This is a genomic window from Amnibacterium soli (genome assembly GCF_039544415.1).
GTDB classification, from domain to species: domain Bacteria; phylum Actinomycetota; class Actinomycetes; order Actinomycetales; family Microbacteriaceae; genus Amnibacterium; species Amnibacterium soli.
Genome location: NZ_BAABLP010000002.1, coordinates 678,916 through 736,586, shown reverse-complemented (window position 1 = coordinate 736,586; position 57,671 = coordinate 678,916). Strand labels below are relative to the sequence as shown.

The window sequence follows — 57,671 nt, the reverse complement described above, 5'->3', positions numbered from 1 at the left end:
GGTCCGCGCGGGCTCGAGGGCGAAGCGGATGCGGCGGAACCCGCCCACGCGCTCGGCGTGCGTGCGCCGGTTGTCGTCGAACGTCCCCATCCGCATGCGCTCCTGGCGCAGCAGGTCGAGGTCGACGTCCGCGATCGCCGCGCGCTGGTCGTCGGGGAAGCGGTCCGTCTCGGCGAGCAGGACACCGTTCTCGTAGACGAGCGTCTGGCCGTCCCACGACAGGTCCGTGGTCGATTCGCCGAGGCCCGCAGCGGCGTAGACGTAGGCGGCGAGGCACCGGGACGACGCGGACCGCGCGAGCAGCTCGCGGTCCTCCGCGCGGCCCACGGTGATCGGGCTGCCCGACAGGTTCGCGAGCACCGTCGCGCCGGCGAGGGCCGCCTCCGCGCTCGGGGGGATCGGCACCCAGAGGTCCTCGCAGATCTCCGCGTGCAGCACGAGCCCGGGCAGGTCGACCGCTTCGAACAGCAGGTCGGGCCCGAACGGCACCTCGCCGCCGAGCACGTGCATCGAGCCGCCCCGGCGGTCGTCCGCCGCGGTCAGCTGGCGGCGCTCGTAGAACTCGCGGTAGTTCGGGAGGTAGGACTTCGCGGCGACGCCGAGCAGCCGGCCGCGGTGCACGACGGCGGCGCAGTTGAAGACGCGGCCGTCGCGCCGCAGCGGCGCGCCGACGACGAGCACCGGCTGCAGCGTCCGGCTCCCGTCGACGATCCGGGCGAGCGCCTGCTCGACCCCGTCGAGCAGGGCGTCCTGCAGCAGCAGGTCCTCGATCGAGTAGCCGCTGAGGCACAGCTCGGGGAAGACCGCGACGTCGACGCCCTCGTCGGAGACGGAGCGGGCGAGCCGCAGCACGTCCTCGGCGTTGGCGAGCGGGTCGCCGATGGTGACGCGCGTGGTGCAGGCCGCGACGCGGGCGAACCCGTGCTCGTGGATCGACCGGAAGTCCATCGCCGTGCTCCTCCGTCGCGCTGCCGCGAGGTCAGGCGGTGGCGAAGACCGTCACCGCGTTGTGGCCGCCGAAGCCGAACGAGTTGCTCAGCGCGACGACGTCCCCGGCAGGCAGCGGCCGCGGGGCGGTCGCGACGTCGAGCACGATGTCGGGGTCCGGGTCGGTCAGGTTGATCGTCGGGGGAGCCGTGCGCTCGAGCAGCGCCTTGACCGTGAACACGGCCTCGATGGCGCCTGCAGCACCGAGCAGGTGACCGGTGGCGGCCTTCGTGGCGCTGACGACGACCTCGTCGAGCCGGTCGCCGAACACGGCGCGCATCGACTTGTACTCGGCGATGTCGCCCACCGGCGTGCTGGTGGCGTGCGCGTTGATGTGCGCCACGTCGGTCGCCGAGATCCCGGCGTCCTCGAGCGCGAGCCGCATCGTGCGCGGCACCGAGCCGTCGGGGTTGGGGTCCGGCGCGCTGATGTGGAAGGCGTCGCTCGTGACGGCGCCGCCCAGCACGCGGGCGTAGATCTTCGCGCCGCGGGCGCGCGCGTGGTCCTCGCGCTCGAGGATCAGCGCCGCAGCGCCCTCGCCGAGCACGAACCCGTCACGACCGCTGTCGTACGGGCGGGAGGCGAGCTCGGGGGCGTCGTTGCGCTTCGACAGCGCCTGCATCTGCGCGAACGCGGCGATCGGCAGGCCGTGCACCGACGCCTCGGTGCCGCCCGTGATGATGACGTCCGCGTAGCCGAGCCGCAGGTGGTCGAGCGCGTTGCCGATCGCCTCGTTGCTCGAGGCGCACGCCGACACGACCGTGCGGGCGCCGGCGCGCGCCTTGAACTCCATCTCGATCGCCGCTGCTGCGGCGTTCGGCATGAGCATCGGCACCGTCATCGGCGGCACCCGGCGCGGACCCTTCTCCTTCAGCGTGTCCCACGCCGAGAGCAGGGTCCAGACGCCGCCGATGCCGGTCGCCCAGTCGACGCCGAGCCGCGTCGGGTCGACCTCGGGCGCACCGGCGTCGGCCCACGCGTCGCGCGCGGCGAGCAGCGCGTGCTGCGCGCCGCGGTCGAGCCGCTTCGCCTCGATGCGGTCGAGCACCTCGGAGGGGTCGACCTTCGTGGTGGCCGCGAACGTCACCGGGAGCTGCAGCTCCTCCACCCACGGGTACGGCAGCGTGCGCGCGCCGGACTCGCCGGCGAGCAGCGCCGTCCAGGTGTCCTGCGCGTTCCCGCCGAGGGGCGAGAACGCACCGATACCGGTGACGACGACGTCTGGAGCTGCCATGGAGCGGGGAGTGCCTTCCGGTGACGGGTTCGGCTCAGGACCTGGGTCTGGTCAGGCCTGAGCGGCGGTGATGAAGTTGACGGCGTCGCCGACCGTCTTGAGGTTCTTGACCTCTTCGTCCGGGATCTTCACGTCGAACTTCTCCTCGGCGTTGACCACGATGGTCATCATCGAGATGGAGTCGATGTCGAGGTCGTCGGTGAAGGACTTGTCCATCTCGACGGTGTCGGTGGCGATGCCCGTCTCGTCGCTGACGAGCTCGGCGAGGCCGGCGAGGACTTCTTCGGTGGACTGAGCCATGTCGGCGTTCTCCTTGGTCTTGTCGGTCCGCGGCTCCCGCGGAACCGGTCGGTGGTCAGTGTATTGGGGCGCGCGTCGCGCGCCCCATCGACGGTGCTCGGGCGGGGCCTCAGGGGAGGCGGACCACCTGGGCGCCGAAGACGAGGCCGGCGCCGAAGCCGATCTGCAGCGCGAGGCCGCCGGACAGCTCGGGGTGCTCGGCGAGCAGCGCGTGCGCCGCGAGCGGGATGGACGCGGCGGACGTGTTGCCGGTGCGCACGATGTCCCGCGCGATCGCGACGTGCTCGGGCAGCTTCAGCTGCTTCGCGAGCTCGTCGATGATCCGGATGTTCGCCTGGTGCGGGATGAAGGCGGCGAGGTCGTCGGCCGAGATACCGGCCGCGTCGATCGCCTGCTGCGCGACCTTCGCCATCTCCCACACGGCCCAGCGGAAGACCGTCGGGCCCTCCTGGCGCAGCGTCGGCCAGTCGATCTCGCCGTTGCCGTCGCGGTAGGCGGACAACGGGTTGTCCATGCCCACGACGTCCCACTTGGAGCCGTCGGAGCCCCACACGGTGGGGGAGACGCCGGGCTCGTCGGCCGGGCCGAGCACCGCGGCGCCCGCGCCGTCGCCGAGCAGGAAGGAGATGGTGCGGTCGGTCGGCTTCGCGAACTGCGACAGCTTCTCGGCGCCCACCACGAGCACGTACTGGGCGAGGCCGGAGCGGATGAACGAGTCGGCCTGGGCGATGCCGTAGGTGAACCCGGCGCACGCGGCGGAGATGTCGTAGGCGGGCGCGGGCGTCGCACCGACGCGGTCGGCGAGCAGCGCGGCCAGCGACGGCGTCTGCACCGTGTTCGAGATCGTCGACACGAGGACCGCGCCGATCTGGTCGGGCCGGATGCCGGCCGCGGCGATCGCGTCCTTCGCGGCCTCCTCGGCCAGGTCGACGGCCTCGACGCCGGGCGTCGCCCGCCGGCGCTCGATGACGCCGGTGCGCTGGCGGATCCACTCGTCGGAGGAGTTGATGGGGCCGGCGATGTCGTCGTTCGTGACGACCGCCCCGCCGCGCGCGGCACCGTAGGCGAGGATGCGCGAGCCGGCGGAGCCGGTCGACTGGTTCAGGGCGCTCATGCGATCCGATCGAGCAGGTCTCGCGCCGCGGCGAGGTCCGACGGCGTCTTCACCGCGACGGTCGGCACGCCCTTGAGCCCGCGCTTCGCGAGCCCGGTCAGCGTGCCGGCCGGAGCCAGCTCCACGAGCCCGGTGATCCCGGCGCCCGCGAACGACTCCATGCAGCGGTCCCACCGTACCGGCGAGGCCACCTGGCCCACGAGCAGGTCGAGGAACGCGCTTCCCGCGGTCACCTCGCTGCCGTCGCGGTTCGTCCAGAGGCGCACGGCGGGGTCGGCGGGGGAGAGGGAGCCGGCGAACGCGCGCAGCGTCTCGACCGCCGGCGCCATGTACTCGGTGTGGAAGGCGCCGGCGACCTGCAGCGGGATGACCCGCGCGCCCTTCGGCGGCTCGGTCCGCAGCGCGTCGAGGGCCGGCAGCTCGCCGGCCGCGACGATCTGACCGCCGCCGTTGCGGTTCGCGGGAGTGAGTCCCAGCTCGGCGAGCCGGTCCACCACGACCTGCTCGTCCCCGCCCACGACGGCGCTCATGCCGGTCGGGACGGCGGCGGCAGCTTCGGCCATCGCCCGGCCCCGGGTGGCGACGAGGCGCATGCCGTCGACGTCGGAGAGCACGCCGCCGACGACGGCGGCGGTGACCTCGCCCACGGAGTGGCCCGCGATGGCCTCCACCGGGCGCTCGAGCGCGGCGGCCGTCACGATGCCCGCGGCCACGATCAGCGGCTGGGCGATCTCGGTCCGGCGGATCGTCTCCGCATCGGCCGTGGTGCCGAGCGCGACGAGGTCCAGTCCGGCCGCCCGGCCCAGCGCCTCCAGCCGCTCCCGGACGCCGTCGAGCTCGAGCCATGGTTCGAGGAAGCCGGGGGACTGGGAGCCCTGACCGGGCGCGACGACGACGATCACGATCCCCAAGTCTGCCCGACGGGCGGTGCGCCGGGCTGAGGACGTCGCCCACGATCGGCGCAGATCGTTGGAGGTCTCCTCCAACACCCCTCGCCGCGGATCGCTCTACTTGCGGCGCCGCACCTGCACGGGTTCGCTGATCGCACCGACGATCAGCGCGGCGTGCAGGACGAACGCGTCCCGGGGCGACGTCGGGTCCCAGCCGAGCAGCTCGGTGATGCGCTTCAGGCGGTAGCGCACCGTGTTCGGGTGCACGTACAGCTCGCGCGCCGTGCCCTCCAGCGAGCGGCCGTTGTGGAGGTAGGCCCACAGGGTGCCGAGCAGCTCGGGGCTGTGGTGGTCCTTCAGCGGCGTGTGGATGCGCGACACCAGCGTCGCCCGGGCGAGCGGGTCGCCCGCGAGCGCCCGTTCGGGCAGCAGGTCGTCGGCCGCGACGGGCCGCGGCGCGGAACGCACCGCCCGGGCCGCGGCGAACCCGGCGAGGGCCGCGCGGGCGCTGCGGGACGCCGCCACCAGGTCGGGCACCGTCGGGCCGAGCACGACCGGTCCGACGCCGAAGCCGGACTCGAGGCTCTCGGCGATGTCGAGGAACGAGGGCGGCGTCGTCTCCGACCCGCCCTCCGGCGCGGTCTCCTCAGCCGGAGCGGGCTGCTCCTCCGACCGGAACGCGGGGCCGGCGGCCTCGTCGGACCGGCCGATGACGAGCACGAGCCGGGCGCCCTGCACCCCGATCAGCACGTCCGACCCCAGGTGCCGGGCGGTGCGGCGCAGCTGGTCGACGTCCAGCAGCCTCGGGGTGGTGCCGACGAGCACGGACACCTCGCCGTGGCCGTGCCAGCCGAGCGCGGCGATGCGGCTCGGCAGGGCGTCGTCGGCCTCGCCGGACAGGATCGAGTCGACCACCAGGGCCTCGAGCCGCGCGTCCCACAGGCCCCGTGCCTCCGCCGCCCGGGCGTAGACGTCGGCGGCGGCGAACGCGACCTCCCGGGAGTACAGCAGGATCGGCTCGCGCAGCGTCTGATCCGTGTTGCTCGAGATGCGCTCCTCGACCACCTCGACGGTCGCGCGGATCAGCTGCAGCGTCTGGGTCAGGCTGACCGACCGCAGCAGCTCACGCGGCGCTGTGCCGAACACGTCGGCGGCGATCCACGGCGTGGAGGACGGGTCCTCGTACCAGCTGATGAACGACCGGATGCCGGCCTGCGCCACCAGCCCGACCGAGCTCCGCCGCCCCGGCGGCATCTCTCGGTACCAGGGGAGCGTGTCCTCGAGCCGCTTCAGGGTGGCGGTGGCGAGCTCGCCCGCGATCTGACGGAGCCACGAGAGGGTCTCCGCCTTCGAACGAGCCGCCACCGCCTGCCTTGGTCTAGCTCTCGCCGCCGGCGGACCCGGAGGTGCCCGCGGTCACGTCGTGCAGCTCGTACCGGTCGATCGCCTGGGCCGCCGCGTACGGGTCGACCTTGCCCTCCTCGGCCAGCGCCTCCAGCGCCCGCACCACAACCGACGGTCCGTCGATGTGGAAGAAGCGGCGCGCGGCGGCACGGGTGTCGGAGAAGCCGAAGTCGTCCGCACCGAGCGTGATGTAGGTGCGCGGCACGAACTGGCGGATCGAGTCCGGCACCGAGTGCGCCCAGTCGCCGACCGCGAGCACGGGCCCCTCGGTGCCCTGCAGCTTCTCGGTGACGAACGGCGTGCGCTTGTCGGCGTTCGGGTCGAGGAACGCGTCGTGCTCGGCCTTCAGGCCGTCGCGGCGCAGCTCGCCCCACGAGGTGACGCTCCACACGTCCGCGGCGACGCCCCAGTCCTTCTCGAGCAGCTCCTGTGCCTCGAGGATCCACGGCACCCCGACCCCGGAGGCGAGCAGCTGGACCCGCGGGCCCTGCGCCTCCGAGCGCTTCAGCAGGTAGATGCCCCGCTTCACGCCCTCGACGTCGAGGTCCTCGGGCTCCGCCGGCTGCGGCATGGGCTCGTTGTAGACCGTCAGGTAGTACATGACGTTCGGCTCGGGGTGGGTGCCGCCGTACATGCGGTCCAGGCCGTCGGCGACGATGTGGCCGATCTCGTACCCGTACGCCGGGTCGTAGGCGACGACCGCCGGGTTGGTCTCGGCGAGCGTCAGCGAGTGGCCGTCCGCGTGCTGCAGGCCCTCGCCCGTCAGCGTCGTGCGGCCCGCGGTCGCGCCGATCAGGAAGCCGCGCGTCATCTGGTCGCCCGCCGCCCACAGGGCGTCGCCCGTGCGCTGGAACCCGAACATCGAGTAGAAGACGTAGACCGGGATCAGCGGCTCGCCGTGCGTGGCGTAGGAGGAGCCGATCGCGGTGAAGGCCGCGAGCGCACCCGCCTCGTTGATGCCGACGTGGACGATCTGGCCCTGCGGGCTCTCCTTGTAGGCCAGGAGCAGCTCGCGGTCGACCGACGTGTAGTGCTGGCCGCGCGGGTTGTAGATCTTCGCCGTCGGGAAGAAGGCGTCGATGCCGAACGTGCGCGCCTCGTCGGGGATGATCGGCACCACGCGGGCGCCGAAGTCCTTCGCGCGGACGAGGTCCTTCAGCAGCCGGACGAACGCCATCGTCGTGGCGACGGGCTGCGTGCCGGAGCCCTTCTTCACGACCTGGTACGCCTTCGCGTCCGGCAGGTTCACCGGCGCGTGGTTCGTGCGGCGCTGCGGCACGTAGCCGCCGAGCGCGCGGCGGCGCTCCTGCAGGTACTGCACCGCCTCGTCGTCCTGCCCCGGGTGGTAGTACGGCGGCAGGTACGGGTTCTCCTCGAGCTGCCCGTCGGTGATCGGGATGCGCAGCTCGTCGCGGAACTGCTTCAGGTTGTCGAGCGTCAGCTTCTTCATCTGGTGCGTCGCGTTGCGCCCGGCGAAGTTGGGGCCGAGGCCGTAGCCCTTGATCGTCTTCGCGAGGATGACGGTCGGCTGGCCCTTGTGCTCGAGCGCGGCCTGATAGGCGGCGAACACCTTGCGGTAGTCGTGGCCGCCGCGCTTGAGGTTCCAGATCTGCTCGTCGGTGTAGTCCTCGACGAGCTTCGCGGCGCGCGGGTCGCGGCCGAAGAAGTTCTCGCGGACGTACGCGCCGCTCTCCGCCTTGAACGTCTGGAAGTCGCCGTCGGGCGTGCTGTTCATGAGGCGCAGCAGCGCGCCCTCGGTGTCGCGGGCGAGCAGATCGTCCCACTCGCGGCCCCAGACGACCTTGATGACGTTCCAGCCGGCGCCGCGGAAGTAGCTCTCCAGCTCCTGGATGATCTTGCCGTTGCCGCGGACCGGGCCGTCGAGGCGCTGCAGGTTGCAGTTGATGACGAACGTCAGGTTGTCGAGGCCCTCGTTCGCCGCGACCTGCAGCTGGCCGCGGCTCTCGACCTCGTCCATCTCGCCGTCGCCGAGGAAGGCCCAGACGTGGCTCTCGGACGCGTCCTTCAGGCCGCGGTTCGTCAGGTACTTGGCGACCTGCGCCTGGTAGATCGCGTTGATCGGGCCGATGCCCATCGACACGGTCGGGAACTGCCAGAACTCCGGCATCAGGCGCGGGTGCGGGTAGGAGGGGATGCCGTGCGGTGCGCGCGACTTCTCCTGGCGGAACCCGTCGAGGTCCTGCTCCGTCAGCCGGCCCTCGAGGAAGGCGCGGGCGTACATGCCGGGGGAGGCGTGCCCCTGGAAGAAGACCTGGTCGCCGCCGCCCGGGAAGTCGGGGCCGCGGAAGAAGTGGTTGTAGCCCACCTCGTACAGCGCCGCCGACGAGGCGTACGTGGAGATGTGGCCGCCCACCGCGATGCCGGGCCGCTGCGCCCGGTGCACCGTGATGGCCGCGTTCCAGCGGATCCACGCGCGGTACCGGCGCTCGACGTCCTCGTCGCCGGGGAACGCGGGCTCGTCCTCCGGGGCGATCGTGTTCACGTAGTCCGTGGTGGGCACCATCGGGATCCCGAGGTGCAGCTCCTGGGAGCGGCTCAGCAGGCTGAGCATGATCTCCCTCGCGCGCTCGTGGCCGAGCCGGCTCACGAGGGTGTCGAGGGACTCCACCCACTCCGCGGTCTCGGCCGGGTCGCGGTCGAGGGTGCCTGAGACGTAGGGATTCTGGTCGTTGACCGTCACGCGCGTTTCCCACTTCCTGGTCGAGGAACGAGCGCGCCGATCCTAGTCGCGCACCCCTCCGCTCCGGCCCCCGGAACGGTTCCCGGCAGGGATCGCGGCGGGTGCGCGCCGGATACGCTGATCCCGCTTCGAGGGCCTTTAGCTCAGCTGGTAGAGCGCCACGTTTACACCGTGGATGTCGTCGGTTCGATCCCGGCAGGGCCCACGGTGCGGCCTCCCCGGCCGCGGACGGCCGCGCCCGATCAGAGGCGGTCGATGGCTCAGTGCGCCTGGGACGGCGTGAACCGGGCGCCGTACTCGCTCGTCAGCTGGTCGTACAGCTCGTCGTCCGACATGTGGAAGAGCTTCTCGTAGGACCTGGCGGCGCCGAGGGCCTCCTTCCGGTAGTCCGCCTTCACGTGCTTCAGGGCGTAGGCCGCCTGCCGCTTCGTGTACTGGGACCCGTACCGGCTCGTCAGCTGCGTGAACAGCGCCGCCTCGCTGATGTCGAGCGTCCGGACGTACGACTTCGCGGAGCCGAGGGCCTCCCGGTTCCAGTCCGCCTCGACGTGGTTCGCCCCGTACTGAGCGGCCTTCGCCGAGAACCTGCCGCCGTACCGGCTGTGGAGCTGGTCGTACAGGCCCTTCTTGCTGAAGTCGAGGACCCGGACGTAGGACCTGGCCTGCGCGAGGGCGTTGCGGTAGGAGCGGGGCACCGAGGCCTCGGCGGGAGCCGCTGCCCCGACGACGAGGGCGATGCTCGAGGCTGCGGCTGCGGCGATGCCGCCGAGGGATTTCTTCACGGATGGCGCCTTCGGGTCTGTGCGGACGGGGAGCGGGTCTCCCGGCCCGCCGAGTGTGAAGAACGGTCTGGTCTGGGGGAACGCCCTCGACGGGGGAGGCGTCGCGGCCGTTCCCGGGCCCGGGGATCGGGGCGACACCCCGCTCGGCGGGGATCGGGTGCCGAGCCCGTCGGTAGCATCGGAGGCATGGCGGACGACCGGTCGATCACCGGCTCCGCGGCGACCGGGGACGACGTCCACGACGACGACGAGCTCGCCGAGGTGCTCGCCGCGGAGCTCGAGCGCTATGCCACCGGCGCGGTGCCCGTGCTGCCGCGGGCGACCGGCGAGGCGCCGGTCCCGCCCGCCGCGTCCGCCGCCGCACCCGCACCGATCCAGCCCCTCGCCGTGCCCCGCGCCACCGACGAGCCGGCTCCCGCCGTCCGGGCTCCTGAAGCCCCGGCCGCAGCGCCCGATGCGGGCGCCTTCGCGCGTCGCGCGGCCGAGGTGGAGCGCGAGATGCGCCGCCCCGCGACCGCGCCGGTGCCCACCGGCGAGGCGTCCGAGTCGTTCCGGCGCGCCGATCGCCCCGCGGGCCGCCGCAGCGCGACCGGGCCCGTGCTGCAGCCCACGCCCCTCCTCACGGCCGAGGACCTGCCGGTCAAGCGCCGCACCGGCTTCCGGCCGCCGCCGTCCGCCGTCGCGCCGCCCGAGCGCGTCGAACCGCTCGACCGCGTGCTGCCGACCGGACCGATCTCGCTGCCCGAGCCGACCGCGAGCCTGCTGGAGTCGATGATCAGCGACGCCACCGGACCGGTCGCGGTGCAGCCGCCGCAGCCCGAGGAGCAGCACGTCGCCCGCCACGCCGCGGCCGCCGCCGCGCCGCTCGCGCCCGAGCCGCAGACGGGACCCGTGCCCGGCCTCGCCCGGCACACCGGGCCGACCGGCCTGCCCGACCCGCTCTACGAGGACTGGGAGCAGTCCCTGCGCGCCATCGGTCGCCCGCGCGACGCGTGGCAGCCGGACGACGAGCTCGTGCCGACCGGGGGCGACCCGGACATGGCGACCGTCGCGATCCCCGTGCAGTCGCTCGGCCGTGGGCTGCGCGCGCCGCAGCCCGTCGACGAGCAGCCGCCGGTCGAGCCCGCGCCGCCGGTCGAGCCGCTGCCCGCGCTCCACGGCGCCCACGCGGTGCCACCGACCGCGCCGGTCGAACGATCCGTCGAGGAGCCGCCGCTGCGCCGGCCCCGATCCGGTCGCCGTCGGGCGGACGTGCCCGAGGACACCGGTCCGGTGCGCGACGCGCCCTCGGCCGACCCCGCGGGTCGCATGTTCCCCTCCGAGCCCGTCGACCTCGCCCCCGAGCGGGAGGCGCCGACGGAGGAGCCCGTCCCGGCCGTCGACCCCGCGTCGGCCGCCGACCCGAACTTCGCCCGGTGGCTCAGCGAGCCGCTGACGCAGGAGCAGCAGGCCCAGCGCGTCGAACCCGCGCCCTTCTCGACGATCGAGGCGCCGTCCCGTCCCGCGGAGGCGGACGACGAGGGCATCGACGAGACGCCGGTCGAGTACCGGGAGGTGAGCGCCGCGACGACCGGCGCCGTGGACCTGCCGCAGATCGAGCCGCGACCGCGCACCGCTCCGGTCCTCATCGAGCGGGTCCGCACCGCGATCCTCCAGCTGCCCACCGTGCCGCCGTCCCCGACCGGGTCGGGCGCCGCGGCGATCGTCGGCCGCTGGTTCGGCGCCTTCGCCTCGCCGCTCACGCTGGTGCTCGCCTTCGGCCTCGCCGCCGCCGGCGCCGGGTCGGCCGCCGTCGCGGCCGTGCTCCTGGGCGCGCTGCTCGCCGTGCCGGCGGTGCTGCGCACGGCCGTGTGGTCCGCGGGCGCGACCGACGACGGCGCGATGCAGGAGGCGTCGGTGCTCGGCCGGCCGATCGGCCGCATCGCCGCGATCGGGCTGCTCGTCGCCCGCGTCGGCGCCGCCGCCGCGGTGGTGCTCCTCGCGGGCTCGGTCGCCGGAGCGTGGGCGGACCGAACAGGGGCGCTCGGGCTCACCGGCTCGAGCGCGGCGCTGCTCGGCTCGACCGTCGTCGCGCTGCTCGCGATCCTCTGCGCGGCGCTGCCCACCCGGGCGACCGCCGTACTGACGCTGCTCGCGGCCGTCGTCGGCGCCGTGGGCACGCTGCTCGTCGCGCTGGTGCTGGCACCGACCGGCGGCACGGCCGTGACCCCCACCGCGGCGGGTGGCGTCGCCGCGGCCGTCGGCGGCTTCGTCGCCGTGGGGCTGCTGCTCGTGCTGTGCGGCGCGGACGTCGCCCGCTGGCGCACCGACCACGCGAACCCCACCTCGACGGCGGTCGGCGCGGTCGTCGCCGCCGTGCTCGGCGCGGTCGTGCTCGTCGCCGGCACGCTGATCGCCTCCCGGCTCGCGGGCGGCGGCGACGCGGTCGACGAGTTCGCCGGCGCGCTCTCCGACGCATCCGCCAGCCTGCTCGCGGCGCCGATGCTCGTGATCCTGCTGCTCTCCGCCGTGACGCTGCCCGCGCTGCTGCTGCGCTCCTCCGGAGCGGCAGCCGCACGCCTGCTCGGTGCCGGCCGCCCGGTGCGGCTCGGCGCGGTCGCCGCGGGCCTGCTCGCGCTCGCCGCGGCGCTCGGGGTGCTCGCCGCGGGCGCCGACCCGGTGGCGGTCGCCGTCGCCGCGGCCGCGCTGCTCGGCGTGCCGGTCGCGGCGTGGGCGGGGCTGCTCGCCGTCACCTCCGGCGTGGTGCGGCCGCTGTCCGCCGCCGTCGGCCTGGTGCTCGCGGTCGTGCTGGGGTGGCTGCTCAGCGACGGGCTGGTCCCCGGGGTCGCCAGCCCGGTGCTCGGCGCCGTGCTGCCCGCGTCCTCGGCGCTGCGCGGCGGGCCGGCCGTCGGCCTGCTCGTGGCGCTGCTGGTCGGCGCCGGTGCCGGCGCGCTCGGGGGGCGCCGGACGACCGTCGTCCGACCGGCCGCCGGTCGCGCCGATACGGTTGAGGGATGACCGTTCCGGGCATCACCGCGCCCCCCGCCGTCCAGGCGCGCCTGCTCGACCTGCAGCGCATCGACGACGAGCTCACCCGCATCGCCCAGCACCGCCGCCGCCTGCAGCAGGCGTCCGACATCACCGCCGTCGAGGGCGAGCGCTCGGTGCTCCGCCGCACCGCCGCCGACCGACGCGGCGAGCTCGAGGACCTGCGCACCCGCATCGGTCGCGTCGAGGCGGACGTGCGCACCGTCGAGCAGCGGCTCGAGCGCGACCGGAGCAGGCTCGCGACCACCAGCTCGCCGAAGGACGCCGCCGGCCTCGAGCAGGAGATGGCCTCCCTCGGCCGGCGCCGCGCAGCCCTCGAGGACGATCAGCTCGTGCTGATGGAGCAGGTCGAGACCGTCGAGGCGGCCGCCGCGGAGGTCGCCTCGGCCATGACCGGGGTGGAGGAGCGGCTCGCGGTGCTCCGGACGGACCGCGAGGACGCGCTCGGGGGCCTCGACGAGCAGCAGCAGGACGCGGCCGGACGGCGTGCCGCCCTCGTCGCGGAGCTGCCCGAGGACCTCGTGGCCCTCTACGACCTGCAGCGGACCCGCTACGGCGTCGGTGCCGCCCGCCTCGTCGGCGCGGTGTCGGAGGGCAGCAACATGGCGCTCACCGGTGCCGACCTCGCGGCGGTGCGGTCGGCGCCCGCGGACGCGATCGTGCTCGATCCCGAGAGCAACTGCATCCTCGTGCGGGTCGACCCGAAGTCGGCCTGACGAGCCGGATGAGCGCCTCCGGGGCGGTGCACGGCCTCGCCGGGCGGCGTCTGGTCGTCACGGCCGTCCTCGGCGTGGTCGCCGGTGTGGCGGTCGCCATCCCGTTCGGCTTCGCATTCGGCCCGGTCGTGGGGTGGCTCGTCGCCTCGACGGCCTACCTGACGTGGACGTGGCTCGCGATCGGGCGCATGGACGCCGCGACGACGAAGCGCCGGGCGACCCGCGAGGACCCGACCCTCGGCGCGTCCCACCTCATCCTGCTGCTCGCGAGCGTCGCGAGCCTCGTCGGCGTGGCCCTGCTGCTGATCGCCAGCAACCACAGCCAGGACCGCGTCGCGGCGCTGCTCGGCGTGCTGAGCGTCGCGGCGTCGTGGGTGACGATCCACACCGTGTACACGCTCGGCTACGCGGCCGCGTACTACTCGGGGCAGGAGGGCGGCATCGACTTCAACCAGCAGGAGCCGCCCCGCTACGCGGACTTCGCCTACGTCGGCTTCACGCTCGGCATGACCTACCAGGTGTCCGACACGACGATCAGCGACTCCGCCATCCGCGGCATGGTCCTGCGCCAGTCCCTGATCTCCTACCTCCTGGGCGCGATCGTGATCGCGACCACCGTCAACCTGGTCATCGCCACGCTGAACTGACGGCCGCGCCGCCTCTGCGGCTCAGCGGCGACGTGTCGCGGCTGGTGGCTCCGGAGAGGCGGAGTGCTGCTCGCCGGCCGTGGTTCCAGTCGGCCTCGCCCCCGTCCCGCGGCCAAGGCCGTGTCGGTGCCCGTGCACCAGGGAAACCGGCGGCGCGTAGCGCGGCGCGGAGCGTCGCGAAGCGCCACGCTGCGCCGCGAAGCGGCGCAGCCATAGGAAACGGGCCGGCGATACGCCGGGTTCTGTCCCGGCGCCGAAGCGCCGGTGACGGCCATCTATCTCGGGGACGCGTCGCCGCGCCCCTCCAGCGGTCCACCCGGGACCATCGGCGAGCAGCCGAATCGGTCCCTGTTCGACCTTGCTCCGGGCGAGGTTTACCCAGCGAGCCCGCTCACACGGGCCCCTGGTGGTCTCTTACACCACCGTTTCACCCTTACCGCCGTCGACCTCGCGGTCGGCGGAGGCGGTCTGCTCTCTGTTGCACTTGCTCTCGGGTCACCCCGGGTGGGCGTTACCCACCGCCCTGCTCTGCGGAGCCCGGACGTTCCTCGGCGCCGCTCCTCGCGGAGCGACGACGCGACCGTCTGCCGGCCCGTTCCTGCCCCCGAGCGTACCGGGGTTCAGGCGGAGGCGTCGGGAGCGGTCTCGTTCGTGGCGCGGACGAGGTGCTCGGCGCCGGTCGTCGGGCGCTCGCCCGAGCCGTGCGCGGCGAGGGACGCGGCGCCGAGGATGCCCGCGTTGTTGCGCAGCGCGGCCGCGACGACGGGGCTGTCGAGCTGCAGGAAGGGCAGGAACTCGTCGGCGTGCTTGCTCACGCCGCCGCCGACGATGAAGAGGTCGGGGGAGAAGAGCTTTTCGAGCGTGCCGTAGTAGGTCTGGAGGCGGCCGGCCCAGCGCTTCCAGCTGAGCTCCTTCTTCTCCCGGACCGCGTTCGACGCGTACTTCTCGAAGTCGCGGTGCGGGCCGATGTCGATGTGGCCGAGCTCCGCGTTCGGCACGAGCAGGTTGCGGTAGATGATCGCGCTGCCGATGCCGGTGCCGAGGGTGGTCATGATGACGAGGCCGTCGACGTCCTTCGCGGCGCCGTACTCGCTCTCGGCGTAGCCGGCCGCGTCGGCGTCGTTCACGAAGGTGATGTCGTGCCCGAGGGCCTGCTCGAAGAGCTGCTCGGCGGCGAGGCCGATCCACTTCTTCGACACGTTCGCGGCGGACATCGTCCTGCCGTTGCGGACGACGGCCGGGAAGCAGACCCCGATCGGCGCCGTGTCGTCCGCCTGGGACAGCTCCGCGAGGATCGACTTGACCACGCCGACCACGTCGTCGGGCTCGCCGCCCTCCGGCGTCGGGCGCTTCACCCGGTCGCTGATGAGCTCGCCCGTGTCGAGGTCGACCAGGCCGCCCTTGATCCCGGTCCCGCCGATGTCGATGCCGATCGCCTGCGCCACGACGGTCACAGTAGCGCCCGGGCTAGCATCCAGACCTGGGGCGGCCCGACCGCCCGCGAGCGGAGGAGGGGTCGTGGCCGACGACGAGCAGTGGTGGTTCAACACGAAGACCGGTCAGGTCGAGCAGGGCGCGCAGTCGCCGTGGTCCGACCGCGCGGGCCCCTACTCGACCCGCGAGGAGGCCGAGGGCGCGCCCGCGCGCATCGCGGAGAACAGCCGGCGCATCGCCGAGGAGGACGCGGACCGCTGAGCCCGCGTCGGCGTCACGCCTCGGGGTACTCGTGCTCCGGGGCCGGGTAGGCGCCCGCCTCCACGTCCTCCCGGAACGCGGTGACCGCGTCGGTGAGGACGCCGCGCAGGTCGGCGTAGCGCTTGACGAACCGCGGCACCCGGCCGCCGCTGAGGCCCGCGAAGTCGGTCCAGACCATGAGCTGGCCGTCGACGTGCGGACCGGCGCCGACGCCGATCGTCGGGATCGTGAGCCGCTCGGTCACCCGGCGGGCGGCCTCCGACGGCACCATCTCCAGCACGACGGCGAAGGCGCCGGCGTCCTCGACGGCGAGGGCGTCGGCGAGCAGCTCGTCGGCGCCGGCCCCTCGGCCCTGCACCCGGTGGCCGCCGAGCCGGTGCTCGCTCTGCGGCGTGAAGCCGATGTGGGCCATGACCGGGATGCCCGCCTCGACGACGCGCGCGATCTGGGTCGCGCTGCGCCGTCCGCCCTCGAGCTTCACCGCGTGCGCGCCGGTCTCCTTCATGAAGCGGATCGCCGTGCCGAGCGCCTGCTCCGCGCCGATCTCGTACGAGCCGAAGGGCAGGTCGGCGACCACGAAGGCGCGGCGCACGGAGGAGGCGACCGCGCGGGCGAGCGGGATCAGCTCCTCCGTCGTCACGGGCACGGTCGTGTCGTAGCCGAGCACCGTGTTGCCCGCCGAGTCGCCGACGAGCAGGAAGTCGATGCCCGCCGCGTCGAAGATCGCCGCCGTGTTCGTGTCGTAGCTGGTGAGGCCCGTGATGCGGACCCCGTTCCGCTTGGCCTCGAGGAAGTGCCGGGTGCGCACCTTCGCCTTGGGATCCGCCATGCTGCGAGCGTAGACGGGCGTGCCGGTCAGCCGGTCGCCGCCCGCTCGCGGTCCGCGGCGGCCGACCAGCCCTGCACCGCCTCCGCCTCGTCGAGGGCGCCGCGCGCGAACCGGAACCCGACGTCGTCGAGCTGCAGCCGCATCGGCAGGCCGCGCCGGGCGGAGGAGCGCACGTTCGCCGGCTCGTCCGCGAACCCGCCCCCGCGCAGCACGCGGGCGCGGTCGTCGAGCGCGGGGTCGAACGGGTCCCAGCACCACTCCCACACGTTGCCGAGGACGTCGGCCAGCCCGAACGCGTTCGGGCGCTTGCGGCCGACCGGCTGCGGTCCGAGGACGCCGTCGCCGCGGCTCCACGCGACGTCCGCGAGCGCGCCGTAGCGCGGCCCGGTGCTGCCGGCCCGGCAGGCGTACTCCCACTCCGCCTCCGTCGGCAGGCGGTACCCGTCGGCGTCCACGTCCCAGGCGACCTCCTCGCCGTCCACCCGGTAGGCCGGGTCGAGCCCCTCCCACTCCGACGCCGCGTTGCAGGCGCGGATCGCCCGCAGCCAGCTGACCGCCGCCGCAGGGCGGGTGGAGGAGGTCGCCGGGAGGCCGATGAGGTCCGCCAGCTGCGCCTCCGTCACCGGGGTCGCAGCGATCTCGAAGGGCTCGAGGTCGACCGTGCGGCGGCCGAGCCCGCGGGCGTCCTGCAGCAGCACCGCGCCCCCGGGCAGGGCGACCGTCTCGATGTCCGTCACGGGCGTGCGCTCCTCGTCGGCGACGGGCGCGCGCACGCACTGCGCGCGTCGGACGCGGTCGGTAGTTTAGGAACGGCTCCGTCGGGAACGGCCGAGCGCCGTTTCGAGGAGGGGACTGACCGCCGTGGTCGACAAGCAGCGCGATTTCGTGCTCCGCACGATCGAGGAGCGCGGCATCAAGTTCGTCCGCCTCTGGTTCACCGACGTCGTCGGCACCTTGAAGTCGGTGGCGATCGCCCCGGCCGAGGTGGAGGGCGCGTTCGCCGAGGGCATCGGCTTCGACGGCTCCGCGATCGAGGGCTACACGCGCTCGTACGAGGCCGACGTGCTGGCGATGCCGGACCCCGGCACCTTCCAGATCCTGCCCTGGCGCGGGGAGATCGACCCGACCGCCCGCATGTTCTGCGACATCCTCACGCCCGACGGGCAGCCGGCCGCCGCCGATCCGCGCAACGTGCTGAAGCGCGCGCTCGCGAAGGCGAACGATGCGGGCTTCACCTTCTACACGCACCCCGAGATCGAGTTCTACCTGCTGAAGTCGAGCTCCTTCGACTCGGGCGGCCCGGTGCCGGTCGACTCCGCCGGCTACTTCGACAACGTGCCCGGCGGCACCGCGCACGACTTCCGCCGGCGCAGCGTGCGGATGCTCGAGGACCTCGGCATCTCGGTCGAGTTCAGCCACCACGAGGCGGGCCCCGGCCAGAACGAGATCGACCTCCGCTACGCGGACGCGCTCACCACGGCCGACAACATCATGACGTTCCGCACGGTGATCAAGGAGGTGGCGATCGAGCAGGGCGTCTACGCGACCTTCATGCCGAAGCCGCTCTCCGGGCAGCCGGGCAGCGGGATGCACACGCACATGTCGCTGTTCGAGGGCGACTCGAACGCGTTCTTCTCCGCGAGCGGCGAGTACCACCTGTCGACGATCGGCCGCCGCTTCATCGCCGGCCTGCTGCGGCACGCGCCGGAGATCACCGCGGTCACGAACCAGTTCGTCAACTCCTACAAGCGGCTGTGGGGCGGCGACGAGGCGCCGAGCTACGTCTGCTGGGGGCACAACAACCGGTCCGCGCTCGTCCGCGTGCCGCTGTACAAGCCGACCAAGGGCCAGTCGTCCCGCGTCGAGTACCGCGCGATCGACTCCGCCGCGAACCCCTACCTCGCCTACGCCCTGATGCTCGCGGCGGGGCTGAAGGGCATCGAGGAGGGCTACGAGCTGCCCGCCGAGGCGGAGGACGACGTGTGGTCGCTGTCCGACGGCGAGCGGCGCGCGCTGGGCTACGACCCGCTGCCCGCGAACCTCGACAGCGCGATCCGCCTCATGGAGGAGTCGGAGCTCGTCGCCGAGACGCTGGGGGAGCGGGTCTTCCGCCATGTCCTCGCGAACAAGCGGCGCGAGTGGGAGGCGTACCGGGCGCAGGTGACCCCGTATGAGCTCGCCAGCAACCTCGAGCTCCTCTAGGGGCGGCAGGGCGGAGACCCGCCTCACCGACCTCGCCCGCGCCGGGTTCGTCGACCTGACGGCAGCGCGCGCGGACGCGGACGAGCTGGCGGGCCGCCTCGGCATCGCGGGTCCGGCCGTGCTCGACGCGTTCGGGCGCACCGTCGGTGCGCCCGACGAGGCCCTGCACATGCTGTGCCGCCTCGCGGAGAAGGCACCGGAGGAGGTCGGGGCGCTGTTCGCCGACCCGGGCGCCGCCCGTCGGGTCGCGCTCGTGCTCGGCGCCTCCACGGGGCTCGCGGACTTCCTCCTTCGCCGTCCGGACGCGCTCGCGGCGCTGCTCGTGCCCCTCGGGGGCCCGCAGTCGCCGGAGTCGCTGCGCGCCGCGCTGCTGGGCGCCGTGGGCGCCGTCGACGGCGTCGCCGCGGTCGCGGGCGCCGAAGGGCGCCGCGCGCTGCGGGTCGCGTACCGCCGCGAGCTGACGCGACTGGCCGCCTGGGACCTCGAGCAGCCGTCGGGCGCCGCGGTGTTCGAGCGGGTCGCCGCGGCGCTGTCCGATCTCGCCGCGGCGGCGCTGGACGCCGCGCTCGCCGTCGCCCGGGCGGAGGTCGGCGCGACTGGCGGAGCCGAGCGCGTGCGCGCGATCCGCCTCGCGGTGATCGGCATGGGCAAGGCGGGCGCGCGCGAGCTGAACTACGTCAGCGACGTCGACGTGATCTTCGTCGCGGAGCGCGCCGACCCCGACGCGAGCATCGACCCCGTGCCGATCGCGACGCGCCTCGCGGTCGTGCTGATGCGCGTCATCGACGACACGGACGTCGAGCCGTCGCTCTGGCAGGTCGACGCGAACCTCCGGCCCGAGGGCCGCAACGGCGCGCTGGTCCGCACGCTCTCCTCCCACCTCGGCTACTACGAGCGCTGGGCCGCCGGGTGGGAGTTCCAGGCGCTGCTGAAGGCGTGGCCGCTCGCCGGGGACCGCGCCCTCGGCCTGCAGTACGTGGAGGCGCTGCAGCCGCGCGTGTGGCAGGCGTCGGCGCGCGAGGAGTTCGTGCAGGACGTGCAGCGCATGCGCCAGCGGGTGGAGCAGCACATCCCGGCGGGGCAGACCGACCGGCAGCTGAAGCTCGGGCCGGGCGGGCTGCGCGACGTGGAGTTCACCGTGCAGCTGCTGCAGCTCGTGCACGGCCGCACGGACGACCGCGTGCACGCCAGGGCGACCCTCCCGGCCCTCCGGTCCCTGACGGAGCGCGGCTACGTCGGCCGCGTGGAGGCCGCGGAGTTCGGCGAGGACTACCGGATGCTGCGGCTCGTCGAGCACCGCCTGCAGCTGCGCCGCCTGCAGCGCACGCACCTCCTGCCGACCGACGAGGCGGAGCTGCGGGTCATCGCGCGCGCGAGCGGCCTCGCCGCCGACGGCGCCGAGCTGTCGGAGCGGATCGGCCGGGTGCGCTCGCGGGTGCGGGGCCTGCACCAGCGGCTGTTCTACCGGCCCCTGCTGACGGCGGTGAGCAACCTGCCGGAGGACGAGCTGATGCTCACGACCGAGGCGGCGGTCGACCGCCTCGCGGGCATCGGGTTCCTCGACCCCAAGGGCGCGCTGCAGCACATCGCCGCGCTCACCGCGGGCGTCTCCCGCCGCGCCGCGATCCAGCGGACGCTGCTGCCGGTCCTGCTGCAGTGGTTCGCGGAGGGGCCCGCGCCCGACATGGGGCTGCTGGCGTTCCGGCGCCTGTCCGAGCGCCTCGGCGACACCGCGTGGTACCTCCGCATGCTGCGGGACTCGCCGACCGCCGCCCGCCGGCTCGCGACCGTGCTGTCCGAGTCGCGGTTCGTCGTCGGGCTGCTCGAGACGAACCCGGAGGCGGCGGCCTGGCTCGAGCGCGACGCGGACCTGCGCCCGCGGCCTCGTGCGACGCTGCGCGCCGAGACGTCCGCCACCGTGCTGCGGCACGGCACGCGCGACGCCGCCGCGTCCGCGCTCCGCACCGCCCGCCGCCGCGAGGTGCTGCGGCTCGCGCTCGGGGCGCTCCTCGGCACGATCACGGTGCAGGAGCTGGGGCCGGCGCTCGCCGACGTCACCACGGCGCTGCTCGCCGGAAGCGTCCGCAGCGTGCGGCGCGACGAGGGCCCGTGGCCGGAGTTCGCGATCGTCGCCATGGGCCGGTACGGGGGAGCGGAGCTCGGCTTCGGCTCCGATGCCGACGTCGTCGCGGTGTACCGCGCGATCGCCGGCATGCCCGACGACGTCGCGCAGAAGCAGGCGAACGTGCTCGTCGCCGAGGTGAAGCGGCTCACGACCGACCCGCGGCTGCCGCTCGACCTCGACCTCGACCTGCGGCCGGAGGGGCGCAACGGGCCCGTGGTGCGCTCCCTGCGGTCCTACGAGGCCTACTACGCCCGCTGGTCGCTGACGTGGGAGTCCCAGGCGCTCCTGCGCGCCCACGGCGTCGCGGGCGACCGCACGCTCGTCGTCGACTTCGAGGCGCTCGCCGACCGCCTCCGCTACCCCGAGTCGCTCGACGAGGGCGCGGTGCGGGAGATCCGCCGCATCAAGGCGCGGATGGAGACCGAGCGGCTGCCCCGCGGCGCCGACAAGGAGCGCCACCTGAAGCTCGGGCCCGGCGGCCTGTCCGACGTGGAGTGGATCGTGCAGCTGCTGCAGCTGCAGCATGCCGACCGCGTCCCGGCGCTGCGGACCCGGAGCACGCTCGGCGCGCTCGACGCCGCGGTCGCCGCGGGCCTGATCGACCGCGACGACGCCGCGCAGCTGCGGGCCGCGTGGGTGCTCACCTCCCGCCTCCGCAGCGCGATCACGCTCTGGACGAACCGCACCTCCGACCTGCTGCCGACGGACCGCGCAGCGCTCGAGGGCATCGCCCGGATCCTCGAGTACCCGCCGGGCTCCGCCGCGCAGCTCGAGGACGACCTGCTGCGCACCACCCGCCGCGCCCGCACGATCTTCGAGCGCCTCTTCGCCTGACCGCCCGGCCTTCCCGATCCGGTCCGAGCACCTCGGCAGGCCGGATCCTCCTGAGCAGGCTCAGCGGCCGGATCTGGGCCTGCTGAAGGACTTCCAGCCTGCTCGAGCGCTCGGAAGGCTGGAGGCGAACGGGAGGAGGTGGCGGAGGCAGGGGCGGCGATGCGCTCCTCCCCGACCCTCATCTGCACCGATCCGTGCTCTGAGGACGTGCGTGCACCGTACGCGGGGCAGGAGTCGGCGAATGTGCCTCGCCATGGGAGCCTTCTCGTTCTTCACCACGGCCGAGCTGCGTGCCGAGGGCTACACGCTCGAGCGCGTCCGCGCGGAGGTCGGCGCCGGCGCCCTCGAGCGCGTGATCCGCGGCTGGTACTGCAGGCCGGGAGCCGACCGCGGCGCCGTCAGGGCGATGCGACTCGGCGGCCGGATCAGCTGCGTGTCGGCGCTCGCCCTGCTCGGAGGATGGCTCCCGCCGGATGCCGGGCTCCACGTCGGGTTCCCGTCGCACGCGTCCGGCAGGCGGCTCGCACACCGGGGGGCGCCCGACGACGTCGTGGCCCACTGGCACCCGAAGGCGGCGGCCTCCGTTTCAGCCTTCGCGGTGACACCGGTCGACCAGGCCATCGCCGACGTCCTCGTCTGCCAGCCGCCTCGCTTCGTCGTCGCGACGCTCGACTCGTTGCTGCACAAGCGGGTGGTGCAGCGGAACCGCATCGGCGCGCTCGTGCTGCAGGGACCGCTGCGCACCCACTACCTGGCGAGCAGGCTCGATGCCGAATCGGGGTCGGGCATCGAGTCGATCGTGCGGTTCGGGCTGTGGGCCGCCGGGGTCGAGGTCCGGATCCAGGTCGTGGTGCGCGGCGCGTACCGGGTCGACGTCCTCATCGACGACTGGCTCGTGCTGGAGCTGGACGGCAGGGAGACCCACGCGCAGCGACAGGCCTTCACCGCCGACCGGCGCCGCGAAGCCACGATCATGCGCGACGGCCGGATCGTGCTCCGCTTCTCCTACGCCACGGTCGTCTACGAGTGGGACTTCCTCGTCGACAGCGTCCGTGACGTCCTCCGCCACCACGCCCCGGTCCGCTGACCGATCCGGAGCACCTCAGCAGGTTCCAGGCGCTCCAGCAGGCCAGAAGACCGCCCTGCGGCCTGCTGAAGTACGACCGGCCTGCTCAAGTGCTGCGCCCGGGAACGACGGAGGCCGTCGCCCAGAAGGGCGACGGCCTCGCGTGCGGTACGGGTCAGACGCCGTAGTAGAGCTCGTACTCGAAGGGGTGGGGACGAGCCGCGAGCGGCTTGATCTCCTTCTCGCGCTTGTAGTCGATCCACGTCTCGATGACCTCGGGCGTGAACACGTTGCCCGCGGTCAGGTAGTCGTGGTCGGCCTCGAGCGCGTCGAGCACCAGGTCGAGCGAGCCCGGCACCTGCGGGATGAGCTTCGCCTCCTCCGGGGGCAGCTCGTACAGGTCCTTGTCGACCGGCTCGTGCGGCTCGATGCGGTTCTGGATGCCGTCGATGCCGGCCATCAGCTGCGCGGCGAACGCGAGGTACGGGTTGCCGGAGGCGTCGGGCGCGCGGAACTCGATGCGCTTCGCCTTCGGGTTGGTGCCCGTGATCGGGATGCGGATCGCGGCGGAGCGGTTGCCGGCCGAGTAGACCAGGTTCACCGGCGCCTCGTAGCCCGGCACCAGGCGGTGGTAGCTGTTCGTCGTCGGGTTCGTGAAGGCGAGCAGCGACGGGGCGTGCTTCAGGATGCCGCCGATGTACCAGCGCGCGATGTCGGAGAGCCCGCCGTAGCCGGCCTCGTCGTAGAACAGCGGCTGGCCGCCGTTCCAGAGCGACTGGTGGGTGTGCATGCCCGAGCCGTTGTCGCCGAACAGCGGCTTCGGCATGAACGTGGCGGTCTTGCCCCACTGCCGAGCGGTGTTCTTGACGATGTACTTGAACTTCAGGATGTCGTCGGCCGCGTGCACGAGCGTGTCGAAGCGGTAGTTGATCTCGCCCTGACCGGCGGTGCCGACCTCGTGGTGCGCGCGCTCGAGGATCAGGCCGGCCTCGATGAGCTTCAGCGAGATGTCGTCGCGGAGGTCCGCGTGCTGGTCGACGGGGCTCACCGGGAAGTAGCCGCCCTTGTAGGGCGTCTTGTTGGCCAGGTTGCCGCCGATCTCCTCGCGGCCGGAGTTCCACGCCGCCTCGGAGGAGTCGACCTTGTAGAAGCTCGAGCCCTGCGACACCTCGTAGCGGACGTCGTCGAAGATGTAGAACTCGGCCTCGGGGGCGAAGAACGCGGTGTCCGCGAGGCCCGTGGAGGCGAGGTAGTTCTCCGCCTTGTGGGCGATCTGGCGGGGGTCCTTCGCGTAGATCTCGCCGTTGCGCGGGTTGTAGATGTCGAAGACCAGGATCAGGGTGCGCTCGACGCGGAACGGGTCGACGTACGCCGTCGAGATGTCCGGGATGAGCTGCATGTCCGACTCGTGGATGTTCGCGAAGCCGCGGATCGAGGAGCCGTCGAAGAGCTGGCCGACGGAGAAGAACTCCTCGTCGACGGTCGATGCCGGGATGTTGAAGTGCTGCTGCACGCCCGGCAGGTCGGTGAACCGGATGTCGAGGAACTTGACGTCCGTGTCCTTGATGAACTTGATGACCTCGGACGAGTCCGTGAACTTGGGGGTGGGCATGCGGCTGTCGATCTCCTGCGCGTGGTCCGGGGAGGAGCTGCGGTGCCGCAGTCCGAGACCAGGCTAGGCGCCGCCGCGTTTCGATCAGATTTCGGCGGTGTTACGACACCTAGGGCGCGGTGGTCGCGGCGGGCCCCGCGGGCGGTGCCTCGACGCCGAAGCCGAGCCCCTGCTGCAGGCTCACCAGCCCGATGAGCAGGAAGGCGAGCAGCACCAGCACGACCAGGGAGTCGCCGATGCCGCGGCCCTCGACCCGCCGGTACTGCACGCCGTCGGCGCCCGGCGCCCAGGCGGAGGCGGTCGGCGGTGCAGGAGGCGCCGGCTCGAGCAGGACGTCCCGGGCCCGCGTCAGGCGATCGAACGCCTCGGCGGCCGACCGCCGCCCGGCCTCGTCCGAGTCCGGCAGGAGATCCGGGTGGGTGGTCCTCGCCGCGCGGAGGTAGGCGCGCTGGACCTCCGCGGGCGTCGCCGTCGCGGGCACGCCGAGCAGCGCGGCCGCCTCCGGGCGCGGCATCGCAGGACCGCGGGCGGTCACCGACGGACGGGACGCGCCTTGGTGGGGTCGATGCCCTTCGGCACGGGCACGCCGCCGGCGAGCGACTCGAGTCGGTTGCTCACGGCGAGCACCTCGGCACGGGTCAGCTTGGCCTTCAAGCGGGCCAGGCTCCGGTTGATCTGACCGAGCCGGATCTCGCCCTCGTCCGGACCGACGCGGAGCACGGACACGGGCACGTTCGGCGCGACGCGCGTGACCTTGCGGCGCTCCTCGTCGACGAGCCGCTGCGTGCGGCCCTTCGGTCCCTCGGCGATCAGCACGACGCCCGGTCGTCCGACGGCGCGGTACACGGCGTCGCGCGTGCGCGGGTTGACCGCGACGGGGATCTCGCTGCCGCGCCAGCCGCGGCGCAGCGTGGCGCGCAGCACCGCGCCGACCGCGCCCTGCTGACCCTCCATGCGGGCGTAGGCCGCGCGCTCGGCGCGACGGTTCATCACGATGAGCGCCGCGAGGAAGCCGGCGACCACGCCGAGCACGACCCAGAGGATCGCGCCGAGCACGGTGCCCGCGAGCACGGCGAGCACGATGCCGATCGCGAGCGGCACGAGGAACGCCAGCAGCATCCACCAGACGACGGCGGAGTCGACCTTCCTCGTCATGTGGAAGACGTCGACGAGCTGCTTGACGCGGCCCGGCTCCTTGGCCGGGCGAGCGGAACGGGCCATGTGAGCAGCGTATCCGCTCCTCCACAGGCCGGACGGGCCGCCGGGCCGCCCCGAGGGGGCACGCTGCTCCGCCATGAGCGGAACCGAGGTGGACGGCGAGGTCGTGCGCCGCCTGCGACCCGATCGCACCGAGTGCCTCGAGGCCCTGCTGATCGGGGCCGGTCCGCACCTCGTGCCGGTCGTCGACGTCGGCACCGCCGCGAACGGCGACCTGCTGGTTGTGCTGCCGACCCCGGCGGTCCGCCTGCCGCAGCTGCTCGCGGGCGGACCGACCGCGGGGGAGGCGATCACCGTGCTGGTGCCGCTCGCGCAGGCGCTGCAGCGGCTGCACGCCGCGGGCGTGGCCCACGGCTCCATCGCCGCGGACGCCGTGCAGCTCGACGCGGACGGCAGCCCGTCGTGGACCGCGCCCGTCGAGCCGACCCTGCTGCGGCGCGTCGGCCCCGCGGCGTTCGAGGAGCGGGCCGCCGAGGACGTCTCCGCCTTCCGCGCGCTCGGGGCGGTGCTGCTCGGCCCCGTCGGGCTCGCGGTGCCCGAGGGCGTCGACCTCGTCGCCCTCGCCGTGGCCCTCTTCGCGCTGGCGCCGGCGGAGCCGGTACGGCTCCGCCCGGTGATCCCCGTGCCCGGCGCGCCGCTCGGGCCGCCCTCACGGCTGGTGCCGGCCGCGGCGCTCCCCGAGCAGGCGGTCGCGCCGCCTGTCACGGGCGTCGGCGCCCGCGCGCTCGGCGCGATCGGCGGGCTGCGGACGGTGCGCACCCGGGTCTGGGCCGCCCTCGGCGGGGTCGCGGTGCTGCTGGTCGCGGCCGCGGTGCTGCTGCCGGCGGGGGAGGAGGCGCCCGCCGCATCGCTGCCCCGACCCGTCCGCTCCGCCGCGCCGTCAGCGGCACCGCCGTCGGTGCGGCCCCTGCCGCGGACGGCGTCCGGGCGGGAGGCGATCCCGGCGCTGCTCGCGGAGCGCGATCGGTGCCTCGCTGCGGGCAGCGAGGCCTGCCTGCGTCGGGTGGATGCGGCCGGTTCGCCGGTGCTCGAGGCGGACCTCGATGCGGTGCGGGCCGGTTCTCCCGCCGTCCGGATCGACCGGACCCGTCTGCGCCTCCCGAGCGGCGACGGCGCCACGGCGCTGGCGACCGCGGGCGGTGCGACCGTGCTCGCCGTCCGGGAGCAGAACGGCTGGAGGCTCCGCGACGTCGTCGCGGAGCCTCCGAAGGGGTGAGGAGGATGTCCTCAGATGCCGAGCGATCCCCGGAAGTCGCCGCCCTCGAGACGCTGCTTGACCGCGGTCAGGAAGCGTGCCGCGTCGGCGCCGTCCACGATCCGGTGGTCGTAGCTGAGCGCCAGGTACACCGTCGAGCGGATCGCGATCGACTCGCTGCCGTCGGCGGTGGTGACGATGGCGGGCTTCTTGACGACCGCGCCCGTGCCGAGGATCGCGACCTGCGGCAGGAAGACGAGCGGGGTGTCGAACAGGGCGCCGCGCGACCCGGTGTTGGTCAGCGTGAAGGTGCCGCCCGCGAGCTCGTCCGGCTTCAGCTTGTTGTCGCGCGTCCGGCTCGCGAGGTCCGCGATCTGGCCCGCGAGGTCGGCGATCGAGCGGCCGCCCGCGTTCCGGATGACCGGCGTGAGCAGCCCGCGCTCGGTGTCGACGGCGATCGACACGTTCTCCGTGTCCGGGTAGACGATCGAGTCGCCGTCCACGGTCGCGTTGATGATCGGGTACTGCTGCAGCGCCTCGACCGCGGCGAGGGCGAAGAACGGCAGGAACGACAGCTTCTGCCCGCTCTTGGCGAGGAACTCGTCCTTGACCGCGGCGCGCAGCTTGGCGACCGCCGTCACGTCGACCTCGACGACCGTCGTGAGCTGGGCGGTCGACTGCATCGAGACGACGGCGCGCTCCGCGACGACCTTGCGGAGGCGCGACATCTTCACCGTCGTGCCGCGCAGCGGCGACGGCTCGACGGGCTCGGCCGGAGCGGCAGCGGCGGCCGGCGCGGACTCGGCGGCGGCAGGGGCCTTCGCCTCGGCCGCGGCGAGCACGTCCTCCTTGCGGATGCGGCCTCCGACGCCCGAGCCCTGCACGGACGACAGGTCGACGCCGCGGTCGTGCGCGAGCTTGCGGACGATGGGCGTGACGTACGGCGCAGCGGCGTGCGCCCCGCCGGCCTGGTCGGCCGGGGCGGCGGGCTGCGCCGGCGCGGGTGCGGGTGCGGCCGGAGCCGGAGCGGGCGCTGCGGCGGCGGGCGCCGGTGCGGGCGCGGCCGGCGTCGGCGGCGTGCTCGGGGAGGAGGCGTCCCGGGAGGCGTCCTGGCCCGGCTCGGCGTCGACCGAGCTGGTCGCCTCCTGCGCCAGCGGCGGCTGCGAGCCGCCGGCCGACGGCGCGACCTCGTCCTCGGGCTGCGGCGTCGTGTAGGAGGCGCCGGCGGAGGCGTCCTCCTCCGGCAGCTGGTGCGGGGCCGGCTGCGGAGCGGGCGCGGACTGCGCCGGTGCGGGCTGCGCGGGCTCCGGCTCCTGCTCCACCGGGGCCGACTCGGCCTCCTCGGGCTGGGGCGCGGACTCGGACGAGGCGGACCCCGAACCGTCGCCGATGCGGACCAGCTCGGCGCCGACCTCCACCGTCTCGTCCTCCTGGACGAGGATCTCCTCGATCACCCCGGCGACGGGGGAGGGGATCTCGGTGTCGACCTTGTCGGTGGAGACCTCGAGCAGGGGCTCGTCGACCTCGACCGAGTCGCCGACCTGCTTCAGCCAGCGGGTCACCGTGCCCTCGGTGACGCTCTCGCCGAGCGCCGGAAGGGTGACGGACTCACTCATCGGATGGTTCCTTTCGGGCGGCGGCGGTGCCGTCGGACGGGGTGCGGGATCAGAGGGCGTGCAGGGGCTTGCCGGCGAGGGCGAGGAAGGCCTCGCCGAGCGCCTCGTACTGCGTGGGGTGACCGTGGAGGTACGGAGCGATGTCCTCCGGGTAGGCCTCCCAGTTCACGACCAGCTGCGCCTCGCCGATCAGCTCGCCGACGCGGGAGCCGATGCCGTGGACGCCGATGACGGGGCCGTCCTTGACGCGCACGACCTTGATCGAACCGGACGTGCCGATGATCTCGCTGCGCGCGTTGCCCGCGAGGCTGTAGTCGTAGGCGATCACGGCGTCACGGCCGTACTGCTCGACGGCCTTCGCCTCGGTCAGGCCGACGGACGCGACTTCGGGGTCGCTGTACGTGATGCGCGGGACGTTCACGTCGGAGACGATCGCCGGGTTCAGGCCCGCGATCTCCTCGGCCACGAAGATCCCCTGCTGGAAGCTGCGGTGCGCGAGCTGCAGGCCGAAGACGATGTCGCCGACGGCGTAGACGCCGGGCAGCGAGGTCTCGAGCCGGTCGTTCACCGTGACGAAGCCGCGGTCGATCGCGACGCCGGCCTCCTCGAAGCCCATGCCGGCCGTCGACGGCCCGCGGCCGACGGCGACGAGCAGCAGCTCGGCCTCGATCGTCTTGCCGTCCTCGAGCGTGATGACGACGCCGGACTCGTTCTGCGTGACCGACTGGAAGCGGATGCCGAGCGAGTACTGGATGCCGCGCTTGCGGTACGCGCGCTCCAGCGCCTTCGACAGCACCTCCTCCTCGTTCGGGATGAGGTGGGGCAGCGCCTCGATGATCGTGACGTCGGCGCCGAAGGACTTCCAGGCGCTCGCGAACTCGACCCCGATGACGCCGCCGCCGAGCACGGCGACCTTCTTCGGCACGAAGTCGAGGTCGAGCGCCTTCTCCGAGTCGATGACGCGGCCGCCCAGCTCGAGGCCGGGCAGCGAGCGGGAGTAGGAGCCGGTCGCCAGCACGATCTTCTTGCCGGTGATCGTGGAGTCCCCGACGTGCACCTGGGTCGCGGACGCGAGGTGCCCGAACCCGTCGATCGTCGTCACGCCGCGCGCCTTGAGCAGCGACTGCAGGCCCTTGAACTTCTTGGCCACGATGCCGGTGCGGTAGGAGGTGACGCCCGCGATGTCGACCGAGTCGAAGGAGGCGCGGATGCCGTAGTGCTCGGCGTCCCGGGCGGCGTCCGCGACCTCGGCCGCGTGGAGGAGGGCCTTGGTGGGGATGCAGCCGCGGTGCAGACAGGTCCCGCCGACCTTGTCCTTCTCGATCACCGCGACCGACATGCCGAGCTCCGCTGCACGCAGGGCCGCGGCGTAGCCGCCGCTGCCGCCGCCGAGGATCACGAGGTCGAAGGACTGGTCTGGCACGTCGTCGGTACTCCCGTTCTCGTCGCTGGGCGCGACCGAGAGCGACCGCCCCGCCGGTCGTCCGCCGACTGCGATGCCCCGCCCCGGAGCGCCGCTGGAACCCTACTCCTTGCCGGGTGCGGAGAGGCTCGCAGCGACCCCGGTGGAGGCCAGGTCCTCGAGCAGGGCCACCAGCGTGCGCAGCATGACGCCGGTCGGGCCCGAGCCCGTCGCGCCGTACGCGCCGCCCTTGTTCTCCGCCGCGCCGGCGATGTCGAGGTGCACCCACGGCACGGGGGAACCGTCCTCCCGCTCGGGGACGAACTCGCGCAGGAACTGCCCGGCGACGAGCGCGCCGCCGGCCGTGTTGCCGATCTTCACGTTCGCGATGTCGGCGACGTCGGAGGCGAGGATCGCGCGCAGCTCCTCCGGCAGCGGCAGGTGCCAGACGAGCTCGCCGGCGCGCTTCGCGGCGGCCTGCGTGCGCGCGACGAGGGCGCCGTCGCCCATGGCGCCGACGTAGCGGGTGCCGAGCGCGGTGATGATCGCGCCGGTCAGGGTGGCGACGTCGACGAGCACGTCGGGGTGCTCCTCGCCGGCGGCGACCATGCCGTCGGCGAGCACGAGGCGGCCCTCGGCGTCGGTGTTCAGCACCTCGACGGTGCGGCCGCCGCGGATGCGCAGCACGTCGTTCGGGCGGATCGCGCTGCCGGACGGCATGTTCTCCGCGATGCACAGCCATGCGGTCACCGCGATCGGCAGCTCGAGCCGGGCGGCGGCGGTGACGGCGGCGAGCACGGTCGCGGCGCCGGTCATGTCGTACTTCATGCCGACCATGGAGGCGCCGGGCTTCAGCGAGAGCCCGCCGGAGTCGAAGGTGATGCCCTTGCCCACGAGGGCGACCGACTCGGTCGCGCCGTCGGGCGCCCAGCCGACCCGGACCAGCCGCGGCGGGCGCACGGAGCCCTGCCCGACGCCGAGGATGCCGCCGAAGCCGTCGGCCTCGAGCGCCTGCTCGTCCCAGACCTTCACCGTCGCGCCCGCGGCCTCCGCCGCCTCCACGGCCCGGTGCGCGAGCACGGCGGGCGGCTGGTCGTTCGGCGGCGCGTTGACCAGGTCCTTCACCAGGGCGACGGCGTCCGCGAGCACGGCGGCGCGGTGCAGCGCGGCCCGGGACTCCGCCTCGTCGTGGCCGAGCACGGTGATGCGGGCGACGGGCGCCTTCTGCGCCGCGAGGGTGCGGTCGCGGTAGGCGGTGTAGGCGTACGCGCCGAGCGCCGCGCCCTCGAGCACCGCGTCGAGCGCCTCGGCGTCCTCCACGGGCAGGGCGAGCGCGACGTGCTCGGAGCCGGCGAGGCGGCGGACCGCGTTCGCGGCGGCGGCGCGCAGCGAGTCGGCGTCGACGGCGCGGCCGACGCCGACGAGCAGCACGGAGCGGGCCGCCGTGCCGGTGCCCGGCAGTCGAGCGACGTCGCCGGCGGCGCCGGTCGCCCCGATCGCGGCGGGGTCGAGGTCGGGCAGCTCGGCGCCCTCCGGCAGCACCAGCGCGGGGCCCTCCTCGGCGGAGCGGACGGCGACGACGAGGACGTCGGCCTCGATGCGCGCGGGGGCGGTCAGGGCGACGGCGAGCTGAGGAGCGACCATGCCGGAAGCCTAGGGAGGACGGCCTGACGCCCTGCCCCGCGGGTTCAGGCTCCCGGGAACCGCAGCTCGTCGTGCCGCGCGACGAGTAGATCGCCCTCGTCGCGGAAGCCGAGCACCCGGAGCCCGTCGAGCGCGCGATCGGCGATGAGCCGGACGCGTCCCGCGTCGACCGCGGCCCGGCACGCGGCCCAGGCCAGCTCCGCGAGCGCACGCCGGTCCGGGGTGCGCAGCTCCAGCACGGCGATGCGCGCCGCCTCGGCGCCGTCCATGACGACCACCGCCTGGCCGGCTCTGAGGGAGTCCGCCGCGCCCCGATCGATCTGCAGCCACGCGATCAGCGAGCCGTCCGCGACCGCGCGGCGTCCGGCGTCCCCGTCGAGGCCCGCCGCGTCGAGGAACCGTCCGGGATCGGCGATCGGCTCGAGGTCGTCCTCGTGCGAGGCCACGACCGCGAACCGCTCGCCGGACGCCGCCATGGCGGCCCGGGCCGTACGGAGGGCGCCGGGAGAGGCCTCGAGCGGCACCTCGCCCACGAACCAGCCGCTCGACGACTGACGCGCGGGCTGCAGCAGCACGCCGTCGGCGGTGCTCGTCCGGCCCGCCCACGAGACGAGTCCCGTGTCGAGGTCCTCCATCAGCAGCAGCGCCAGCTCGCCGATCGCGTCGTCGAGCTCGAAGTCCTCCCCGAGGACCTCCTGCGGCAGGTCGGGACAGGGGAAGCGGACGAGGTAGCGGGCCGGGTCCGATCGCCAGTGGAAGGCCACCTCGACGGCGCCGTCCACCGCGCTCGCGCTGAGGAGGGCGAACCCGTCGGTGACCGCGCCCGGGCGCCGCCAGGACCCGGCGAGCCGATCGACGAGCTCCGCGAGGTCGGGGACGCGTGCCATGGAGGCGACGCCAGGCCGCCCCCGCAGCGCCGGGCGACGTCGGCGGCCTCGGTAGAATCGGGGGATGCGCGAGCCGGAGGGACTGTACGAGCTCACGCCGGAGGCGGACGAGGTGCCCCGCGGGCTGCCGCTGGTCGCCGGGCTGACGGGCTTCGCCGACGCCGGTGCCGCGGTGCAGCAGCTCACCGACTACTTCACGGACACCAGCTCGCCGGTGCCGGTGGCGGTGTTCGACGACGACGAGCTGCTCGACTACCGCGCCCGGCGCCCGGTCATCGAGTTCGACGAGGACCACCTCGCGTCCTACACGCCCGCGCAGCTCGTGCTGAGCCTGGCGCGCGACGAGATCGGTCGGCCCTTCCTGCTGCTGACCGGCTACGAGCCCGACTTCCAGTGGAACCGCTTCGCGGCCGCGGTACTGGGGCTGATCGACCGGTTCGAGGTCTCGTCGACGACGTGGGTGCAGGCGATCCCCATGCCCGTGCCGCACACGCGGCCGCTGCAGGTGACGGTGGGCGGCACGCGCCAGGACCTGATCGACTCGATGAGCGCCTGGCGTCCGACGACCCGCGCGCCCTCGAACGTGCTGCACCTCGTCGAGTTCCGTCTCGCCGAGCTCGGCCGCGACGTCGCCGAGTTCGTGCTCCTGGTGCCGCACTACCTCGCCGACACCGAGCTGCCGGCCACGGTCTCCAAGGGCCTGGAGTCCGTGTCGGCCGCGACCGGCCTGCTGTTCCCGATCGACGCCGTCCGCGACCGGTCGCGCGACTTCCTCGCCCGGGTCGACGAGCAGGTCGGCGCGAACGAGGAGCTCGCCTCCCTCGTGCGCACGCTCGAGCAGCGCCACGACGCCTACATGGCCGGCAACCCGGTGCGCTCGCCGCTGACCGACGACGAGGGCGAGGTGCCGAGCGCCGACGAGCTCGCCGCGGAGCTCGAGAAGTTCCTCGCGATCCGGCGCTTCAACGACGACGAGGCGTGACCGCCTCCCGACGGGAGGTGCGCGCCTGGCTCGTCTTCGGCGGCGCGACCGTCGCCTACCTCTGCGCGGTGATGCAGCGCAGCACCCTCGGCGTCGCCGGGGTGGCCGCAGCGCAGCGGTTCGAGACGTCCGCCGCCGCGCTGTCGACGCTCGGCGTGGTGCAGCTGCTCGTCTACGCGATGCTGCAGATCCCCGTCGGCGTGCTCGTCGACCGGTTCGGCCCGAAGGCGGTCATCGCCGTCGGCGCCGCGCTGATGGCGGCCGGCCAGGTGACGGTCGGGCTCGCGGAGACGCTGCCCGTCGCGGTGCTCGGCCGGATGCTCGTCGGCGCGGGCGACGCGACGACCTTCATCGCGGCCCTGCGGCTCGTCAACGCGTGGTTCCCGGCGCCGCGGGTGCCCGTGCTGAGCCAGTGGCTCGGGAACCTCGGCCAGCTCGGCCAGGTGCTCTCCGCGGTGCCGTTCGCAGCCATCCTCGGCCTCGCCGGCTGGACCACCGCCTTCTTCGGCGTCGCCGGGGTGTCCGGCGTCGCGCTCGTGGTGGTGCTCGCCCTCGTCGTGGACGCGCCCGCGGGGGTGCGCACCGGGTCCGCCGACCTGCGCACCGCCCTCCGCGCCCTCCGCGCCGCGCTCGGCCGGAGGGGGACGAGGCTCGGCTTCTGGGCGCACTTCGTCACGCAGTCGAGCGGCGTCGTCTTCGCGCTGCTCTGGGGCTACCCGTTCCTCGTCTCCGCGGTCGGCATGCCGCGGCCGGAGGCGTCCGCCCTGCTGACCGTGCAGGTCCTGGCGGGCTTCCTGATCGGCCCGCTGATCGGCGGCCTCACCGGTCGCTTCCCGCTGCGCCGCTCCAACCTCGTCCTCGGCATCGTGCTGCTGCTCGGCTCCGCGTGGACGCTGGTCCTGCTCTGGCCCGGGCGGCCGCCGCTCGTCGTGCTGGTGCTGCTGGTCCTCGCGATGGGCATCGGGGGCCCGGGCTCGCAGATCGGCTTCGACTACGCGCGCACCTACAACCCGCCCGAGGGGCTCGGGGGAGCGAGCGGCTTCGTGAACGTCGGCGGCTTCACCGCGAGCTTCACGATGATGTTCCTGATCGGCGTGCTGCTCGACGCCCAGCACGCGGCGACCGGCGCGCCCCTGTACTCGCTCGGCGCCTTCAAGGTCGCGCTGTCGGTGCAGTACCTGATCGTCGGCGCAGGCGCCGTCGCGTTCCTCGTCACCCGCCGTCTGGCGCGGCGCGACCTGCTCCGGGACGAGGGCGTGGACGCCGGTCCGCTCTGGCGTGCGGTCCGCTACAGGGCCGTCGCCCGCAGGTCCCGGAGGGGTTGACCCGACACGCCGCGGCGCGTGTACAATTGTAGGACTGCCGGGGACCGCGCCACGGGGGCACGGGAACACGCACGCTCCCGTGGCCGTTGTCGCAGGTGTCGCCCGGTTGGGGAGGGCGGCCCGAACCCGTTCCGTCCACCCCGGCGTCGCTTCCGACGCATCGTCCTGAGGGGGCACCATGAGCACACCGACCGCAACCGTCGCGGACGAGGAGACCGAGCAGGCCGCCGCGCCCGCCGCGAAGAAGACCACCGCCCGCAAGCCGGCGGCGAAGACCGCGGCCAAGCCGGCCGCGAAGCCCGCTGCGAAGAAGGCGGCGACGAAGACCACGAGGACGACCAAGGCCGCCTCCGCCGAGGGCGCCGAGGACGGCGACGAGGACGAGCCCGAGGTCCCGGTCGACGGCGCGGACGTCGAGACCGAGGACGACGACACCGCGGTCGTCCCCGACGAGGCGTCCGACGACGCCGACGAGACCCCGGAGGCCGTGACCGAAGAGGCCTCCGCCGAGGACGCCCCCGTCGTCGTCAAGGACGAGCCCCTGCCGACCGGGGCGCTCGTGCTGTCGATGACGGACGAGGACGAGGTCCCCGTCTACTCGACCGCCATCACCGGCGCCACGGCCGACCCCGTCAAGGACTACCTGAAGCAGATCGGCAAGGTCGCGCTGCTGAACGCCGCTGAGGAGGTCGAGCTCGCGATGCGCATCGAGGCCGGCCTGTTCGCGGAGGAGAAGCTCTCCACCGAGGCGGACAAGCTCGGCAAGGAGCTCGTGCGCGAGCTGAAGTGGGTCGCCCGCGACGGGCAGCGCGCCAAGAGCCACCTGCTCGGTGCGAACCTCCGCCTCGTCGTGTCGCTCGCGAAGCGCTACACGGGCCGCGGCATGCAGTTCCTGGACCTGATCCAGGAGGGCAACCTCGGTCTGATCCGCGCGGTCGAGAAGTTCGACTACACGAAGGGCTTCAAGTTCTCCACCTACGCGACGTGGTGGATCCGACAGGCGATCACCCGCGCGATGGCGGACCAGGCCCGCACCATCCGCATCCCGGTGCACATGGTCGAGGTCATCAACAAGCTCGCCCGCGTCCAGCGGCAGATGCTGCAGGACCTGGGCCGCGAGCCCACGCCGGAGGAGCTGAGCCGCGAGCTCGACATGACCCCGGAGAAGGTCATCGAGGTGCAGAAGTACGGTCGCGAGCCGATCTCCCTCCACACCCCGCTGGGCGAGGACGGCGACAGCGAGTTCGGTGACCTGATCGAGGACACCGAGGCCGTCGTGCCGGCGGACGCCGTCGGGTTCACGATGCTGCAGAAGCAGCTCGAGAGTCTGCTCGACAGCCTGTCCGAGCGCGAGGCCGGCGTGATCCGGATGCGCTTCGGCCTCGGCGACGGCATGCCGAAGACGCTCGACCAGATCGGCGACACGTTCGGCGTGACCCGCGAGCGGATCCGGCAGATCGAGTCGAAGACGATGGCGAAGCTGCGTCACCCGTCCCGCTCGCAGTCGCTGCGCGACTACCTCGAGTGAGCTCCCTCCGATACGCCCCTGCCGTCCTTCTCGGCAGGGGCGTTCGGCTTGCCGCCCGGCTGCGCAGCCGTGGCGGCGGGTCGGCCGTGCCCGGCCTCGTCGTCAACCGCGTGGCTCCCGGCTTCCTCGGCGACGTGCTCTCCTCCTTCCCGGAGGGGCTCGTCGTCGTGTCCGGCTCGGCCGGCAAGTCGACGACCACGAAGATGCTGGTCGCCGTGCTCACCGCGCACGGCAAGCGGGTGTTCACCAACCCCTCGACCGCGAACATCACGCAGGGGCTGACCTCGGCGCTGCTCGAACGCGCCTCCCTCACCGGCCGGATCGACGCCGATCTCGCGGTGCTGGAGATGGACGAGGGGCACGGCGCGCGCCTCGCCGACCGGTTCCGCGCGCGCCTCGTGCTGCTCACCAACGTCATGACCGACCAGATCGACCGCTTCCACGACGCGCAGAAGGTGCAGGCCATGCTCGGCCGCATCGCGTCCCGCGCGTCCGACGCGGTGGTCCTGAACGGCGACGACGCGCTGCTCGCCCGCCTCGCCCCGCCCGCGGCGGTCGTGCCCTACGGGGTGACCGAGGGGGTGCTGACGGCCGCGCCGCGCGGGCTCGGCTACGCCGAGACCACGCCGACCCGCGTGCAGGACGGCACCCGCGTCACCGCCGTCACCGGCCGGAAGGCCGAGCTGCTGGTGCGCGGGGAGCCGATGACCGTGCGCCTGCCCGCGCGCGGCGTCCACTACGCCGTCGACGCGGCGGGAGCGGTCGCGGCCGCCGAGCAGCTGCTCGGCGACGCCTTCGACGCCCGCGTGGCGGCCGACGCCCTCGCGGTCATGAGCCCGGTCTTCGGTCGCGGCGAGGTCACGACGGTCCGCGGGCAGGAGGTGGAGTTCGTGCTCGTGCAGAACCCCGCGAGCTTCCAGCTCAACGTGGACGAGCTCGACGAGGGGCTCGACCAGGTGATGGTGGCGATGGGGTCCGACGTGCGCGACCCCTCCTACTTCTGGCCCGTCGACGCCTCGCGGATCGGCCGCGCCCTGATCGTGTCCGGCTCGAAGGCGGACGAGATCGCGCTGCAGCTGCTGTACCAGGGCGTCGAGGTCGAGCGCATCGAGCCCGACCTCGGTGCGGCGCTCGACGCGTTCCTCGCCCTGCCCGCGCCTGCGCGCGGCATCAAGACCATCGTGTTCACCGCGGACAGCATGCGCCGCACCCGCAGCCACCTGGGACTCGCCACATGAGCAGCGTGCTCGCCCTCCTGCCCGAGCTGACCGACGTGAACGGGGACGCGCAGAACGCCCTCGTGCTGGCCCGGCGGGCGCGGTGGGCGGGGCTCGACGCGGCTGTGGAGCGGCTGCACGTCGGCGAGTCGCCCTCCGGCACGCCGCTCGCCGTCGTGCTCGGCTCGACCACGGATCCGGTGCTGCCGCAGCTGCTCGCAGCGCTCGCCGACCTCCGTTCGCCGCTCGTCGACTGGCTGGCCGCCGGCGTGCCGGTGCTCGCGGTCGGGACGGGCCTCGAGGCGCTGACCCGCGCGATCCGCATGCCCGACGGCCTGCTCGACGGGCTCGGCATCGTGCCCGCCGACGCGGAGCCGCTCGCGGCGCGCGTCGCCGGCGACCTCGTGGTCTCCGCTCCGGAGGGGCAGCTCGTCGGCTACGAGAACCACTCGCGCGGGCTGCGCCTCGAGCCCGGCGCCGAGGCGCTCGGCACCGTCGTGCGCGGCGTCTCGGACGGGCGCGGCGTCGACGGCGTGCGGCACGGATCGCTCGTCGGCACCCGTCTGCACGGCCCGGTGCTCGCCAAGAACCCGGCGCTCGCGGACGCCCTGCTCAGCGCGGCGTTCGGTCGTCCGGTCGCGCCGACGGGGGAGCGGGCCGCTGCGGCGGATGCGGCCGCCGCGCGCATCCGGACGGCGCTGCTCGCCTCCTGACCCGTTTTCCTCCGAAACCGGGGCGGTCCGCTGCCGACGGAGCCGCGCCGGGCGATCAGCAGCGGGGAGCCCCGTCCGCGGAGCACCGGCCGGGCATGACGGAGGCCCGGGCGCGCGAACGCTGCCCGGGCCTCCGGTCGGTCTGGGGAAGGATCAGGCCTTCGACTCCTGGAGGAGTCGGCTCGACTCGTCGTGCCAGCTCTGGGCGATGCCGGAGAGCTTCTCCTGGTACTTCTTGCCGTGGTGGGCGCAGAACAGCAACTCACCGCTGTCGAGCTGCACTCGGATGTACGCCTGAGCGCCGCAGCTGTCGCAGCGGTCGAGCGCGGTGAGCGAGAACTGCGACTCGAGGGAGTCGAGGCTGCTGGGGTCGTTCGCGCGGGTCATGATGACCTCTCTCTTGGCTTGCCGTGCCGGTGTCCAATCGTCGCACGGGGATGTTTCAACAGTGCGTCGCTGCACCGGTCAGTTCGCTGTGCGCGTACCCCCGCTCCGAGGGTGCGCCTCCGCGCGGCACGCCTGCGGGCGCTGTCCCCCGTGGCGATTAGCGTGGGGACGACATGGCTGCCAACGACACGAGCACGTACTCCGCCCGGCACCTCTCGGTGCTCGAAGGCCTCGAGGCGGTGCGGAAGCGTCCCGGCATGTACATCGGCTCGACCGATTCCCGCGGCCTGATGCACTGCCTGTGGGAGATCATCGACAACTCGGTCGACGAGGCCCTCGCCGGCCACGGCGACTCGATCGAGGTCGTGCTGCACCCCGACTCGAGCGTCGAGGTCCGCGACCGCGCCCGCGGCATCCCGGTCGACATCGAGCCGAAGACCGGGCTCTCGGGCGTGGAGGTCGTGTTCACGAAGCTGCACGCCGGCGGCAAGTTCGGCTCGGGCTCGTACGCCGCCTCCGGCGGTCTGCACGGCGTCGGCGCCTCGGTCGTGAACGCGCTGTCCGAGCGCCTCGACGTCGAGGTGGACCGCGGCGGCAAGACCTGGGCGATGTCCTTCCACCGGGGCGAGCCCGGCACGTTCGCCGACGCGGACCCGAAGCACCCGTCGCCCGACGCGCCCTTCGAGCCGTTCGTCTCCGGCAGCACGCTGCGCGCCGTCGGCCGCGCCGCGAAGGGCAGCACCGGCACCCGGGTGCGGTACTGGGCGGACCGGCAGATCTTCGTGCGCGATGCCGCCTTCTCCCTCGGCGACCTGACCGGTCGCGCCCGGCAGACCGCCTTCCTGGTGCCCGGACTCGGCATCACCGTCGAGGACCTGCGCGGCGAGCAGCCGGTGGTCGAGACGTTCCGCTACCAGGGCGGCATCTCCGAGTTCGTGGACTTCCTCGCCGCCGACGCACCGCTCACCGACACGTGGCGGATCCAGGGCACCGGCGCCTTCACCGAGACCGTGCCGGTGCTGCAGGCGAACGGCCACATGGAGGCCGCCGAGGTCGAGCGCACCTGCGAGGTCGACGTCGCCCTGCGCTGGGGGACCGGCTACGAGACGAACGTCCGCAGCTTCGTGAACATCATCACGACGCCGAAGGGCGGCACCCACACGCAGGGCTTCGAGGCGGGCCTGTTCGCCTTCCTGAAGTCGCAGGTGGAGGCGGCGGCGCGACGGCTCAAGGTCGGCGCGAACGAGAAGCTCGAGAAGGACGACGTGCTCGCCGGCCTCACCGCCGTGCTGACCGTCCGCCTGCCCGAGCCGCAGTTCGAGGGCCAGACGAAGGAGGTGCTCGGCACCCCCGCCGTGCGGGCCATCGTGCGCCAGGTGGTCGCGAAGGCGCTCGCGGAGCGGTTCGAGTCCCCGAAGCGTGAGGACAAGGCCCAGACGGGCGTGCTCCTCGAGAAGGTCGTCGGCGAGATGAAGACCCGCATCTCGGCTCGGGCGCACAAGGAGACCCAGCGGCGCAAGAACGCGCTCGAGTCGTCGTCGCTGCCCGCGAAGCTCAAGGACTGCCGGTCGACCGTCGTCTCGGACACGGAGCTGTTCATCGTGGAGGGGGACTCCGCGCTGGGCACGGCCAAGCTCGCGCGCAACTCCGAGTACCAGGCGCTCATGCCGATCCGCGGCAAGATCCTCAACGTCCAGAAGGCGTCGATCAGCGACATGCTCGGCAACGCGGAGTGCGCCGCGATCATCACCGCTCTCGGCGGGGGATCGGGCCGCACGTTCGACATCGACGCGACGCGCTACGGCAAGGTCATCCTGATGAGCGACGCCGACGTCGACGGGGCGCACATCCGGACCCTGCTGCTCACCCTGTTCTTCCGCTACATGCGGCCGATGGTCGAGCAGGGGCGCGTCTTCGCGGCCGTGCCGCCGCTGCACCGCGTGATCGTGACCGGCAACCGCAAGAACGAGCCGATCTACACCTACAGCGAGCAGGAGCTCACGGGCGTCCTCGCGCAGCTGAAGAAGGAGCGCAAGCGCTGGCAGGAGCCGATCCAGCGCTACAAGGGCCTGGGCGAGATGGACGCCGACCAGCTGTCCAGCACCACGATGGATCGCCGGCACCGCACCCTTCGCCGGGTGCGCGTGACCGACGCGGTTGCCGCGGAGCGCACCTTCGAGCTGCTGATGGGCAACGACGTCGCGCCGCGCAAGGACTTCATCACGCAGAACTCGAGCCTGCTGAACCGCGACCGCATCGACGCGTAGGGCGGCACGACAGGAGGGGCCGGGTGCGCTGCACCCGGCCCCTCCTGTCGTGCGGTGACGACGGCGGCCCGCCCCGGGAGGGGAGGACCGCCGCCGCGGTCAGATGCGCTGGATCAGCGCACGACCCGGGTCAGCTGCGACACGGTCGGCGAGCCGAGGCCCGTGACGGTGTCGTAACCGGAGCGCGTCCGGAGGGACGAGTCCGTGTCGTTCGTGACCAGGAAGGTGTGCTTCGACACCGACGACGTGTACGCGAACGCGGAACCGGAGACCGGCTTCACGTCGCGGATCACCGACGGGTGCGCGCGGTACTTCGCGTACAGCGTCGGGTTCAGGAACCCGACCCGGTGGCCGCTCGCCTGCTGGGCGAGCGCGACCGTGGCCGCGAAGAGCGGCGACGCGAGGGACGTGCCGCCGTAGGTCTCCTCCGTGTAGGAGCCGACCGCCGGGTACTTCGCGTCGTCGACCGGCGAGATGCCGATGACCTCGCCCGTGTAGGGGTCCGCGTCGGCGGAGACGTCCGGAGCCGTCCGCTGCCCGCCCGCGATGCTCGCGGGCACGACCCCGCGCTGGTACCAGGGCTGGCCGAAGAGCGCGCTGGCGCCGCCGCCCGCCCCGAACTGGAACGCGCCGGGGAGCGGGGCGCTGTAGCCGAGCGCACCGGTCGTCGAGTCCGTCACCACGGGGTCGATGGAGGTGCCCCAGCCGGTCTGCAGCGCGACGGAGCCGTTCTTCGCGACGCCGAGCGTGGTGCCGCCGACGCCGGTGACCCAGGGCGAGGTGGCGAAGTAGTCGGGCTGCGCCGGGAGGCCGTTCACCGTCTCGTCGCCGCTGTCACCGCTGCTGTAGTAGAGGCCGATGCCCTCGGCGGCGGCCTGGAGGTGCTGGTTCTCCTCCGCCTTGACCGCGTACAGGGGCGGCTCGCCCGCGTCGCCGTAGCTGTTCGTGACGATGTCCGCCCGCTGGTTGTCGAGCACGTCGGACAGGGCCACGTCGATGCCGCCGCCGCAGTTGAAGCCGCCCTCGTAGAACACGCCGGCCCGCTGCGCGATGTTGTGCACGGCCTGCACGTCGAGCGTCTGCTCGCCCTGCCAGCCGCTCGGGCCGCCGCACAGCGCCTCGTCGTAGAAGGTCGAGGGGACCTTCTGGGAGTAGGTCGTGAGCGGCCGGTCGCCGCGGCTGGTGGACAGCCGGTTCACGTCGGAGACGATCGACGGCGACGCGTAGGCGTCGATGATGGCGACGGTCTGCCCGTGGCCGTCCGCGCCCTGGGGCACGCCGGTGGCCTCGCGCAGCTGCGCGCCGTTGTAGCCGCAGATGGACGTCGGGAAGACGGTCCTGCCGTACGCCGCCGGCAGCTTCGCGGTGTTCTGCCCGTAGTAGTCGGAGCAGGGCGCGGGGATGCTCGCGGGGGAGGAGGCCTTGGGAGCGTTCTCGGCACCCGTCTCCGGCTTCGTCGCGCCGGCGACCTGCGGACGGGTCAGCGTCCGGCCCTGGTCGAGCACGATGCCGCTCACACGCGTGCCGAAGCGGGCGGGCACGTTCGGCGTGCGCGAGGGCGCGACGAGCACGTGGCCGCGGTAGTGGTAGCGGTGCAGCGCCGCCTGGAAGGCCGCGTCCATCGCGGTCGCCGGTCCGCGGAACACCACGAACAGTCGGCTCTTCGGGGTGCCGACCACCGTGATGCCGGACGACTTCAGGGCGGACACGACCTGCGCGTAGTCGGACTTCGTCGGCGAGTACTTCGCGATCCAGGCGCCGGCCGACACGTACTTGCGGTACGAGGCGCTCGTCGGGTCGGAGACCCGCTTCGCGAGCGCCGCAGCGCCCGCGGGGTCGCGCAGGTCGAGCATGATCTCGCCCTCGACCGTGGTGTCGGCGGGAGCGGCGCCGGCGTCGGCCGAGGACTTGGCCCAGGACGGCTTCGCACCCGGGAACGACTGCGACGTCGCGGCACCGGCAGCGGATGCTCCGCCGATCGAGAGCGCCGCGGCCGTGACGAGGCCGAGGGAGACGGACAGGAGGCGACGGCTGGGAGACCGTCTGCGTGTGGGTGAGAGCAAGTGTCGTCCTGACTGCTATTCGGCGTCGAACGTGGCGCCGATCGCGAACGTAGATTCGATTCGCAGCAGCACGCCAGGTTCGCGCAGCCAGGCCGGAGGTTCCGACCATGTTGTGTGCACGTTGACGGCGTGTCCCACCGGTCGCCGCAGAGTCCGCGCATGCGCCTCCCCGCCGGCTCTCCGGGAGCGTCCAGCCCGGCTGGACGGCCGGGCGGGGTCGGATCAGCGCGGTGCGGTGCCGAACGCCTCGATGCGGCCCTCGAGCGGCAGCCCGGGCGCGTCCCGGCGCGCCGGCTCCAGGGGGAACGGGCGGGCGGCGCCGTCCTGGCCGGCCGCGAGCACCGGCGACGGGCCGATCCACGCCACGCGCAGCCCCGTCTCGCCGCGACCGAGCGTCTGCGCCCGCACGCCGCCGGTGGCCCGGCCCTTGGCGGGGAAGTCCAGCAGCGCGGTGACCTTGCCGCGGCCGGACTCGAGGCCCTCGACGGTGCCGTCGGAGGCGGACACCGTCGCGACGACGTCGGTGACCGCGTCCGCGACCGCGAACGCGATGACCTTCGCGTCGCCGCTCAGCGCGATGCCGGCCATGCCGCCCGCACCGGCGCCCTGCGGCCGGACCGCGCCGGCGGGGAAGCGCAGCAGCGACGTGTCGGACGAGACGAACACGAGGCTCGCCTCCTCCGACGCGTGCGCGGCGCCGACGACCTCGTCGCCCGGCTTGAGCGCGATGATCTCGAAGGCCGGCTTGTTCGGCCAGGGGCCCGTCGCGACCCGCTTGACGACGCCGGCCGCGGTGCCGAGCGCGACGGGCTCGCCGTCCAGGCGCACCAGCGCGAGCACGCGCTCCTTCGGGTCGAGCCCGAGGTAGGCGCCGATCGGGGTGCCGGCGGCGGGCTGGGCCGACGCCGCGGGGACCACCGGCAGGTCGACGGGGGTGAAGCGGACGAGGCGCCCGCGGTTCGTCACGGCCCCGAGCTCGCCGCGGCTGGTCCCGTCCACCTCCGAGACGATCGCGTCGTGGCGAGACCGGCGGCGCGGCCGCTCGACGGTGCCGCCGTCCGGCAGGTCCACCCGCACCGCGCGGCCGCTGGCCGACAGCAGGACGCGGCAGGCGACGTCCTGGATCTGCAGGTCGGGGGCGGTCTTCGACGACTTGGGCGGCAGGGCGGCCGCCTCGGTCAGCAGGGTGCGGCGGGGCGTGCCGAACAGGTCGGAGGCCTGGCCGAGCTCGTCGGACACGGTCCTGCGCAGCAGGGCGGGGTCGGCGAGGAGGGCCCGCAGCGCCTCGATCTCGTCGCGCAGCTGCTGCGCCTCGGTCTCGAGCTCGATCGTCGAGAAGCGGGTCAGCCGCCGCAGCCGCAGCTCGAGGATGTAGTCGGCCTGCGCCTGGCTGAGGCGGAAGGCGTCCATCAGCCCGGTGCGTGCCGCGTCGGTGTCGTCGCTGCCCCGGATGATCGCGATGACGCGGTCGATGTCGAGGATCGCGATCAGCAGGCCCTCGACCAGGTGGAGGCGCTCCTCCCGGCGCGCGAGGCGGTAGCGCGTGCGCCGCGTCACGACCTCGATCCGGTGGGCGATGTAGACCCGCAGCAGGTCGAGCAGGCCCAGCGTGCGGGGCCCGCCGTCGACGAGCGCCACGTTGTTGATGCTGAACGACTCCTCGAGCGGCGTGTAGCGGTACAGCTGCTCGAGCACGGCCATCGGGTCGAACCCGGTCTTGATCTCGATCACGAGCCGCAGCAGGTTGTGCTGGTCGGAGAGGTCGGTGACGTTCGCGATGCCGGCGAGCTTCTTCGCCTGCACGCCGTCCTTGATCTTCTCGATGACCCGCTCCGGGCCGACGAGGTACGGCAGCTCGGTCACCACCAGGCCGGACTTGCGGGCCGTGACGGGCTCCACCTGCACCTTGGCCCGCGTCTTGAACGCGCCGCGGCCGGTGGCGTACGCGTCCCGCACGCCGGCGAGTCCGACGATCGTGCCGCCCGACGGCAGGTCGGGGCCCGGGATGAACCGCATGATGTCGTCGAGCGTGGCGTCGGGGTGGTCGAGCAGGTGGCGGACGCCGGCCACCACCTCGACCAGGTTGTGCGGCGCCATGTTCGTCGCCATGCCCACGGCGATGCCGGAGGCGCCGTTCACGAGCAGGTTCGGGAAGCTCGCGGGCAGCACGTCGGGCTGGTCGAGCTGCGCGTCGAAGTTCGGCACGAAGTCGACGACGTCCTCGTCGAGGTCCGCGACCATCGCCATCGCGGCGGGGGCGAGGCGCACCTCGGTGTAGCGGTAGGCGGCGGGGCCGTCGTCGAGCGAGCCGAAGTTGCCGTGGCCGTCGAGCAGCGGCAGGCGCATCGCGAACGGCTGCGCCATCCGTACGAGCGCGTCGTAGATCGCGCTGTCGCCGTGCGGGTGCAGCTTGCCCATGACGTCACCGACGACGCGGGCGCACTTCACGTGACCGCGGTCGGGGCGGAGGCCCATGTCGGCCATCTGGTACAGGATCCGGCGCTGCACGGGCTTCAGCCCGTCGCGGGCGTCGGGCAGGGCGCGGGAGTAGATGACCGAGTAGGCGTACTCGAGGAAGGACCCCTGCATCTCGTTCGAGACGTCGACGTCCTCGATGCGCTCGCCTGCGAGGTTGGGCTCGGTCGTGCTCATCCGGAAAGTCCCTTCCGCGGGTGCGTCCTGGGCAGGGCGGTGCCGGCAGGGGCCCCGTCGACCCGGAGCGGCGCGACGCCGGACACGGGCCGTCGAGGCCGGGAACCGGAGCCCGCCACGGGCGTGGAGCAGTCGGCCGCCCCCGCGTGCGGCTCGCGTGCGCCCGGATGGCACACTGCCTGATCGTGGCCCCCATGGTACTCAGCGGTGCGCCCGTCCTCCGCGACGTGCTGTCCTCCGCGCTCGACGCGGTGCTCGGTCGGGGCAACGCCCTCGGCCTGCCCCCGCGGCGCCGGGTCGTGGTGCTGCTCGTCGACGGGCTGGGCCACGAGGCGCTCTCGGCCCGCGCCGGCCACGCGCGCACCCTGACCGGTGCGGGCCGCCGGCGCATCGCCACCGGCGCGCCCACGACCACGGCGGCCGCGCTGACGACGCTGTCGACCGGCGTCGACCCGGGCACGCACGGCGTCGTCGGCTTCGCCGCGCTCGACCCGGCCGCCGACCGCGTGGTGAACCAGCTGCGCGGCTTCGACGCGGATCTGCCGGACGGCTGGCAGCGCGCGGGCACCGTCTTCGAGCGCGCGACGGCGGAGGGGGTCGCGGCGCTCGCCGTCGGGCCGCGGCACTACGCGACGTCGGGCTTCACCCGCGAGGTGCTGCGCGGCGCGCGCTACGTCGGCGCGCGCACCATCGAGGAGCGGCTCGACGCCGCCCTCGAGGGCCTGCGCACGGCGGGCAGGGGGATCGCCTACTGCTACGTGCCCGAGCTCGACTCCTTCGCCCACCGGGACGGCTGGGGCGCACCGGGCTGGACGGACCTGCTGGAGCGGCTCGACGGCGCCGTGCGCGACGCGGCCCGCGGCCTGCGGTCGGGGGAGACCCTCCTCGTCACCGCGGACCACGGCATGGTCGACGTGCCGGAGTCGGCGCACGTCGTCCTGGACGAGCTGGGGCTGCTGCCCTGCGTGCGGCACCTCGCCGGCGAGCCGCGGCTCGTGCACGTCCACCTCGATCCGGGGACGACGGCGGAGGAGGTGCTGCCGCGCTGGTCCGAGGCGCTCGGCGACGTCGCGGACGTGCTCGACCGGCAGCAGGCGGTCGACGCCGGCTGGTTCGGGGTGACGGCGCCCGAGGTCCTGCCGCGCATCGGCGACCTGCTGGTCGCGGCGCGGGGCAGGGCGGCGGTCTACGCCACCGCAGACGCGCACGGACGCGGGATGGTGGGCCAGCACGGGGCGTGGACCCCGGCGGAGCGGTTCGTCCCGCTCGTGCGGCTCGACGCCTGACCCGCGGGGGTCAGGACTCGTCGCGCCCGAAGACGATCTCGTCCCAGCTCGGCATCGACGTGCGCCCGCGGCGGGGCCGGGCGGGCGCGGGGGTCTCGGCCTGCGGGTCGGGCTCGACCGCCTCCGGTGCCTGCGGCTCGACGGGCTCGAGGCCCGGCGCCCCGCTGCGACCCCGGTCGCGGCGCCGACGGAGCGGCTCGGTCGGACGGTCCTCGGCCGGCGTGCTCGGCTCGACCGCAGGGCTCCGGACGGGCAGGCGGTGCACCGACGCCGACGAGCGGCGCTCGGTCGGCGCGGTCTTCGGAGCGGCGTCGCGGCGCTCGGCGGCGGGCCGGGGCGCGAAGACGTCCCCGGGCTCGACGACGTCCATCGCCCGCGTCGGGGGCAGCGCGTCGTCGATCTCCGGCTCGGCCTTCGGCGCCGGGGTGCGCTCGCCGCGGCGGCGCTGCAGCTGGTCCAGCTGACCGGTCGTCGGCTGCGCGTGCGACGCGGCGGGGCGCTGCTGCTCCGCGGGCTTCGCGCCCTCGAGCGTCGGGAAGCGGAACACGGCGCTGTCGAAGCGGCTCTGGTCGGGCTGCACGGTCGGGACCGGTGCGACGCGGGCGCCGTGCGGGGCGGTTCGGGCCGCGACCGCGGTCTCGCCGGTCGCCGGCGGCACGATCGTCACCGGGGCGGTGGGCTCGATGGCTCGCAGCCGCGGGGTGAGGGCCGCGGGCACGCCCTGCTGCGAGAGCGTGGACGCCTCGACGTTGTCGGCGTCGAGCCGCATGTGCTTCGGGTCGAAGCGCCACCGCGCGGCGTGCTGCACGTCGTCCGCGGTGAACGCGACGGTCAGCACCCAGCCGGAGGGCTCCTTCGCGCTGGACCACCGCACCTCCTTCGCCGCGAGGGCGTCGAGGCGCTCGCCCATGACGGCGCCGAAGGTGCGGGAGCGGGCGCCGTCCGTCTCGGGCGGCAGCCGCACGGCGAGGGCGGACTCCACGATGTAGGAGCGCTCGGCGAGCACCGGACCGACGAAGCGCTCGACGTAGGCGACGGGCGCGCCGGTCATGGCCGCGACCTGCTCGGCGGTGAGGCCGGAGCGCACGTGCGACTGGATCTCGCGGGGCGACAGCCGCTTCTCGTCCGTCGAGACCGCGGGGTTCGCGATGCGATCGCGCAGGGCCGCGTCGACGGGCAGGCGGAAGCGCTCACCGGTCGGCGAGGCGACGAGGATCGCCCCGTCCTCGACCGCCAGCACGCTCAACGTCTGCATGCGGATCCCACTTCTCTGCTGCTGGTGAGACCGGACGCGGTCCGGTCCCGCAGAGGATCGCACGCCCTGCGGCGCCTGCCGGGGAAATACGGGGCGAGTCCCGCATGTTGCACGCCCTGCGACCGCCGATCAGCGGCCACCGCGAGGCGTTTGCATCCGCATGCCGCCTCGTGCATACTGTCGCCGCTTTCCGCCCGAGACCCCTGGGCGAGAGGCCCGCGCGACGCTTCAGAGAGGCACGGATCCACCAATGGCGACCGACTACGACGCCCCACGCAAGACGGACGACGACTCCGACTCGATCGAGGCCCTGAAGGAGCGCGTGCCGGACAAGATGTCCGGCGTCGTGGACGTGGAGGACGCGGACAACCCCGGTGGCTTCGAGCTGCCCGGCGCGGACCTCTCCGACCTCGACCTCGACGTCGTGGTGCTGCCCCCGCAGGCGGACGAGTTCACCTGCGTCAGCTGCTTCCTGGTGAAGCACCGCTCGCAGCTCGACCACGAGACGAAGCTCGGCCCGATCTGCCGCGAGTGCGAGGCCTGAGCCCCGCACCCGCATGACGCACGGCGAGGCGCAGCACCTCGACCGGACCTGGACGGGCCCGCCGGTGATCCACCGGCGGGCCCGTCCTCGTACTCGGCAGGACGCGTGTCAGACCTCGCGGTCGCCCCGCTCGGCGGCGATCGCCGCGCGCAGCTCGTCGGGTCGACGGGTCGACACGAGCCAGTAGGGGGTCGGGTCGTCCGGATCGGTGAGGTCGATGCGCAGCACGGGATCGACCCAGCCGCGGAACAGCGTGAAGGCCCGCGCGTCGAGGCCGGGGCCCCGCGCCTGCCTGGCGTCCGTCTTCCGCGAGGACTCCATCGCACCGGTCAGCGCGACCGGGATGCGCGCCTTGCCGGCGGTCAGCACGCCGTCCGACACCGCGACGACGGGGGCCACGACGATCATCAGCACCTCGACGACGACCGTGATCACGATCGCGCCGATCAGTCCGACCCCGGGGGACAGGGGCAGCAGGACCAGCCAGATCGCGGGCAGCAGCAGCAGGATCGCGATCAGGGTGCCGGGGCCGGGGATCAGGCGTTCGCGGAAGCGCTGCACGCGCCCATTCCACCAGAGGCCGTGGTCGGGTCCGCTCCGTTAGCCTCGGCGCTCGTGATCGAGGTGCTCGTCGACGGGCCGGTCCCGGAGCGCGCGGTCCCCGGCGACGCCGCCGCGGACCTGCGGGCGGCCGAGGCCGTCTCGCTCCCGCCGCTCGGGCGGGCGACCGTCGGCACCGGGCTGCGCATCGCGCTGCCGGCCGGCACCGCGGCGCTCGTGCTGCCCCGCAGCGGGCTGGCCGCGAAGCACGGCATCACCATCGTCAACGCGCCGGGGCTGATCGACGCCGGCTACCGGGGCGAGATCCGGGTCACGCTCCTGAACACCGACGCCGCCACCTCGTACGATGTCGCGGTCGGCGACCGGATCGCCCAGCTGCTGGTGCTGCCGCTGCCCGAGGTGCGGTTCGTGCCGGTCGTCGACCTGCCGGGCAGCCACCGCGCGGAGCGGGGGTTCGGCTCGACCGGCACCGGTGGCTCGCCGCCGGCGTGACGCACGAGGGCAGGACACGCGGGCGCAGCGCCGGCGTGAGGGAAGTGGACCGGAGGGAGGCGCCGTGACCGACGAGGACGACGCGCAGGAGACCAGGCCGAAGTCGGCTCCCGCCGACCGGGCGAGCAACGGGCCGCTGGACGTCCAGGAGGCGAACGCGGTCCGCCCGTACGTCGACCTCGGCGGGGTGAAGATCCCGCCGCGCGAGGGGCTCGGCCTGCGCCTGGAGGTGGAGGAGGGCACCGGCCGCGTCGTGGCGGTCGGCCTCGACTTCGCGAACTCGAGCCTGCAGGTGCAGCCGTTCGCGGCGCCGCGGTCGAGCGGGCTCTGGCACGAGATCCGGGAGCAGATCGAGCAGCAGATCCTGTCGCAGGGCGGCACCACCCGCGTGGCCGACGGCGGGCTCGGCCCCGAGCTGCTCGCGCAGATCCCCGCGCAGTCGGCGCCCGGTCAGCCGCCCGTGACGCGCATCGCGCGCTTCGTCGGCGTCGACGGGCCGCGCTGGTTCCTGCGCGGCGTGATCTCCGGCGACGGCGCGCTCGACCCGCAGATCGGCGCGGCGATGGAGGAGCTCTTCCGCAGCGTCGTCGTGGTGCGCGGTTCCGCCCCGATGCCGCCGCGCGACCTGATCCCGCTGCACATGCCGCAGGGCGCGGAGCCCGACGCGGCGCCGGAGCGGCCGCGGCTCGGCGCGTGACCGACGACCGCCGGCCCGAACCGCAGGACGCCCGGTCCGGGCTCGCGCGCGCCGCAGACGACCGGCCGCTGACCGCGAAAGGGCTCGTCGACGCGATCGGCGGGCCCCTCGGCATCGTCGAGAGCGTGCTGCCGCCGCTGGTGTTCGTCGTCTACTACCAGGTGGTGGCGATCCGGTCGGCGCCGACGCCCGTCGACCGCCCGGCGCTGATCCCCATCGTGGTCGCGCCGCTCGTGCTGTCCGCCCTGTTCGTGCTGTACCGCCTCCTCCGCCGTCAGCGCCCGGGCGGCGCGATCAGCGGGGCGGTGCTCGTCGGCGTCTCCGCGGCGCTCGTGCTCGTCACCGGCGACGCGAACGCGAACTACCTGCCGGGCTTCTTCATCAACGGCGCCTACGGCGTGGCGTTCCTCGTGTCCGTGCTCGTGGGCCGGCCGCTGGTCGGCGTGGTGACCGGGCTGCTCACCTCCGACGCGGGCTGGCGCGGCGACCGTGCGCTGCGCCGGGCGGCGACCTGGCTCAGCCTGCTCTGGGTCCTCCTGTTCGCGGTGCGGCTCGCGGTCGAGGTGCCGCTGTTCCTCGCGGGTGACAAGGTCGTGGAGCTCGGCATCGCCCGCATCGTGCTCGGGCTGCCGCTGTATTCGATCGTGCTCGTCGTGACGGTGCTCGTGGTGCAGGCCCTGCGCCGCCGCCGCGCGGCCTGAAGCCGTCCTCCGCCCGCCGACGCGGGGGACCGGCCCGTCGCCGGGCGGTATCGTGCTGTGGGCGTCGCGGCCGGATCGCTGCGGCCCGTCAGTGGTGAGGAGTGACATGGCCGCGGTGAACAGCTTCGGGGCGAGGACCGACCTGACGGTGGGCGGGAAGACCTTCCAGATCTTCGCCGTCGACACGGTCGACGGGTACGAGAGGCTGCCCTTCAGCCTCAAGGTGCTGCTGGAGAACCTGCTCCGCACCGAGGACGGCAAGAACGTCACCGCGGAGCAGATCCGCGCGCTCGGCTCGTGGGTGCCCGAGGCCGACCCCGACACCGAGATCCAGTTCACGCCCGCGCGCGTCGTGATGCAGGACTTCACCGGCGTGCCCTGCATCGTCGACCTCGCCACCATGCGCGAGGCCGTCGCCGACCTCGGCGGCGACCCGAAGCGCGTCAACCCGCTCGCACCGGCCGAGCTCGTCATCGACCACTCGGTCATCGCCGACCTGTTCGGCACCGAGAACGCCTTCGAGCGCAACGTCGAGATCGAGTACGAGCGCAACGGCGAGCGCTACCAGTTCCTCCGCTGGGGCCAGACCGCGTTCGACGACTTCAAGGTCGTGCCGCCCGGCACCGGCATCGTCCACCAGGTGAACATCGAGCACCTCGCCCGCGTCACCTACACCCGTTCCGTGGTGGACGCCGAGACGGGTGAGCGCAGTGAGCAGGCGTACCCGGACACGCTCGTCGGCACCGACTCGCACACCACGATGGTCAACGGCCTCGGCGTGCTCGGCTGGGGCGTCGGCGGCATCGAGGCCGAGGCCGCGATGCTCGGTCAGCCCGTGTCGATGCTCATCCCGCGCGTCGTCGGCTTCAGGTTGACCGGCGCGATCCCCACCGGCGTCACCGCGACCGACGTCGTGCTCACGATCACGCAGATCCTGCGCAAGCACGGCGTGGTCGGCAAGTTCGTCGAGTTCTACGGCGAGGGCGTCGGCCAGGTGCCGCTCGCCAACCGCGCGACCATCGGCAACATGAGCCCGGAGTTCGGCTCCACCGCGGCGATGTTCCCGATCGACGACGTCACCCTCGACTACCTCCGCCTCACCGGACGGTCCGACGAGCAGGTCGCGCTCGTGGAGGCGTACGCCAAGCGCCAGTCGCTCTGGCACGACGCCGCGAAGGAGCCCGCGTACTCCGAGTACATCGAGCTCGACCTGTCGACGGTCGTGCCGTCGATCGCCGGGCCGCGCCGCCCGCAGGACCGCATCGAGCTGAGCCGGGCCAAGGGCCAGTTCGAGCACGACCTCGCCGAGTACGCCGAGAAGCCGACGCTGCTCGACGCGACCGTCGAGGGCACGTTCCCCGCCTCCGACCCGGCCACCGCCGCGCCGGGCGACGAGGACCGGTCCGAGGACCGCGAGCTGCAGCCGGCGGGCGCGAGCTTCCCGGGGGAGCTCCAGGCGGCGCACGTCAGCCACGCGCCGCAGCACGCGTCCAACCCGGTGAAGGTGAAGGGGTCGGCCGGCGAGTTCACGCTCGACCACGGCGCCGTCGCGATCGCCGCCATCACCTCCTGCACGAACACGTCGAACCCCTCCGTGATGCTCGCCGCCGGCCTGCTCGCGAAGAAGGCGAGCGAGAAGGGCCTGAAGGCGAAGCCGTGGGTCAAGACCACGCTCGCGCCGGGTTCGAAGGTCGTCACCGACTACTACGAGAAGGCCGGCCTGATGGGGCCCCTCGAGGACCTCGGCTTCTACCTCGTGGGCTACGGCTGCACGACGTGCATCGGCAACTCGGGCCCCCTCGAGGACGAGATCTCGGAGGCGGTGCAGCAGAACGACCTCGCCGTCACCGCGGTGCTGTCGGGCAACCGCAACTTCGAGGGCCGCATCAACCCCGACGTGAAGATGAACTACCTCGCGAGCCCGCCGCTCGTGATCGCCTACGCGCTCGCCGGCAGCATGAACTTCGACTTCGAGAACGACCCGCTGGGGCAGGACGGCAGCGGCGCGGACGTGTACCTGAAGGACATCTGGCCCGAGGCGTCCGAGGTGCAGGCGACGATCGACTCCTCCATCTCCACCGAGATGTTCGAGCACGAGTACGCGAGCGTCTTCGACGGCGACGAGCGCTGGCGCAACCTGCCGACGCCCACCGGTGCGACCTTCGAGTGGGACGGCGCGTCGACGTACGTGCGGAAGCCCCCGTACTTCGACGGCATGACGCTCGAGACCAGCCCGGTCGTCGACGTCACCGGCGCGCGGGTCCTCGCGAAGCTCGGCGACTCGGTCACCACCGACCACATCAGCCCCGCGGGCTCGATCAAGGCGGACAGCCCCGCCGGCCGGTACCTCACGGAGCACGGGGTGGACCGGAAGGACTTCAACTCCTACGGCTCCCGCCGCGGCAACCACGAGGTGATGATCCGCGGCACCTTCGCGAACATCCGCTTGAAGAACCGCCTCCTCGACGGCGTGGAGGGCGGCTACACCCGCGACTTCACCGAGGCCGACGGCCCGCAGGCGTTCATCTACGACGCGAGCGAGCGCTACCAGGCCGCGGGCACCCCGCTCGTGATCCTGGCGGGCAAGGAGTACGGCTCCGGCTCGAGCCGCGACTGGGCCGCGAAGGGCACCAACCTGCTCGGCGTGAAGGTCGTCGTCGCGGAGAGCTTCGAGCGCATCCACCGGTCGAACCTGATCGGCATGGGCGTGCTGCCGCTGCAGTTCCCCGCGGGGGAGACGGCGGACTCGCTCGGGCTCGACGGCACGGAGTCGTTCGACGTCACCGGCGTCACCGCGCTGAACGACGGCTCGACGCCGAAGACGGTGCACGTGGTGGCGACGCCGACGGCGCACTCCGCGGAAGGCCGGAAGCCCGTCGAGTTCGACGCCGTCGTGCGCATCGACACCCCGGGCGAGGCCGACTACTACCGCAACGGGGGCATCCTGCAGTACGTGCTCCGCAGCCTGGTCGCCTGATCGCGCGAGCCCGGATCGAGGGAGGAGGGGTGCGGCGCCGAGCGGCGTCGCACCCCTCGCCCACTACGGCTGAGATGCATCCGACCTGCAGGCGATCGCGCCCGGGACTCCTTAGGCTGATCGGATGAGCCTGCTCGAGACCATCCGGGAGCCGAGGGATCTCGATCGGCTGGACCCCGATGAGCTGACGCGGCTGGCGGCGGAGATCCGCACGTTCCTCATCGAGAACGTCTCCCGCACCGGCGGTCACCTCGGCCCGAACCTCGGCGTCGTGGAGCTCACGATCGCCCTGCACCGGGTCTTCGACTCGCCCCGCGACGCCATCGTCTGGGACACGGGCCACCAGACCTACGTGCACAAGCTGCTGACCGGCCGTCAGGACTTCTCCCGCCTCCGCAAGCGCGGCGGTCTGTCCGGCTACCCGGATCGGGCGGAGAGCGAGCACGACATCGTGGAGAGCTCCCACGCCTCCAGCTCGCTGTCCTGGGCGGACGGCATCTCCCGCGCGTTCCAGATGGCCGGGGAGAGCGACCGGCACGTCGTCGCGGTGGTCGGCGACGGAGCGCTGACCGGCGGCATGACGTGGGAGGCGCTGAACAACATCAGCGACGACAACAACCGCCGGCTGGTCATCGTCGTGAACGACAACGGCCGCTCCTACGCGCCGACCATCGGCGGCATGGCGCGGTACCTCAACGAGGTCCGCACGCGCCGCACGTACCGCGACATGCAGCAGGGGTCGCAGCGGCTCTTCAGCCATCTCGGTGCGCCCGGCCGCGCGGTCTACCGCGGCACGCGCGGCGCCCTGCACGGGTTCCTCGCCCGCTTCGTCAACAACGAGCGGATGTACTCGAACCTCGACATCAAGTACCTGGGGCCGGTCGACGGCCACGACGAGGCCGCGCTCGAGAACGCGCTGCAGCAGGCGAAGCACTACGAGCTGCCGGTGCTCGTGCACGTCATCACGCAGAAGGGCCGCGGCTACGCGCCCGCCCGCGCCGACGAGGCGGACCGCTTCCACGCCGTCGGCGTCATCGACCCCGAGACGGGCGCACCGCTCGCGCCCGCCACTCCCGCGCGCGACTGGGCGGACGCGTTCGGCGGCGACCTCGTCGCGATCGCCGAGCGCGATCCGAGGATCGTCGGCGTCACCGCGGCGATGCTGCGGCCGGTGGGGCTCGGACCGCTCGCGGAGCGGTTCCCGAAGCGCGTGCTCGACGTCGGCATCGCGGAGCAGCACGCCGTCACGTCCGCCGCCGGTCTCGCCTTCGGCGGCCTGCACCCGGTGTTCGCGGTGTACGCCACGTTCCTCGGCCGCGCGCTCGACCAGGTGCTGATGGACGTCGCCCTGCACCGCGCCGGCGTGACGTTCGTGCTGCACCGGGCCGGTATCACCGGGCCGGACGGTCCGAGCCACCACGGCATGTGGGACCTGGCGATGCTGCAGATCGTGCCGGGCATGCGCATCGCGTCCCCGCGCGACGGCGCCACCCTGGCGGAGGAGCTCGCGGAGGCCGTCGCCGTGCAGGACGCGCCGACCGTGCTCCGGCTGCCCAAGGGCACCGTGCCGGCGGACATCCCGGCGCTCGAGCGGCTCGACGACGGCGTGGACGTGCTCGTGCGCGGGGAGCGCCCCGACGTGCTGGTCGTCGCCATCGGCGTGATGGTCGCCCAGGGCCTCGAGGTCGCGCGCCTGCTGGCCGACGAGGGCATCGGCGTCACCGTGGTGGACCCGCGGTGGGCCGTCCCGATCGCCCCGAGCCTCATCGACCTCGCGGCGGGTCACCGCCTCGTCGTGACGATCGAGGACGGCGTCCGCGTCGGCGGCGTCGGCACCCGCCTCCGCCAGGACATGCGCGCGGCGGGCGTCGACACGGCCCTCAACGAGGTCGGGCTGCCCGACGCCTTCCTCCCGCACGCGGAGCGCGGCGAGATCCTCGCGGAGAGCGGCCTCTCGGCCCCGACGATCGCGGCCGACATCGTCGGCCAGCTCGCGGGCACGAAGCAGCCGGCCGCCAAGCCGGCTCCGACGCGCACCCGCACCTCCCACTGACCCGCGTCGGCCACCGCCCCGTCGGGCGGTCGGCCGCGCGCCGGGTCGTGTTCACGGATACGGGGATCCGGCCGCCAGATCCCCGTATCCGTGGAGGCTTTGCACCCGGCCGCCGTGGCGGACCGGTCCTCCCCAGGCGCGTCCGAACGGGAACTCGGCCCCGGGCGTTCCGGCCGGGCCCTGGGCGCCGGTCGGTCGGCGATCCTGCGACGATGCCGCACCACGCCGACCGGTCAGAGCTCGACGCCCGTGCCCGCACCGTCCTGGCGGCCGGCGGAGGGATCGCTCACGTGAGCGCCTTCGACGCCGCGGACATCACGCGTCGACAGCTCGGCCTGCTGCACGGCCGCCGGGTGGTCGAGCGGGTCCGCATCGGCTGGTTCGTCGATCCGGGTCTCCCGTGGCAGGTCAAGCGCGCCGTGGGGGTCGGCGGTCCCGCGGCGTGCGTCACGGCGGCGGAGCTCTGGGGCCTGCCCGTGCCGCCCGACTCGCATCGGACGCTGCACGTCGCGGTGGAGGAGCACCGCAGCCATCTGCGACACAGCCGCGACCACCGGTGGGTGCTCGGGTCCGTGCACGACGACGAGGCCCTCGAGCTGCACTGGGGCCACCTGGAGGAGGAACCGATCGCGGGACGGGCGAGCCTGGTCGACACCCTGCTGCTCCTGCGCGACTGCGTCCCCTTCGAGTGGTTCGTCGCGGCGCTCGACGCCGCGGTCCACGAGCCGCGCGACGGCGCGAGGATCCTGACCGACGCCGATCGCGACCGGCTGTCGGCACTGCTTCCCCGACGTTCGAGGGCCGCGCTCGAGCACGTCGACGGGTCGGCCGAGAGCTGCCTCGAGACGCTGCTGCGGCTCGGCATGGTCCGGCGCGGCATCGGCCCGGTCGTCGCCCAGGCCCAGCTGCATCCTGCCCACCGGGTGGACTTCCTGATCCGGGGAGTGCTGGTGATCGAGGCCGATGGCGAGGCGTTCCACGACCCGGAGCGCGACGGGATCCGCGACGCCGAGCTGCGGGCGCTCGGCTTCGTGGTGCTGCGCTTCAGCTACCGCGCCATCGTGTTCGACATCGAGCGCGTGCTCGACGAGATCGAGGCCGTGCTCGCGGCGCTGTGACCACCGGTGTTCACGGATACGGGGATCTGGCAGGCCGGATCCCCGTATCCGCGAACAGGAGGGTCAGCGGTGGGCGGCGCCCCGGATGGGCGGGGTGTGGAAGGTGCCGCCGAAGGCGCGCTCGCTGGCGCCCACGCGGTCGAGGTAGGGCGTGATGCCGCCCGCCTGGAACGGGTAGCCGGCGCCCAGGACGAGGCAGAGGTCGATGTCCTCGGGCGCCGCGACGACGCCGTCCTCGAGCATCCGGTGGATCTCGTCCGCCAGGCCGTCCTCGACCCGGAGGCGGAACGCCTCCGCCGTCATCGGCGTCGTGTCCTTCGGCAGCGACCGCTTCACGATGGCGAGGGCCCGCTTGTCGAAGCCCTTCACCTCGCCCTTGTCGTCCTTGTCCAGCAGCACGCCCGCGTCGGCGAGCGCGTGCAGGTTCGCGGAGTCGAAGAAGCGGTCCGGGAAGGCGGCGTGGTGCGTGTCGAGCACGTGCGCGCCGACCTGCAGCCCGACCAGGTCGAGCAGCTCGAACGGCGACATCGGCAGCCCGAACGGGTCGAGCGCATGATCGACGACCTCGAACGGCGTGCCCGTGTCGACGGCGTGCATCGCCTCGCCGAGCACCTTCGCGAGCACCCGGTTCAGGACGAAGCCCGGGGCGTCCTTCGTGATGACCGCGTTCTTCTTCAGGTTCTTCGCGACGACCATCGCGGTGGAGAGGGCGGCGTCGTCCGTCTT

At 73.6% G+C, this 57,671-nt stretch carries 46 protein-coding genes, 1 tRNA gene and 1 other RNA gene (2 of these 48 only partly in view); 23 read left to right on the top strand and 25 right to left on the bottom strand.

Annotated features, from left to right (window positions below; all coding sequences use genetic code 11):
* From ABEA53_RS07440 to aceE, 7 genes are all read right to left on the bottom strand, one after another.
* Positions 1–948 carry the start of an NAD(+) synthase gene (locus tag ABEA53_RS07440; protein ID WP_345480417.1) on the bottom strand. It extends 1,098 nt beyond the left edge of the window, so the window shows 948 of its 2,046 coding nt (coding positions 1–948); the start codon lies at positions 946–948; its stop codon lies off the left edge, out of view.
* Between the two features lie 31 nt (positions 949–979).
* The gene (locus ABEA53_RS07435; protein WP_345480416.1) at positions 980–2,221 is read right to left on the bottom strand and encodes a beta-ketoacyl-[acyl-carrier-protein] synthase family protein; all 1,242 of its coding nucleotides are present in this window, start codon (positions 2,219–2,221) and stop codon (positions 980–982) included.
* Between the two features lie 51 nt (positions 2,222–2,272).
* Positions 2,273–2,521, bottom strand: a complete 249-nt coding sequence (locus tag ABEA53_RS07430) for an acyl carrier protein (RefSeq protein ID WP_345480415.1) — start codon at positions 2,519–2,521, stop codon at positions 2,273–2,275.
* Between the two features lie 109 nt (positions 2,522–2,630).
* Positions 2,631–3,635 carry a beta-ketoacyl-ACP synthase III gene (locus ABEA53_RS07425; protein ID WP_345480413.1) on the bottom strand — a complete coding sequence of 335 codons (1,005 nt, stop codon included), beginning with the start codon at positions 3,633–3,635 and terminating at the stop codon, positions 2,631–2,633.
* Positions 3,632–4,537 (bottom strand): ACP S-malonyltransferase, encoded by a 906-nt coding sequence (locus ABEA53_RS07420; protein WP_345480412.1) that lies wholly within the window; start codon positions 4,535–4,537, stop codon positions 3,632–3,634. Before ABEA53_RS07420 ends, ABEA53_RS07425 begins: the two co-directional genes overlap by 4 nt.
* 105 nt (positions 4,538–4,642) lie before the next feature.
* Positions 4,643–5,890 carry a PucR family transcriptional regulator gene (locus ABEA53_RS07415; RefSeq protein WP_345480411.1) on the bottom strand — a complete coding sequence of 416 codons (1,248 nt, stop codon included), beginning with the start codon at positions 5,888–5,890 and terminating at the stop codon, positions 4,643–4,645.
* A gap of 13 nt (positions 5,891–5,903) precedes the next feature.
* Positions 5,904–8,630, bottom strand: a complete 2,727-nt coding sequence (aceE, locus tag ABEA53_RS07410) for a pyruvate dehydrogenase (acetyl-transferring), homodimeric type (RefSeq protein ID WP_345480410.1) — start codon at positions 8,628–8,630, stop codon at positions 5,904–5,906.
* 132 nt (positions 8,631–8,762) lie between these two features.
* Between aceE and ABEA53_RS07405 the strand changes: the two genes are divergently transcribed.
* A tRNA-Val gene (locus ABEA53_RS07405) sits at positions 8,763–8,835 on the top strand.
* Between the two features lie 55 nt (positions 8,836–8,890).
* On the opposite strand, the gene ABEA53_RS07400 is transcribed toward ABEA53_RS07405, so the two are convergent.
* Positions 8,891–9,412, bottom strand: coding sequence for an Ltp family lipoprotein (locus ABEA53_RS07400; protein ID WP_345480409.1), 522 nt, complete (start codon positions 9,410–9,412; stop codon positions 8,891–8,893).
* Positions 9,413–9,598: 186 nt separating this feature from the next.
* Between ABEA53_RS07400 and ABEA53_RS07395 the strand changes: the two genes are divergently transcribed.
* Genes ABEA53_RS07395 through ABEA53_RS07385 form a run of 3 tightly spaced genes read left to right on the top strand, consistent with a single transcriptional unit; the run spans position 9,599 to position 13,802 of the window.
* Positions 9,599–12,409 carry a hypothetical protein gene (locus tag ABEA53_RS07395; RefSeq protein ID WP_345480408.1) on the top strand — a complete coding sequence of 937 codons (2,811 nt, stop codon included), beginning with the start codon at positions 9,599–9,601 and terminating at the stop codon, positions 12,407–12,409.
* The gene (locus ABEA53_RS07390; protein WP_345480407.1) at positions 12,406–13,155 is read left to right on the top strand and encodes a zinc ribbon domain-containing protein; all 750 of its coding nucleotides are present in this window, start codon (positions 12,406–12,408) and stop codon (positions 13,153–13,155) included. Before ABEA53_RS07395 ends, ABEA53_RS07390 begins: the two co-directional genes overlap by 4 nt.
* Before the next feature lie 8 nt (positions 13,156–13,163).
* On the top strand, positions 13,164–13,802 hold the full coding sequence (locus ABEA53_RS07385; protein ID WP_345480405.1) for a DUF1345 domain-containing protein: 639 nt from the start codon (positions 13,164–13,166) through the stop codon (positions 13,800–13,802).
* 215 nt (positions 13,803–14,017) lie between these two features.
* Here ABEA53_RS07385 and rnpB read toward each other — a convergent pair.
* Both rnpB and ppgK read right to left on the bottom strand, forming a co-directional pair.
* Positions 14,018–14,398, bottom strand: an RNA gene (gene rnpB / locus ABEA53_RS07380) — RNase P RNA component class A.
* 24 nt (positions 14,399–14,422) lie between these two features.
* Positions 14,423–15,247 carry a polyphosphate--glucose phosphotransferase gene (gene ppgK / locus ABEA53_RS07375; protein WP_345480404.1) on the bottom strand — a complete coding sequence of 275 codons (825 nt, stop codon included), beginning with the start codon at positions 15,245–15,247 and terminating at the stop codon, positions 14,423–14,425.
* 73 nt (positions 15,248–15,320) lie between these two features.
* Between ppgK and ABEA53_RS07370 the strand changes: the two genes are divergently transcribed.
* Entirely contained in the window at positions 15,321–15,497 is a 177-nt protein-coding gene (locus ABEA53_RS07370; protein ID WP_345480403.1) for an SPOR domain-containing protein, read from the top strand.
* 13 nt (positions 15,498–15,510) lie between these two features.
* On the opposite strand, the gene panB is transcribed toward ABEA53_RS07370, so the two are convergent.
* Positions 15,511–16,326 carry a 3-methyl-2-oxobutanoate hydroxymethyltransferase gene (gene panB, locus ABEA53_RS07365; RefSeq protein ID WP_345480402.1) on the bottom strand — a complete coding sequence of 272 codons (816 nt, stop codon included), beginning with the start codon at positions 16,324–16,326 and terminating at the stop codon, positions 15,511–15,513.
* Positions 16,327–16,352: 26 nt separating this feature from the next.
* The gene (locus ABEA53_RS07360; RefSeq protein WP_345480400.1) at positions 16,353–17,063 is read right to left on the bottom strand and encodes a formylglycine-generating enzyme family protein; all 711 of its coding nucleotides are present in this window, start codon (positions 17,061–17,063) and stop codon (positions 16,353–16,355) included.
* Between the two features lie 124 nt (positions 17,064–17,187).
* Between ABEA53_RS07360 and glnA (ABEA53_RS07355) the strand changes: the two genes are divergently transcribed.
* The 3 genes from glnA (ABEA53_RS07355) (at position 17,188) to ABEA53_RS07345 (ending at position 22,574) form a co-directional block, all read left to right on the top strand.
* A complete protein-coding gene (glnA, locus tag ABEA53_RS07355; protein ID WP_345480399.1) occupies positions 17,188–18,528 on the top strand; it encodes a type I glutamate--ammonia ligase in 1,341 nt (446 codons plus the stop codon).
* Positions 18,497–21,487 (top strand): bifunctional [glutamine synthetase] adenylyltransferase/[glutamine synthetase]-adenylyl-L-tyrosine phosphorylase, encoded by a 2,991-nt coding sequence (locus tag ABEA53_RS07350; RefSeq protein ID WP_345480398.1) that lies wholly within the window; start codon positions 18,497–18,499, stop codon positions 21,485–21,487. Before glnA (ABEA53_RS07355) ends, ABEA53_RS07350 begins: the two co-directional genes overlap by 32 nt.
* Before the next feature lie 253 nt (positions 21,488–21,740).
* The gene (locus ABEA53_RS07345; RefSeq protein ID WP_345480397.1) at positions 21,741–22,574 is read left to right on the top strand and encodes an endonuclease domain-containing protein; all 834 of its coding nucleotides are present in this window, start codon (positions 21,741–21,743) and stop codon (positions 22,572–22,574) included.
* 154 nt (positions 22,575–22,728) lie between these two features.
* Here the strand turns inward: ABEA53_RS07345 and glnA (ABEA53_RS07340) are convergent, their stop codons facing one another.
* From glnA (ABEA53_RS07340) to ABEA53_RS07330, 3 genes are all read right to left on the bottom strand, one after another.
* Positions 22,729–24,165, bottom strand: coding sequence for a type I glutamate--ammonia ligase (gene glnA, locus ABEA53_RS07340; RefSeq protein ID WP_345480395.1), 1,437 nt, complete (start codon positions 24,163–24,165; stop codon positions 22,729–22,731).
* 109 nt (positions 24,166–24,274) lie between these two features.
* Positions 24,275–24,700 (bottom strand): J domain-containing protein, encoded by a 426-nt coding sequence (locus ABEA53_RS07335; protein ID WP_345480394.1) that lies wholly within the window; start codon positions 24,698–24,700, stop codon positions 24,275–24,277.
* Positions 24,697–25,386, bottom strand: a complete 690-nt coding sequence (locus tag ABEA53_RS07330; protein ID WP_345480393.1) for a DUF4191 domain-containing protein — start codon at positions 25,384–25,386, stop codon at positions 24,697–24,699. The genes ABEA53_RS07335 and ABEA53_RS07330 overlap by 4 nt, the downstream gene beginning before the upstream one ends.
* A 73-nt stretch (positions 25,387–25,459) precedes the next feature.
* Here ABEA53_RS07330 and ABEA53_RS07325 point away from each other — a divergent pair, with 73 nt between their 5' ends.
* Positions 25,460–26,599, top strand: coding sequence for a hypothetical protein (locus ABEA53_RS07325; protein WP_345480392.1), 1,140 nt, complete (start codon positions 25,460–25,462; stop codon positions 26,597–26,599).
* An 11-nt stretch (positions 26,600–26,610) separates the two neighbouring features.
* Here the strand turns inward: ABEA53_RS07325 and sucB are convergent, their stop codons facing one another.
* The 4 genes from sucB to ABEA53_RS07305 form a co-directional block, all read right to left on the bottom strand.
* On the bottom strand, positions 26,611–28,194 hold the full coding sequence (sucB, locus tag ABEA53_RS07320; RefSeq protein WP_345480391.1) for a 2-oxoglutarate dehydrogenase, E2 component, dihydrolipoamide succinyltransferase: 1,584 nt from the start codon (positions 28,192–28,194) through the stop codon (positions 26,611–26,613).
* A gap of 49 nt (positions 28,195–28,243) precedes the next feature.
* A complete protein-coding gene (gene lpdA / locus ABEA53_RS07315; protein WP_345480390.1) occupies positions 28,244–29,617 on the bottom strand; it encodes a dihydrolipoyl dehydrogenase in 1,374 nt (457 codons plus the stop codon).
* 102 nt (positions 29,618–29,719) lie between these two features.
* Complete coding sequence (locus ABEA53_RS07310; protein WP_345480389.1) at positions 29,720–31,240, bottom strand: leucyl aminopeptidase; 1,521 nt, start codon at positions 31,238–31,240, stop codon at positions 29,720–29,722.
* Positions 31,241–31,284: 44 nt separating this feature from the next.
* A complete protein-coding gene (locus ABEA53_RS07305; RefSeq protein WP_345480388.1) occupies positions 31,285–32,127 on the bottom strand; it encodes a hypothetical protein in 843 nt (280 codons plus the stop codon).
* A gap of 64 nt (positions 32,128–32,191) precedes the next feature.
* Between ABEA53_RS07305 and ABEA53_RS07300 the strand changes: the two genes are divergently transcribed.
* The 5 genes from ABEA53_RS07300 (at position 32,192) to ABEA53_RS07280 (ending at position 37,892) form a co-directional block, all read left to right on the top strand.
* Entirely contained in the window at positions 32,192–33,109 is a 918-nt protein-coding gene (locus ABEA53_RS07300; protein ID WP_345480387.1) for a proteasome assembly chaperone family protein, read from the top strand.
* The gene (locus tag ABEA53_RS07295) at positions 33,106–34,434 is read left to right on the top strand and encodes an MFS transporter (RefSeq protein ID WP_345480386.1); all 1,329 of its coding nucleotides are present in this window, start codon (positions 33,106–33,108) and stop codon (positions 34,432–34,434) included. Before ABEA53_RS07300 ends, ABEA53_RS07295 begins: the two co-directional genes overlap by 4 nt.
* Positions 34,435–34,612: 178 nt before the next feature.
* Complete coding sequence (locus ABEA53_RS07290; protein ID WP_345480385.1) at positions 34,613–35,962, top strand: RNA polymerase sigma factor; 1,350 nt, start codon at positions 34,613–34,615, stop codon at positions 35,960–35,962.
* Positions 35,963–36,048: 86 nt separating this feature from the next.
* Positions 36,049–37,200, top strand: a complete 1,152-nt coding sequence (locus ABEA53_RS07285; RefSeq protein ID WP_345480384.1) for a MurT ligase domain-containing protein — start codon at positions 36,049–36,051, stop codon at positions 37,198–37,200.
* Positions 37,197–37,892, top strand: a complete 696-nt coding sequence (locus ABEA53_RS07280; protein WP_345480382.1) for a hypothetical protein — start codon at positions 37,197–37,199, stop codon at positions 37,890–37,892. Before ABEA53_RS07285 ends, ABEA53_RS07280 begins: the two co-directional genes overlap by 4 nt.
* 153 nt (positions 37,893–38,045) lie before the next feature.
* On the opposite strand, the gene ABEA53_RS07275 is transcribed toward ABEA53_RS07280, so the two are convergent.
* Entirely contained in the window at positions 38,046–38,279 is a 234-nt protein-coding gene (locus ABEA53_RS07275) for a DUF7455 domain-containing protein (protein WP_345480381.1), read from the bottom strand.
* 173 nt (positions 38,280–38,452) lie between these two features.
* On the opposite strand from ABEA53_RS07275, the gene ABEA53_RS07270 reads away from it, so the two are divergent.
* A complete protein-coding gene (locus tag ABEA53_RS07270; protein ID WP_345480380.1) occupies positions 38,453–40,546 on the top strand; it encodes a DNA gyrase/topoisomerase IV subunit B in 2,094 nt (697 codons plus the stop codon).
* Positions 40,547–40,659: 113 nt separating this feature from the next.
* On the opposite strand, the gene ABEA53_RS07265 is transcribed toward ABEA53_RS07270, so the two are convergent.
* Entirely contained in the window at positions 40,660–42,609 is a 1,950-nt protein-coding gene (locus ABEA53_RS07265; RefSeq protein ID WP_345480379.1) for a S53 family peptidase, read from the bottom strand.
* A 222-nt stretch (positions 42,610–42,831) separates the two neighbouring features.
* Complete coding sequence (locus ABEA53_RS07260; protein WP_345480378.1) at positions 42,832–45,261, bottom strand: DNA gyrase/topoisomerase IV subunit A; 2,430 nt, start codon at positions 45,259–45,261, stop codon at positions 42,832–42,834.
* Between the two features lie 194 nt (positions 45,262–45,455).
* Here ABEA53_RS07260 and ABEA53_RS07255 point away from each other — a divergent pair, with 194 nt between their 5' ends.
* On the top strand, positions 45,456–46,547 hold the full coding sequence (locus ABEA53_RS07255) for an alkaline phosphatase family protein (RefSeq protein ID WP_345480377.1): 1,092 nt from the start codon (positions 45,456–45,458) through the stop codon (positions 46,545–46,547).
* A 10-nt stretch (positions 46,548–46,557) separates the two neighbouring features.
* Here ABEA53_RS07255 and sepH read toward each other — a convergent pair whose 3' ends face one another.
* Complete coding sequence (gene sepH / locus ABEA53_RS07250) at positions 46,558–47,802, bottom strand: septation protein SepH (protein ID WP_345480376.1); 1,245 nt, start codon at positions 47,800–47,802, stop codon at positions 46,558–46,560.
* A 250-nt stretch (positions 47,803–48,052) separates the two neighbouring features.
* On the opposite strand from sepH, the gene ABEA53_RS07245 reads away from it, so the two are divergent.
* Entirely contained in the window at positions 48,053–48,346 is a 294-nt protein-coding gene (locus tag ABEA53_RS07245; protein ID WP_119482387.1) for a DUF4193 domain-containing protein, read from the top strand.
* A 108-nt stretch (positions 48,347–48,454) separates the two neighbouring features.
* On the opposite strand, the gene ABEA53_RS07240 is transcribed toward ABEA53_RS07245, so the two are convergent.
* Positions 48,455–48,907, bottom strand: coding sequence for a DUF3093 domain-containing protein (locus ABEA53_RS07240; RefSeq protein WP_345480375.1), 453 nt, complete (start codon positions 48,905–48,907; stop codon positions 48,455–48,457).
* Between the two features lie 54 nt (positions 48,908–48,961).
* Between ABEA53_RS07240 and dut the strand changes: the two genes are divergently transcribed.
* From dut to ABEA53_RS07210, 6 genes are all read left to right on the top strand, one after another.
* Positions 48,962–49,399: a dUTP diphosphatase gene (gene dut / locus ABEA53_RS07235; protein ID WP_425550605.1), complete on the top strand. Its 438-nt coding sequence runs from the start codon at positions 48,962–48,964 to the stop codon at positions 49,397–49,399.
* Between the two features lie 64 nt (positions 49,400–49,463).
* Positions 49,464–50,096 (top strand): DUF3710 domain-containing protein, encoded by a 633-nt coding sequence (locus tag ABEA53_RS07230; RefSeq protein ID WP_345480374.1) that lies wholly within the window; start codon positions 49,464–49,466, stop codon positions 50,094–50,096.
* Positions 50,093–50,797 carry a DUF3159 domain-containing protein gene (locus tag ABEA53_RS07225; RefSeq protein WP_345480373.1) on the top strand — a complete coding sequence of 235 codons (705 nt, stop codon included), beginning with the start codon at positions 50,093–50,095 and terminating at the stop codon, positions 50,795–50,797. Before ABEA53_RS07230 ends, ABEA53_RS07225 begins: the two co-directional genes overlap by 4 nt.
* Positions 50,798–50,903: 106 nt before the next feature.
* A complete protein-coding gene (locus ABEA53_RS07220; RefSeq protein ID WP_345480372.1) occupies positions 50,904–53,774 on the top strand; it encodes an aconitate hydratase in 2,871 nt (956 codons plus the stop codon).
* A 124-nt stretch (positions 53,775–53,898) separates the two neighbouring features.
* Positions 53,899–55,827, top strand: coding sequence for a 1-deoxy-D-xylulose-5-phosphate synthase (gene dxs / locus ABEA53_RS07215; RefSeq protein ID WP_345480370.1), 1,929 nt, complete (start codon positions 53,899–53,901; stop codon positions 55,825–55,827).
* A 290-nt stretch (positions 55,828–56,117) separates the two neighbouring features.
* Positions 56,118–56,945, top strand: coding sequence for an endonuclease domain-containing protein (locus tag ABEA53_RS07210; protein WP_345480369.1), 828 nt, complete (start codon positions 56,118–56,120; stop codon positions 56,943–56,945).
* Between the two features lie 63 nt (positions 56,946–57,008).
* Here the strand turns inward: ABEA53_RS07210 and ABEA53_RS07205 are convergent, their stop codons facing one another.
* Positions 57,009–57,671, bottom strand: the final stretch of a protein-coding gene (locus tag ABEA53_RS07205) for a 3-hydroxyacyl-CoA dehydrogenase NAD-binding domain-containing protein (protein ID WP_345480368.1). The gene runs 1,500 nt beyond the window's last position; the window shows 663 of its 2,163 coding nt (coding positions 1,501–2,163); its start codon lies off the right edge, out of view — the gene reads right to left on this strand; its stop codon occupies positions 57,009–57,011.

Bases quoted from the DNA above. Each gene is read 5' to 3' on its own strand.
- ABEA53_RS07425 (WP_345480413.1), bottom strand. From the start codon at position 3,635: ATGAGCGCCCTGAACCAGTCGACCGGCTCCGCCGGCTCGCGCATCCTC.
- ABEA53_RS07325 (WP_345480392.1), top strand. From the start codon at position 25,460: ATGAGCGGAACCGAGGTGGACGGCGAGGTCGTGCGCCGCCTGCGACCC.
- ABEA53_RS07305 (WP_345480388.1), bottom strand. From the start codon at position 32,127: ATGGCACGCGTCCCCGACCTCGCGGAGCTCGTCGATCGGCTCGCCGGG.
- panB (WP_345480402.1), bottom strand. From the start codon at position 16,326: ATGGCGGATCCCAAGGCGAAGGTGCGCACCCGGCACTTCCTCGAGGCC.
- ABEA53_RS07270 (WP_345480380.1), top strand. From the start codon at position 38,453: ATGGCTGCCAACGACACGAGCACGTACTCCGCCCGGCACCTCTCGGTG.
- glnA (WP_345480395.1), bottom strand. From the start codon at position 24,165: ATGCCCACCCCCAAGTTCACGGACTCGTCCGAGGTCATCAAGTTCATC.
- sepH (WP_345480376.1), bottom strand. From the start codon at position 47,802: ATGCAGACGTTGAGCGTGCTGGCGGTCGAGGACGGGGCGATCCTCGTC.
- ABEA53_RS07255 (WP_345480377.1), top strand. From the start codon at position 45,456: ATGGTACTCAGCGGTGCGCCCGTCCTCCGCGACGTGCTGTCCTCCGCG.
- ABEA53_RS07260 (WP_345480378.1), bottom strand. From the start codon at position 45,261: ATGAGCACGACCGAGCCCAACCTCGCAGGCGAGCGCATCGAGGACGTC.
- ABEA53_RS07245 (WP_119482387.1), top strand. From the start codon at position 48,053: ATGGCGACCGACTACGACGCCCCACGCAAGACGGACGACGACTCCGAC.
- ABEA53_RS07310 (WP_345480389.1), bottom strand. From the start codon at position 31,240: ATGGTCGCTCCTCAGCTCGCCGTCGCCCTGACCGCCCCCGCGCGCATC.
- sucB (WP_345480391.1), bottom strand. From the start codon at position 28,194: ATGAGTGAGTCCGTCACCCTTCCGGCGCTCGGCGAGAGCGTCACCGAG.
- ABEA53_RS07430 (WP_345480415.1), bottom strand. From the start codon at position 2,521: ATGGCTCAGTCCACCGAAGAAGTCCTCGCCGGCCTCGCCGAGCTCGTC.
- ABEA53_RS07350 (WP_345480398.1), top strand. From the start codon at position 18,497: ATGAGCTCGCCAGCAACCTCGAGCTCCTCTAGGGGCGGCAGGGCGGAG.
- ABEA53_RS07220 (WP_345480372.1), top strand. From the start codon at position 50,904: ATGGCCGCGGTGAACAGCTTCGGGGCGAGGACCGACCTGACGGTGGGC.
- ABEA53_RS07345 (WP_345480397.1), top strand. From the start codon at position 21,741: ATGGGAGCCTTCTCGTTCTTCACCACGGCCGAGCTGCGTGCCGAGGGC.
- ABEA53_RS07300 (WP_345480387.1), top strand. From the start codon at position 32,192: ATGCGCGAGCCGGAGGGACTGTACGAGCTCACGCCGGAGGCGGACGAG.
- ABEA53_RS07290 (WP_345480385.1), top strand. From the start codon at position 34,613: ATGAGCACACCGACCGCAACCGTCGCGGACGAGGAGACCGAGCAGGCC.
- ABEA53_RS07395 (WP_345480408.1), top strand. From the start codon at position 9,599: ATGGCGGACGACCGGTCGATCACCGGCTCCGCGGCGACCGGGGACGAC.
- ABEA53_RS07280 (WP_345480382.1), top strand. From the start codon at position 37,197: ATGAGCAGCGTGCTCGCCCTCCTGCCCGAGCTGACCGACGTGAACGGG.
- ABEA53_RS07385 (WP_345480405.1), top strand. From the start codon at position 13,164: ATGAGCGCCTCCGGGGCGGTGCACGGCCTCGCCGGGCGGCGTCTGGTC.
- dxs (WP_345480370.1), top strand. From the start codon at position 53,899: ATGAGCCTGCTCGAGACCATCCGGGAGCCGAGGGATCTCGATCGGCTG.
- ABEA53_RS07330 (WP_345480393.1), bottom strand. From the start codon at position 25,386: ATGGCCCGTTCCGCTCGCCCGGCCAAGGAGCCGGGCCGCGTCAAGCAG.
- ABEA53_RS07275 (WP_345480381.1), bottom strand. From the start codon at position 38,279: ATGACCCGCGCGAACGACCCCAGCAGCCTCGACTCCCTCGAGTCGCAG.
- ABEA53_RS07390 (WP_345480407.1), top strand. From the start codon at position 12,406: ATGACCGTTCCGGGCATCACCGCGCCCCCCGCCGTCCAGGCGCGCCTG.
- ABEA53_RS07435 (WP_345480416.1), bottom strand. From the start codon at position 2,221: ATGGCAGCTCCAGACGTCGTCGTCACCGGTATCGGTGCGTTCTCGCCC.